Origin of the sequence: Streptomyces sp. NPDC046203 (assembly GCF_040646255.1) — a bacterium.
Taxonomy (GTDB): Bacteria; Actinomycetota; Actinomycetes; order Streptomycetales; family Streptomycetaceae; genus Streptomyces.
Genome location: NZ_JBEYZX010000020.1, coordinates 1 through 57,671 on the forward strand (window position 1 = coordinate 1; position 57,671 = coordinate 57,671).

General features: G+C 71.7%; 39 protein-coding genes, 3 tRNA genes and 2 pseudogenes (1 of these 44 running past the window's edge). 32 read left to right on the top strand and 12 right to left on the bottom strand.

The features are described from left to right. Positions 1-216 precede the first annotated feature (216 nt). The 6 genes and pseudogenes from dusB to ABZ990_RS16905 all read left to right on the top strand — a co-directional run bounded on the left by dusB (position 217) and on the right by ABZ990_RS16905 (position 8,579). A complete protein-coding gene (dusB, locus tag ABZ990_RS16880) occupies positions 217-1,353 on the top strand; it encodes a tRNA dihydrouridine synthase DusB (protein ID WP_361231527.1) in 1,137 nt (378 codons plus the stop codon). Positions 1,354-1,730: 377 nt separating this feature from the next. After that, positions 1,731-4,457: a pyruvate, phosphate dikinase gene (gene ppdK, locus ABZ990_RS16885; RefSeq protein WP_361231529.1), complete on the top strand. Its 2,727-nt coding sequence runs from the start codon at positions 1,731-1,733 to the stop codon at positions 4,455-4,457. Between the two features lie 701 nt (positions 4,458-5,158). Then, positions 5,159-6,124, top strand: a pseudogene (locus ABZ990_RS16890) (winged helix-turn-helix domain-containing protein); the annotation flags it as partial. Positions 6,125-6,625: 501 nt separating this feature from the next. Beyond that, entirely contained in the window at positions 6,626-7,093 is a 468-nt protein-coding gene (locus ABZ990_RS16895; protein WP_361231531.1) for a group III truncated hemoglobin, read from the top strand. A 126-nt stretch (positions 7,094-7,219) separates the two neighbouring features. Continuing rightward, the gene (locus tag ABZ990_RS16900; protein WP_361231533.1) at positions 7,220-7,657 is read left to right on the top strand and encodes a VOC family protein; all 438 of its coding nucleotides are present in this window, start codon (positions 7,220-7,222) and stop codon (positions 7,655-7,657) included. Between the two features lie 136 nt (positions 7,658-7,793). Further along, complete coding sequence (locus tag ABZ990_RS16905; protein WP_361231535.1) at positions 7,794-8,579, top strand: TSUP family transporter; 786 nt, start codon at positions 7,794-7,796, stop codon at positions 8,577-8,579. 54 nt (positions 8,580-8,633) lie between these two features. On the opposite strand, the gene ABZ990_RS16910 is transcribed toward ABZ990_RS16905, so the two are convergent. Together ABZ990_RS16910 and ABZ990_RS16915 are read right to left on the bottom strand one after the other, a co-directional pair. Further along, entirely contained in the window at positions 8,634-9,290 is a 657-nt protein-coding gene (locus tag ABZ990_RS16910) for a class F sortase (RefSeq protein ID WP_361231537.1), read from the bottom strand. A 189-nt stretch (positions 9,291-9,479) separates the two neighbouring features. Next, positions 9,480-10,070, bottom strand: coding sequence for a hypothetical protein (locus ABZ990_RS16915; protein WP_361231539.1), 591 nt, complete (start codon positions 10,068-10,070; stop codon positions 9,480-9,482). A 273-nt stretch (positions 10,071-10,343) separates the two neighbouring features. Here ABZ990_RS16915 and ABZ990_RS16920 point away from each other — a divergent pair, with 273 nt between their 5' ends. Next, complete coding sequence (locus ABZ990_RS16920; RefSeq protein WP_361231541.1) at positions 10,344-10,988, top strand: NAD(P)H-dependent oxidoreductase; 645 nt, start codon at positions 10,344-10,346, stop codon at positions 10,986-10,988. 112 nt (positions 10,989-11,100) lie between these two features. Here ABZ990_RS16920 and ABZ990_RS16925 read toward each other — a convergent pair whose 3' ends face one another. Next, positions 11,101-11,796 (bottom strand): ElyC/SanA/YdcF family protein, encoded by a 696-nt coding sequence (locus ABZ990_RS16925; protein ID WP_361231543.1) that lies wholly within the window; start codon positions 11,794-11,796, stop codon positions 11,101-11,103. Positions 11,797-12,153: 357 nt separating this feature from the next. Here ABZ990_RS16925 and ABZ990_RS16930 point away from each other — a divergent pair, with 357 nt between their 5' ends. The 7 genes from ABZ990_RS16930 (at position 12,154) to ABZ990_RS16960 (ending at position 25,660) form a co-directional block, all read left to right on the top strand. Next, positions 12,154-12,819: a hypothetical protein gene (locus ABZ990_RS16930; RefSeq protein WP_361231664.1), complete on the top strand. Its 666-nt coding sequence runs from the start codon at positions 12,154-12,156 to the stop codon at positions 12,817-12,819. 186 nt (positions 12,820-13,005) lie between these two features. Beyond that, entirely contained in the window at positions 13,006-14,352 is a 1,347-nt protein-coding gene (locus ABZ990_RS16935) for a deoxyguanosinetriphosphate triphosphohydrolase (RefSeq protein ID WP_361231545.1), read from the top strand. A gap of 247 nt (positions 14,353-14,599) precedes the next feature. Continuing rightward, on the top strand, positions 14,600-16,903 hold the full coding sequence (locus ABZ990_RS16940; RefSeq protein WP_361231547.1) for an Ig-like domain repeat protein: 2,304 nt from the start codon (positions 14,600-14,602) through the stop codon (positions 16,901-16,903). A 329-nt stretch (positions 16,904-17,232) separates the two neighbouring features. Then, positions 17,233-18,495 carry an FAD-dependent oxidoreductase gene (locus tag ABZ990_RS16945; RefSeq protein ID WP_361231549.1) on the top strand — a complete coding sequence of 421 codons (1,263 nt, stop codon included), beginning with the start codon at positions 17,233-17,235 and terminating at the stop codon, positions 18,493-18,495. A gap of 100 nt (positions 18,496-18,595) precedes the next feature. Then, entirely contained in the window at positions 18,596-20,500 is a 1,905-nt protein-coding gene (dnaG, locus tag ABZ990_RS16950) for a DNA primase (protein WP_361231551.1), read from the top strand. Between the two features lie 151 nt (positions 20,501-20,651). Continuing rightward, the gene (locus tag ABZ990_RS16955) at positions 20,652-21,836 is read left to right on the top strand and encodes an RNA polymerase sigma factor (RefSeq protein ID WP_361231553.1); all 1,185 of its coding nucleotides are present in this window, start codon (positions 20,652-20,654) and stop codon (positions 21,834-21,836) included. A 161-nt stretch (positions 21,837-21,997) separates the two neighbouring features. Continuing rightward, positions 21,998-25,660: a hypothetical protein gene (locus ABZ990_RS16960; RefSeq protein ID WP_361231555.1), complete on the top strand. Its 3,663-nt coding sequence runs from the start codon at positions 21,998-22,000 to the stop codon at positions 25,658-25,660. A 170-nt stretch (positions 25,661-25,830) separates the two neighbouring features. Here the strand turns inward: ABZ990_RS16960 and ABZ990_RS16965 are convergent, their stop codons facing one another. The 4 genes from ABZ990_RS16965 to ABZ990_RS16980 all read right to left on the bottom strand — a co-directional run bounded on the left by ABZ990_RS16965 (position 25,831) and on the right by ABZ990_RS16980 (position 31,944). Continuing rightward, a complete protein-coding gene (locus ABZ990_RS16965; protein ID WP_361231557.1) occupies positions 25,831-27,762 on the bottom strand; it encodes an ABC transporter ATP-binding protein in 1,932 nt (643 codons plus the stop codon). Continuing rightward, entirely contained in the window at positions 27,762-29,495 is a 1,734-nt protein-coding gene (locus tag ABZ990_RS16970) for an ABC transporter ATP-binding protein (RefSeq protein ID WP_361231559.1), read from the bottom strand. The genes ABZ990_RS16965 and ABZ990_RS16970 overlap by 1 nt, the downstream gene beginning before the upstream one ends. 474 nt (positions 29,496-29,969) lie before the next feature. Continuing rightward, positions 29,970-31,409, bottom strand: a complete 1,440-nt coding sequence (locus ABZ990_RS16975) for an FGGY family carbohydrate kinase (RefSeq protein ID WP_361231561.1) — start codon at positions 31,407-31,409, stop codon at positions 29,970-29,972. A gap of 244 nt (positions 31,410-31,653) precedes the next feature. Further along, the gene (locus ABZ990_RS16980; RefSeq protein WP_361231563.1) at positions 31,654-31,944 is read right to left on the bottom strand and encodes a YtxH domain-containing protein; all 291 of its coding nucleotides are present in this window, start codon (positions 31,942-31,944) and stop codon (positions 31,654-31,656) included. A gap of 135 nt (positions 31,945-32,079) precedes the next feature. On the opposite strand from ABZ990_RS16980, the gene ABZ990_RS16985 reads away from it, so the two are divergent. The 4 genes from ABZ990_RS16985 (at position 32,080) to ABZ990_RS17000 (ending at position 32,714) form a co-directional block, all read left to right on the top strand. Then, positions 32,080-32,152: transfer RNA gene (locus ABZ990_RS16985), tRNA-Asn, on the top strand. Positions 32,153-32,157: 5 nt separating this feature from the next. Then, positions 32,158-32,230, top strand: a tRNA-Asn gene (locus tag ABZ990_RS16990). 165 nt (positions 32,231-32,395) lie between these two features. After that, positions 32,396-32,469 (top strand) — tRNA-Ile (locus ABZ990_RS16995). Between the two features lie 101 nt (positions 32,470-32,570). Continuing rightward, positions 32,571-32,714 (top strand): hypothetical protein, encoded by a 144-nt coding sequence (locus ABZ990_RS17000; RefSeq protein WP_361231565.1) that lies wholly within the window; start codon positions 32,571-32,573, stop codon positions 32,712-32,714. A gap of 548 nt (positions 32,715-33,262) precedes the next feature. On the opposite strand, the gene ABZ990_RS17005 is transcribed toward ABZ990_RS17000, so the two are convergent. Further along, entirely contained in the window at positions 33,263-34,621 is a 1,359-nt protein-coding gene (locus tag ABZ990_RS17005) for a transcriptional regulator (RefSeq protein ID WP_361231566.1), read from the bottom strand. Between the two features lie 202 nt (positions 34,622-34,823). Between ABZ990_RS17005 and ABZ990_RS17010 the strand changes: the two genes are divergently transcribed. The 5 genes and pseudogenes from ABZ990_RS17010 to ABZ990_RS17030 form a co-directional block, all read left to right on the top strand. Further along, positions 34,824-35,495, top strand: coding sequence for a hypothetical protein (locus ABZ990_RS17010; RefSeq protein WP_361231568.1), 672 nt, complete (start codon positions 34,824-34,826; stop codon positions 35,493-35,495). An 8-nt stretch (positions 35,496-35,503) separates the two neighbouring features. Then, positions 35,504-36,985, top strand: a complete 1,482-nt coding sequence (locus ABZ990_RS17015) for a hypothetical protein (RefSeq protein WP_361231570.1) — start codon at positions 35,504-35,506, stop codon at positions 36,983-36,985. Continuing rightward, positions 36,982-38,655: a hypothetical protein gene (locus ABZ990_RS17020; protein ID WP_361231572.1), complete on the top strand. Its 1,674-nt coding sequence runs from the start codon at positions 36,982-36,984 to the stop codon at positions 38,653-38,655. Before ABZ990_RS17015 ends, ABZ990_RS17020 begins: the two co-directional genes overlap by 4 nt. 77 nt (positions 38,656-38,732) lie before the next feature. Further along, positions 38,733-39,278 carry an NUDIX hydrolase gene (locus ABZ990_RS17025; protein WP_361231574.1) on the top strand — a complete coding sequence of 182 codons (546 nt, stop codon included), beginning with the start codon at positions 38,733-38,735 and terminating at the stop codon, positions 39,276-39,278. A 312-nt stretch (positions 39,279-39,590) separates the two neighbouring features. Further along, positions 39,591-40,141: pseudogene (locus tag ABZ990_RS17030) on the top strand (helix-turn-helix domain-containing protein); the annotation flags it as partial. A 1,198-nt stretch (positions 40,142-41,339) separates the two neighbouring features. On the opposite strand, the gene ABZ990_RS17035 reads toward ABZ990_RS17030, so the two are convergent. Then, complete coding sequence (locus ABZ990_RS17035; RefSeq protein WP_361231576.1) at positions 41,340-41,954, bottom strand: hypothetical protein; 615 nt, start codon at positions 41,952-41,954, stop codon at positions 41,340-41,342. 94 nt (positions 41,955-42,048) lie between these two features. Here ABZ990_RS17035 and ABZ990_RS17040 point away from each other — a divergent pair, with 94 nt between their 5' ends. Further along, positions 42,049-42,342, top strand: a complete 294-nt coding sequence (locus ABZ990_RS17040; RefSeq protein ID WP_361231578.1) for a hypothetical protein — start codon at positions 42,049-42,051, stop codon at positions 42,340-42,342. A 485-nt stretch (positions 42,343-42,827) separates the two neighbouring features. Then, positions 42,828-44,831 (top strand): alkyl sulfatase dimerization domain-containing protein, encoded by a 2,004-nt coding sequence (locus tag ABZ990_RS17045; protein ID WP_361231580.1) that lies wholly within the window; start codon positions 42,828-42,830, stop codon positions 44,829-44,831. 142 nt (positions 44,832-44,973) lie between these two features. Here the strand turns inward: ABZ990_RS17045 and ABZ990_RS17050 are convergent, their stop codons facing one another. Beyond that, positions 44,974-45,579 carry a TetR/AcrR family transcriptional regulator gene (locus tag ABZ990_RS17050; RefSeq protein ID WP_361231582.1) on the bottom strand — a complete coding sequence of 202 codons (606 nt, stop codon included), beginning with the start codon at positions 45,577-45,579 and terminating at the stop codon, positions 44,974-44,976. Positions 45,580-45,835: 256 nt separating this feature from the next. Between ABZ990_RS17050 and ABZ990_RS17055 the strand changes: the two genes are divergently transcribed. Together ABZ990_RS17055 and ABZ990_RS17060 are read left to right on the top strand one after the other, a co-directional pair. Then, positions 45,836-46,723, top strand: coding sequence for an NAD(P)-dependent oxidoreductase (locus ABZ990_RS17055; RefSeq protein WP_361231666.1), 888 nt, complete (start codon positions 45,836-45,838; stop codon positions 46,721-46,723). A gap of 313 nt (positions 46,724-47,036) precedes the next feature. Next, the gene (locus ABZ990_RS17060) at positions 47,037-48,752 is read left to right on the top strand and encodes an RICIN domain-containing protein (protein ID WP_361231584.1); all 1,716 of its coding nucleotides are present in this window, start codon (positions 47,037-47,039) and stop codon (positions 48,750-48,752) included. Positions 48,753-48,853: 101 nt separating this feature from the next. Here the strand turns inward: ABZ990_RS17060 and ABZ990_RS17065 are convergent, their stop codons facing one another. Then, positions 48,854-51,094: an InlB B-repeat-containing protein gene (locus ABZ990_RS17065; RefSeq protein WP_361231586.1), complete on the bottom strand. Its 2,241-nt coding sequence runs from the start codon at positions 51,092-51,094 to the stop codon at positions 48,854-48,856. A gap of 706 nt (positions 51,095-51,800) precedes the next feature. Here ABZ990_RS17065 and ABZ990_RS17070 point away from each other — a divergent pair. Then, complete coding sequence (locus tag ABZ990_RS17070) at positions 51,801-52,220, top strand: PaaI family thioesterase (protein ID WP_361231668.1); 420 nt, start codon at positions 51,801-51,803, stop codon at positions 52,218-52,220. Positions 52,221-52,488: 268 nt separating this feature from the next. Next, the gene (locus ABZ990_RS17075) at positions 52,489-53,052 is read left to right on the top strand and encodes a DoxX family membrane protein (RefSeq protein ID WP_361231588.1); all 564 of its coding nucleotides are present in this window, start codon (positions 52,489-52,491) and stop codon (positions 53,050-53,052) included. A gap of 96 nt (positions 53,053-53,148) precedes the next feature. On the opposite strand, the gene ABZ990_RS17080 is transcribed toward ABZ990_RS17075, so the two are convergent. Continuing rightward, a complete protein-coding gene (locus tag ABZ990_RS17080) occupies positions 53,149-53,643 on the bottom strand; it encodes a hypothetical protein (RefSeq protein WP_361231590.1) in 495 nt (164 codons plus the stop codon). A gap of 105 nt (positions 53,644-53,748) precedes the next feature. On the opposite strand from ABZ990_RS17080, the gene ABZ990_RS17085 reads away from it, so the two are divergent. The 3 genes from ABZ990_RS17085 to ABZ990_RS17095 all read left to right on the top strand — a co-directional run. Further along, positions 53,749-54,207 carry a GNAT family N-acetyltransferase gene (locus ABZ990_RS17085; protein WP_361231592.1) on the top strand — a complete coding sequence of 153 codons (459 nt, stop codon included), beginning with the start codon at positions 53,749-53,751 and terminating at the stop codon, positions 54,205-54,207. A gap of 98 nt (positions 54,208-54,305) precedes the next feature. Further along, positions 54,306-55,586 (top strand): MFS transporter, encoded by a 1,281-nt coding sequence (locus ABZ990_RS17090; protein ID WP_361231670.1) that lies wholly within the window; start codon positions 54,306-54,308, stop codon positions 55,584-55,586. Positions 55,587-55,923: 337 nt separating this feature from the next. After that, positions 55,924-57,671 carry the 5' end (the start) of a S8 family serine peptidase gene (locus ABZ990_RS17095; protein WP_361231594.1) on the top strand. 2,029 nt of this gene lie beyond the right edge of the window, so 1,748 of the gene's 3,777 nt are visible here — the first part of the coding sequence; its start codon is at positions 55,924-55,926; its stop codon lies beyond the right edge, outside the window.

A 57,671-nucleotide genomic window follows, 5' to 3' on the forward strand; every position in this document is an offset into this window, starting at 1 on the left:
TCCGATCTCTCGCGCTATGGGAGCTGGCCGCGGCGGATCTGCCCCAACCGAAGGAGCGCTACAGCCGGTACATCGGCCTGGAGTCGGAGGCGCCCCGCCCCGCCCCACCCCCAGCCCCCGCCCCCAGCCCCGCCCCAGCCCAGGCCACCCCGCCCCCACCCCCCTCTCCCACCTCACGACTCCCGGTGCGCGGGCCCGGTGCGCGACAATGGGCGGATGACCGTGTTCTCCCCCCTCGCCATCGGCCCGCACATCGTGCAGCCGCCGGTGGTGCTCGCGCCGATGGCCGGCATCACCAACGCCCCCTTCCGCACCCTCTGCCGCGACTTCAGCGGCGGCAAGGGGTTGTACGTCAGCGAGATGATCACGACGCGGGCGCTGGTCGAGCGCAACGAGAAGACGATGCAGCTGATCCACTTCGACGCGAGCGAGAAGCCTCGGTCGATCCAGCTGTACGGCGTGGACCCGGTGACCGTCGGCAAGGCGGTCCGGATGATCGTCGACGAGGACCTGGCCGATCACATCGACCTGAACTTCGGCTGCCCGGTGCCGAAGGTGACCCGCAAGGGCGGCGGCTCCGCGCTGCCGTACAAGCGGCCGCTGCTGCGGGCGATCCTGCGCGAGGCCGTGGGCAACGCGGGCGCGCTGCCCGTCACCATCAAGATGCGCAAGGGCATCGACGACGACCACCTCACGTATCTGGACGCGGGCCGGATCGCCGTCGAGGAGGGCGTCACCGCGGTCGCCCTGCACGGCCGCACCACCGCCCAGCACTACGGCGGCACAGCCGACTGGGACGCCATCGCGCGTCTGAAGGAGCACGTGCCGGAGATCCCGGTGCTCGGCAACGGCGACATCTGGTCGGCGGACGACGCACTGCGGATGATGCGCGAGACCGGCTGTGACGGCGTGGTCGTGGGCCGGGGCTGCCTGGGCCGGCCGTGGCTCTTCGGGGACCTGGTGGCGGCCTTCGAGGGTACGGAGAACTACACGCGGCCGGGGCTGCGCGTGGTCGCGGACACGATGGTGCGGCACGCGCGGCTGCTCGGTGAGTGGATCGGCGACGAGTCCCGGGGTGTCATCGACTTCCGCAAGCACGTGGCCTGGTACCTCAAGGGCTTCTCGGTCGGTTCGGAGATGCGCAAGAAGCTGGCCGTCACCTCGTCCCTGGACGAGCTGGCCGCTCAGTTGAGCGAGCTGGATCTGGACCAGCCGTGGCCGGAGGGCGCGGACGGCCCCCGGGGTCGTACGTCCGGAAACAACCGAGTTGTCCTGCCGGATGGCTGGCTGAAGGACCCCTACGACTGCGCCGGCGTGAGTGAAGAGGCCGAGCTGGACACGTCCGGAGGGTGAGACCAAGGGTCCTTAGGGGCCTCTCTCGGGCGTTTTTGGCGAGTGATTCTCGCCACCCTTGATAGGGGTAGCGCTCAGATGAGCGGTCTGATCGACCCTCTCCGGCTTGAAGGGTGGCACTGCGTGCCACCCTTCTTGCGTTCAAGGCTTGAACTCAAGTGCCGGAATGTGCGCTCATGTGAGCGCTTGAGTGCTGGTTTGGGTCAAGGCGGCTTCGGGGGCCGAACGCGCAAGCTACTGGCCAGTTACTTTCGATGTGCTGGCGGACGGGTGGTTAAGACCGGGTGACCGGTAGGCGTACCTCCCCAGAAGCCTTCGATCTGGGTATGTTCCTCGCCGTCAGGGCAGCCAACCGAGTCGTCGAGGAGTCGTGGCCCGTGTCGGAATTCAATGATCAGAAGTTCGTGTACGACTTCACCGAGGGGAACAAGGACCTCAAGGACCTTCTCGGTGGCAAGGGGGCCAACCTCGCCGAGATGACCAATCTCGGCCTCCCGGTTCCCCCCGGCTTCACGATCACGACCGAGGCCTGCAAGGTCTACCTGGACAGCGGCTCCGAGCCGGCCGCGCTCCGCGACGAGGTCAGTGCGCACCTCGACGCCCTGGAGCGCACCATGGGCAAGAAGCTCGGCCAGGCCGACGACCCGCTGCTGGTGTCGGTCCGCTCCGGCGCCAAGTTCTCGATGCCCGGCATGATGGACACCGTCCTCAACATCGGCCTCTCCGACGCCTCCGTCGAGGGCCTCGCCGCCCAGGCCGACAACGCGCGCTTCGCCTGGGACTCGTACCGCCGCCTCATCCAGATGTTCGGCAAGACCGTCCTCGATGTCGACGGCGAGCTCTTCGAGGACGCCCTCGACGAGGCCAAGGCCGCCAAGAACGCCGCCAGCGACACCGACCTGGACGCCGCCGACCTGAAGGCGCTCGTCGAGCACTTCAAGGGCATCGTCAAGACCGCGACCGGCCGCGACTTCCCGCAGGACCCGCGCGAGCAGATGGACCTGGCCATCGAGGCGGTCTTCAACTCCTGGAACACCGACCGGGCCAAGCTGTACCGCCGCCAGGAGCGCATTCCGCACGACCTCGGCACCGCCGTCAACGTCTGCTCGATGGTCTTCGGCAACCTCGGCCCCGACTCCGGCACCGGCGTCGCCTTCACCCGCGACCCCGCCTCCGGCCACCAGGGCGTCTACGGCGACTACCTCACCAACGCCCAGGGCGAGGACGTCGTCGCCGGCATCCGCAACACCGTGCCGCTCGCCGAGCTGGAGTCGATCGACAAGAAGTCGTACGACCAGCTCATGCAGATCATGGACACGCTCGAAACGCACTACAAGGACCTGTGCGACATCGAGTTCACCATCGAGCGCGGCCAGCTGTGGATGCTCCAGACCCGGGTCGGCAAGCGCACCGCCGGTGCCGCCTTCCGGATCGCCACCCAGCTCGTGGACCAGGGCCTCATCGACGAGGCCGAGGCGCTCCAGCGCGTCAACGGCGCCCAGCTGGCGCAGCTGATGTTCCCGAAGTTCGATGACGATTACGCTCGCGGCGGGGAAGGGGTCGACCAGATCGGGCGCGGCATCGCCGCCTCCCCGGGCGCCGCCGTCGGCAAGGCCGTCTTCGACTCGTACACCGCGGTCAAGTGGTCCCGCTCCGGCGAGAAGGTCATCCTGATCCGCCGCGAGACCAACCCCGACGACCTGGACGGCATGATCGCCGCCGAGGGCATCCTCACCTCCCGCGGCGGCAAGACCTCGCACGCCGCCGTCGTCGCCCGAGGCATGGGCAAGACCTGTGTCTGCGGCGCCGAGGAGCTGGAGGTCGACACCAAGCGCCGCCGGATGACCACCGCCGCCGGCATGGTGATCGAGGAGGGCGACGTCGTCTCCATCGACGGCTCCACCGGCAAGGTCTACCTCGGCGAGGTACCCGTCGTACCGTCGCCGGTCGTCGAGTACTTCGAGGGCCGGATGCACGCCGGTGCCGACGACGCCGACGAGCTCGTCCAGGCCGTGCACCGGATCATGGCCTACGCCGACCGCGTCCGCCGGCTGCGCGTGCGCGCCAACGCCGACAACGCCGAGGACGCCGCCCGCGCCCGCCGCTTCGGCGCCCAGGGCATCGGCCTGTGCCGCACCGAGCACATGTTCCTCGGCGAGCGCCGCCAGTACGTCGAGCGGCTGATCCTCGCCGACACGGACGAGGAGCGCGAGGAGTCCCTGAAGGCGCTGCTGCCGCTGCAGAAGGGCGACTTCGTCGAGCTGTTCGAGGCGATGGACGGCCTGCCCGTCACCGTCCGGCTGCTCGACCCGCCGCTGCACGAGTTCCTGCCCGACATCACCGAGCTGTCGGTGCGCGTCGCCCTCGCCGAGGCCCGCAAGGAGCCGCACGAGAACGAGCTGCGCCTGCTCCAGGCCGTCCACCGGCTGCACGAGCAGAACCCGATGCTCGGTCTGCGCGGCGTCCGGCTCGGCCTGGTCATCCCCGGCCTGTTCACCATGCAGGTCCGCGCCATCGCCGAGGCCGCGGCCGAGCGCATCGACGCCAAGGGCGACCCGCGCGCCGAGATCATGATCCCGCTCGTCGGCACCGTGCAGGAGCTGGAGCTGGTCCGCGAGGAGGCCGAGACGGTCATCGCCGAGGTCGTGGCGCGCACCGGCGTCGACCTGAAGCTGGCCCTCGGCACCATGATCGAGCTGCCGCGCGCCGCCGTGACCGCCGGCCAGATCGCCGAGGCCGCCGAGTTCTTCTCCTTCGGCACGAACGACCTCACCCAGACGGTCTGGGGCTTCTCCCGCGACGACGTGGAGGCCAGCTTCTTCACCGCGTACCTGGAGAAGGGCATCTTCGGCGTCAGCCCCTTCGAGACCATCGACAAGGACGGCGTCGGCGCCCTGGTCCGCCAGGCGGTCGAGTCCGGCCGGGCCACCCGCCCCGACATCAAGCTCGGCGTCTGCGGCGAGCACGGCGGCGACCCGGAGTCGGTGCACTTCTTCCACGAGGTCGGTCTCGACTACGTCTCCTGCTCGCCGTTCCGGATCCCGGTGGCGCGTCTGGAGGCCGGCCGCGCGGCGGCCGAGGCGAAGGGCAGCGACAGCCGCTGATCTCACGGGCCCCCGCCGGATGCGCGCGGAGGGGGCCGTGAACCACCGGAGCCGCCGCTCGTCCCCGACCCTCGAAAACCGATGGGCGGCGGTTGCCGGTTTCCGCAAGGAGACGGGGCGGACACCTTTGTGCGGAGGTGTCCGCCCCGTCGCGTTTCACCGGCCTTTCCCGTACTTCTGCCGTTTTCGCATTTCACCCCCGAGAGTGTTTCCGTAAAACCATTCGGTTTTGCTGGAGGGGGTGGCGGTGGCGATGTGCCGGAAGTGCCCGATGGGGTCCTGGGCGGCGCCTGGGTGGCGCCTGGGAAGTGTAGGGATTTCTGGGATTCCGAGGGGTCCGGAGTGGGGAAAGGTGGCTTCCTGTGCGCGGGCCGGGCCCGCCGGAAATTCGGATTTGAACTTTCGCAAACAAAAGGATGGGCGCGGCCCCCGGATCCCCACCCGGAGGCCACGCCCATTCCCGTAGCCGGGCGGATGAGCCGCAACCTCGCCGACCGCCGCCGGACGCGCCGAAGCCCCCCACGGTCTTCGTCGCGTCACCTCGGTCCTCGAAGGTTCGCCGCCCGGCCGATCACAGCTTTTCGGTTTCCGGCCGTTCATCGCGAGGCTTTTCAAGTCTGGCTGAAACACCCTGGTAACGTGCAGTGATGCTGTGCATACTCGTCGTCGGGGGTGGTTGCGAGTGCACAGGTGGGGGTTCCATGCTGCGGATTCATTTCACCGGGGCCGATCTGGCCGGGGTGCGGATGGCCGCCCAGCCGGACGTGTTGTGGGAAACGATTCTGAGCTTTCACCGGATACGGGACCGGCGCGGTCCGGTCGTGTTCCGGGAATGGCGGTCGGAAGCACGCGTACGGCTGGGCGCCGAGACGCGGCAGCTCGCCGCACTGGTCCCGGCACACGGCTATTTCCCCGACTTCCTCAACCCGCCGGAGGGCATCCTCGGACTCGACGAGGGACTTGAGGCGATCCGCGCCACCCCGGCCTTCCGGCTGCGCGCCGAACTCGCCCGGATCGGCGCCGCGCATTCCGGCCGCCCCGCCGTCCCGGCCGCGCTGCGCGCGCTCGCCGAGGGCGGCGCCGAGCCGCTCGGCCGGCTGGCCGGGGCGCTGCGCGACTACCACCGGGCCGCCGTGGAGCCGTACTGGACCCACATCCAGGCCCGCGTCGAGGCGGACCGGGCCCGGCGCGGCCGGGCCCTGCTCGACGGGGGAGCGGACGAGCTGCTCGCCTCGCTGCCGCCGATGATCCGCTGGCACCGCCCCGTCCTGGAGGCGGACTACCCCGTCGACCGGGACCTGCGGCTCGACGGGCGCGGGCTGCTGCTCCAGCCCTCGTACTTCTGCCGGGGCACCCCGGTCGTCCTGTGCGATCCCGCGCTGCCGCCGGTCCTCGTCTACCCGATCACCCACGGCGAGTCCCCGACCGTCCGCCCGCCCGGTCTGCCCTCGCTCGCCAAACTGGTGGGCCACACCCGCTCGGCGGTCCTGCACGCCATCGGCGACGGCGGTACGACGAGCGAGCTGGCCCGCCGGGCCGGGGTGTCCCTCGCCTCCGCGAGCCAGCACGCCGGGGTGCTGCGCGAGGCCGGACTGATCGCCACGCTCCGCAACGGCAACGCGGTCCTGCACACCCTGACCCCGCTGGGCGCGGCCCTCCTCGGCGGCGGCCGGGGCACCCACGACGGGACGCCCGCCCGCCGGACGGGCGGGGCACGGCGGGAGGAGGGACCGGCGGGCGGTACGGGCGGCGGAGGCGGTGGCGGTGGTACGGGGATGGGGGCGGCCGGCGGTACGGGGAACGGCGGCGGTGGTACGGGGACGGTCGGCGGTACGGGGAACGGAGGCGCGCGGGGCGGTCCGGGCGTGGGCCCCGGCGGCGCGGCGGGCGTCGGTCCCGGCGGCGGTCCGGGGGCCGTCACGGGGGCCGGTCCGGGAGCCGGTCCGGGAGCCGGTACGGGCGTGCGGCCGGGCGGCGGGCCCGGCGGGCGGGTGCCGGCACAGGCCGGGGGCCGGGTGTTCGTACGGGGCGGGAGCGCCGCGCCGTGAGCGGGGCGGGGCGCCCGGCCCTGTGACGTAGCCGGGGTGGGCCGCTTGGTCCTGCCCTCGCGCCCGGGCCGGGACCTTCGGCTCTGGCCGGGCCGGCGCCGGGCGCGGGACCCTGGAGCCATGCGTGTCACCCGAGACGTCCACGACATCCGCGGCCGCGCCGACCTCGACGTCCTGCTGCGCCGCTTCTACACCGCGGCCTTCGCCGACCCGCTCATCGGCCGCTTCTTCACCGAGATCGCGGGCACGGACCTGGAGGCCCATCTGCCGAGGATCGGCGACTTCTGGGAGCGCGCGCTGTTCCGCACCGCCGCGTACCGGCACGACGCCTTCGCCCCGCACGCCGCCGTCCACTCCGTCGAGCCGCTGACCGCGGCCCACTTCGGCCGGTGGGTGCAGCTGTGGCACGCCACCGTGGACGGACTGCACGAGGGCCCGCTGGCCGACCGGGCCAAGGCGCAGGGCGAACGGATCGCGCTCGCCCTGCTCCGGCGGCTCGGCGGCCGTGACGTGTCCACCGACGCGCCCCGGGGTGAGACGGGCGGATTCATCCCGCTCGCGGCACTCACCCTGCGGTCGGCCGGCTGAGGTCCGCCTGCCCGTCGACCGTCGACCGGACATCTCTTCGAAGAAAAGTGCGAGAGAGCGATGAGTTCCGGTGAGCCCGGAGGTCTTCCCCCTCGACAGCACCGCGACGGAAGAGAGAGTGACCTCATGGCCCCGCAGATGATCTTCGTGAACCTGCCGGTGAAGGACCTGGACGCGAGCAAGGCGTTCTTCGAGAAGCTCGGCTTCTTCGCCAACCCGCGGTTCACGGACGAGACCGCCGCATGCGTCGTCATCAGCGACACGATCTTCGCGATGCTGCTGACCGAGGAGAAGTTCCGGGCCTTCACCGCGCCCGGCAAGGAGATCGCCGACGCCACGAAGACGACCGAGGTGCTGGTGACGCTGAGCGCCGAGAGCCGGGAGAAGGCCGACGAGCTGGCCGACGCGGCGCTGGCGGCGGGTGGCGGACCGGCGAAGGAACCGATGGACATGGGCTTCATGTACAGCCGCTCGTTCACCGACCTCGACGGCCACCACTGGGAGGTCTTCTGGATGAACCCGGCCATGGCGCAGGGCGGCGGCGAGGGCGCCGGCCAGGGCTGATCCGCAGCCTCCTGCCCGTACCGCCCGTCTCCCGTCCGGCCCGCCGGACCGGCGTCCCGGGCGCCAAGCTCTGACGTTGCTCAAGACTGGCCGAGATCGATGGACGCCACAGCTATCCCGTTCCTAGGCTCGCGCCATGCCTGACATATCCATGACCACCCTTGCCCTGCTTTGCGTCGCCGCCTTCGCGGCGGGCTGGATCGACGCCGTGGTCGGGGGTGGCGGGCTGCTGATGCTGCCCACGCTGCTGCTCGGGCTGCCGCACCTGCCGGCCGCCCAGATCCTCGGTACGAACAAGGCCATGTCCATCGTCGGTACGTCCGGCGCGGCCGTCACCTATCTGCGCAAGGCCCCGATGAAACTGGGCACCGCGCTGCGCATCGGCCTTGCCGCGCTCGCCGGGTCGATGGGCGGCGCCTTCTTCGCGGCCGGGATCAGCAGCGAGGTGCTGCGCCCGGTGATCATGGTGGTGCTGCTGGGTGTAGCTGTGTTCGTCCTGCTCCGGCCGAAGTTCGGCGTGCAGGCCGACGGCGCCGAGCGGCCGGAGCTCACCCGCGCCCGGATCGTCACCGCGATCGTCGTGGTCGGCGGCGGCATCGGCTTCTACGACGGTCTGTTCGGGCCCGGCACCGGCACCTTCCTCGTCCTCGCCCTGACGGCCGTGCTCCACCTCGACCTGGTGACGGCCTCCGCCACCGCGAAGATCGTCAACGTCTGCACCAACGCGGGCGCGCTCGTCATGTTCGCCTCCCAGGGCAACGTCATCTGGCAGCTGGCGGGCCTGCTCGCCGTCTTCAACCTCGTGGGCGGTACGACCGGCGCGCGGATGGCGCTCAGCAAGGGCTCGGAGTTCGTCCGCGGGGTGCTGCTCGTGGTCGTGCTCTCGCTGGTCGCGAAGCTCGCCTTCGACCAGTGGGCGTGACCGTAGAGCGGCGGTGGCGGCGGCCGGGACCCGGGGAGGTCGGGCCGGGCGAGGTCAGGCCGTGGGTGTGGCCGTGGGCGGGGCGGCGGCCGGCCGTACGCCGATGAGGTGGCCGAACGCGACGACGTTCCCCTGGTAGCCGCCGGACTTCCGGGAGAAGCCGCCCCCGCAGGTGATCACCCGGATCTCGGCCCGGTCCGCCTGCCCGTACACCTTGGCGTCGGGGAAGGCGTCGTTGTCGTAGACCTCGACCGCGTCGATGGTGAACACCGCCGTCCGGCCGTCCCGCCGGTCCACCTCGATCCGGTGTCCCTTCTTCAGCGCGCCGAGCGCGTAGAAGACCGCCGGCCCGTCCGCGTTGTCGACATGGCCGGCCACGATCGCGGTGCCCTTGGCGCCGGGCCGGGTGCCGTCCTCGTACCAGCCCGCGAGATTGCGGTCGGTGGCCGGCGGTACGTCGAGCGAGCCGTCCTTGCCGACCCCGAGGCCCGTCAGGGGCGTGTCCACGTCGATCTCGGGGATGCGCAGTCGTACCGGATCGGACGGCGGGAGGGGGTCGGCGGCGGCGTCCGTGTGGACGCTCGGCCCGGCGGCGAACGCCTGCGCCGCCGACGGGACGGGCGGGGTGACCACCGTCGAGCCGTTGTGGATCATCCACAGGCCCAGGCAGGCGCCCGCGGCGATGAGCCAGCCCTTGCTCCGCGTACTCACCGGTCGCTCACTTGCCGCTCACCCGTCGCTCACCCCGTTGTCCACCTGCCGCTCGCTCGATGTCGTCGTCCGTGCCTGTCCGTCGTACGCCGTTCTCTCATGGGGACGGGGGCGGGGGACGGAGATGGCCCTGCCCCCGCCGGGCCGTCAGCGGGCACGCGGCGGAGGCAGGACGTGAGGCGGAACGGGTCAGCCGTCCTGCGCGGCGCCGCTCGCCCGGCGGCGCAGGAGCCACGTCCCGCCCACGGCGGCCGCGGCCAGCACCGCCACGCCCGCCGCGATCTGGGTGGTGTCGGGGCCCACACTGCCGCCGACACCGCTGTGCACATGGCCGCTGGGGCCTCCTCTGCGCTCGACGATCAGTTCGCCCCGGGCGGACTTGCCGTTGTCGCACTCGACGCGGATCTCGTACGAGCCGCCCCGGGTGTGGTGGGGGATCGTGAACTGCCCGACCACGACGTTCTTGTGGGTGCTCGGGTTGAGGTGGAACTCGCCCGCGCCGACCGAGTTCGCGTCGCCCCTGCCGTGACCGTGCTCGCCGCAGGCGGCGGTGTTCACGGTGACGGTGGTGCCCGGCTCTGCGGGGGAGGGGAAGATCTCAAGCCGTCGGTCCCGGTCCCGGTCGCGGTCCCAGTCGCGGCCGTAGCCCCCGTCGCCGCCCCGGTCGTGGTCCCGCTCCCCGCCGTCGTTCGCGAAGGCCAGGGGTGCGGCGGCGAAGGTGGTGAGGGCGACGATCGTCAGCGCGCTCCCGGTGAGAAAACGGACAGGGGTGCGGCGCATGAGGGTCCTCCGGGGCACACGAACGGCTTGCGGAAAAGGTCTTCCGTAGGACCGAGACAAGACGCTGCCCGGACTCCCCGCCTGATGAGCGAGCGTCAGAACTGCTCCGTTCGAGGGACCGCGCGGGTACGTGGATCCGGGTGTTCGCGCAGGTCGGGCGCGGGTCGGAGGGGACTCCCGAGGGCCGGCGACGACTCGCGCCGAACGGGTGAGCGGGATCGCGGGCGATCCGCGCTTGACCTCGACCAAACTTGAGGTACCACTCTTCTCGGCATGGACACCAAGGCCAACGCCACCCACGTCACCATTGCCACCGACAACGCCGCCGGCGCCGTCGCCCCGCGCCCGCTCCGGCTCGCCGTCATCGTCGCCAGTAACCGCGAGGGCCGCTTCGGCCCCGTCGTCGCGAACTGGTTCGCCGGGCACACCGCGACCCGCCAGGACTTCGAGACCCGCGTCGTCGACCTCGCCGACGTCGACCTGCCCACCGCCCTCTCCCACGACCCCGCCCCCGCCGTGCTGGCCGAACTCGCCAAGGTCAGGCCGGTGCTGGCCGAGGCCGACGCCTTCGTGGTGATCACCCCCGAGTACAACCACTCCTTCCCCGCCTCCCTGAAGGCCCTGATCGACTGGCACTTCACCGAGTGGCAGGCCAAGCCCGTCGCCTTCGTGTCGTACGGCGGCATCTCCGGCGGTCTGCGCGCCGTCGAGCAACTGCGCCAGGTCTACGCCGAGATGCACTCCGTCACCCTGCGGGACACCGTCTCCTTCGCGGGGGTGCACGGCAGCTTCACCGAGGACGGCACGCTCAAGGACCCGGAGATCCCCGACGCCGCCGCCACCGGGCTGCTCGACCGGCTCGCCTGGTGGGGCGAGGCCCTGCGGGAGGCCAAGGCGGTCCGCCCGTACACGGTGTGAGGGCGCGGGGGTACGGGTCGGGGAGAGGCCGGGGCGGGTACGGGCGCGCGTACGGTCCGGGTCGCGGTACGACGCCGACGCGTCCGGCGGCTCGGCGGGACCGGGCGGCGGACTACCCGGCCGGGTGCGCCGGGGCGGCGGTCAGCGCCTTCGCGACCCCGTCCTCCCGGTCGCCGAGGAAGTGCGGGTCGGGCCGCAGGGCCGCCTCGGCGGCGGCCTTCCCGGCGGCGGCGATCTCCCGGGTGGTGCCGTAGTACCAGGTGGCGTCGTGGGGTTCGCCGACCCCGACGCCGTACGACTCCACGCCCGCCGCCGCGCACAGCGCGAGGGCCCGCTTGATGTGGAAGTCCTGGGTGACGAGGACGGCCCGGTCCACACCGAAGATCTTCTTGGCGCGGACGCAGGAGTCCCAGGTGTCGAAGCCGGCGTAGTCGCTGACCACCTTGTCGTCCGGCACCCCGCGCGCCGCCAGATACGCGCGCATGGCGCTCGGCTCGTCGTACTCGGTACGGCTGTTGTCGCCGGTGACGAGCAGGACCTTGACCTTGCCGGAGCGGTACAGCTCGGCGGCGGCGTCGAGACGGTGCGCGAGATACGGGGTGGGGCGGCCCTTCCAGAGCCCGGCGCCGAAGACCACGCCCACGTCCTCGGCGGGCACGTCGGCGGTCGTCCGCAGCCGGTCGCCGGCGGTGGTGTGCATCCAGGTGACCGGCGCGAGCGCGAGGCAGGCCCCGATCATGACGGCCTGGACGGCGCGGCGGCGGCCCCGGGTGGTGCGGGGGAGTCGGGGCAGTCGGACGCCGCGCATGCGGGGGACCTCCGGAGTGGTCGTCGGCTGTCGGGAACGGGAGCGGAAGGAGCCGGGGGGGAACAGGGATACGGGGGGTGATGTCGAATGGATGTCACCCAGTCCGACGCGATTCGGCCGGTTCCGGTTCACTCCTGGCGCGATCCCGGCGCTCCTGATCTCTCCGGTCTTCCCTCGGCTCCTTCCCCCGGTCCAGCTTCGCATCCCGGAACTCCGTTCTCCTGCAAGGCCGTTATGCCGGAACCGACGGGTGAAAAATCGGAGGAGGGAGATGACGGGGAGTCGTACCATCCGCGAGTGATCAACGAAGCCGTCCTCGCCGACGCCATCCACAACAACATCCAGTGGTGCGGGACGATGTGCCGCGCGCACGGTCTGTCCGAAGGCGTCCTCGGCCCGCGCGCCTGGACCAGCCCGCGCCGGACCCCGCTCTACTACCCCGACGCGGTCACCCTCGCCGTGGACGCCGGGCCCGGGGACGTCCTGGACGGCATCGACCGGACCGCCCCCGGCGCCTCCGTGAAGGACAGTCACGCCCGGCTCGACCTCGCGCCCGAGGGCTTCCGGCTGCTCTTCGAGGCCCAGTGGATCCACCGCCCGGCCGGTCTGCCGGCAGGCTCGCCGTCCGGGGCCGCCTCCGACAGGTCCGCCGCCTACCGCGCCGTCCGCACCCCCGACGAACTCGCCGCCTGGGCGCTCGCCTGGAGCGGCGGCGATGTCGACGAGGCCGCCCTCTTCCGCGCGGAACTCCTCGCCGACCCCGCCACCACGATCGTCGCGGGCCACGCCCCCGACGGCCGGATCCTCGGCGGCGCCGTCCTCACCGCGAGCGACCGGGTCACCGGGGTCTCCAATCTCTTCACCGCCGACGGTGTCCCCGCCTCCGCCGCCTGGTCCGGGGTCCTCGCCGTCGCCGATCCGGCCCTGCCGCTCGTCGGCTACGAGTCGGGCGACGACCTCGACGCGGCGCTGGCGGCGGGCTGCGAGGCGATCGGCCCGCTGCGGATCTGGCTCGACGCCTGAGGCCGGGCGCCTGAGGCCCGGCGCCTGCCCCGGCGCCGGACCTCGCCCCCAGGCGCGAGCCAGGCAGCCGGGTCGCCGCCGTACCACCACCACCGCCCCGGCTCGGCCCCGTACGGACACTGAGCCGATGTCAGACCGATACCTGAATCTGCCCATCTGTCCGTCCCGCCGGTTACCGTCGAGGACATGGAAGGCTTCCCCGAGACCCCGCAGATCCCGCAGACCCCCGACCGGACCGACGCCGCCCCCGGCACCCCCGGTTACGACGCCGCCGACACCGAACGCTGGGCCGCCGAGCCCGACAAGCGCCCCGGGCGCACCGCCTTCCAGCGCGACCGCGCCCGGGTGCTGCACTCCGGCGCGCTGCGCCGGCTCGCCGGCAAGACCCAGGTCGTCACCCCCGGCTCGTACACCCACGCCTGGGACACCAGCCCCCGCACCCGGCTGACCCACTCCCTGGAGTGCGCCCAGGTCGGCCGGGAACTCGGGGCGGCCCTCGGCTGCGACCCCGACCTGGTCGAGGCCGCGTGCCTCGCCCATGACCTCGGCCACCCGCCCTTCGGGCACAACGGCGAGCAGGCTCTCAACGAGGCAGCCGAGGACTGCGGCGGTTTCGAGGGCAACGCCCAGTCGCTGCGGCTGCTCGCCCGGATCGAGCCGAAACGGTTCATCGCCGACCCCGTCACCGGCGCCCCGCTCAGCGTCGGCCTCAACCTCACCCGCGCCGCCCTCGACGCCGCCACCAAGTACCCCTGGCCGCGCGGCGGTCACCCCACCGACCCGGCCTCGCCCAAGTTCGGCGTGTACGAGGACGACCTCCCCGTCTTCGCGTGGGCCCGGCAGGGCGCGCCCGCCGGCCGTACCTGCTTCGAGGCGCAGGTCATGGACTGGTCCGACGACGTCGCCTACTCCGTCCACGACTTCGAGGACGGTCTGCACGCCGGGCACATCGACCCGAACCTGCTGCTCGCCGAGCCCGAGCGGGCCGACATCTGGGAGGTCGCCCGCGGCCGGTACGTCCCCGAGGACACCGACCCCGCCGAGCTGGCCGCCGCCCTCGACCGGCTGATGGACCAGGAGTGGTGGCCGCACGGCTACGACGGATCGGCCGTCGCCCAGGCCCGCCTCAAGGACGCCACCAGCCAGCTCATCGGCCGGTTCTGCCTCGCCGCCGAGACCGCCACCCGCCGCACCTACGGCCCCGGCCGGCTCACCCGCTACGGCGCCGCGCTCGTCGTGCCCCGCGAGGCGCGCCTCGAATGCGCCGTGCTCAAGGCCATCGCCGTCCGGTACGTGATGCAGCGGGCCGACCAGGAGGCGCTCCGCGCCGACCAGCGGATCGTCGTCACCGAACTCGCCGAGGCGCTCACCGCCCGCGCCCCCGAGGGGCTCGACCCGCAGTTCCGCGCCCTGTTCGCCGCCGCACCCGACGACCGGGCCCGCAAGCGGGTGATCGTCGACCAGATCGCCTCCCTCACCGACGCCTCCGCCCGCGCCCTGCACGCCCGCCTGCGCGCCCCGCACCGCCAGTAAGCGTCCACAAGCAGCCATAGGCAGCCACAAGCGCCCACAAGCGCCCATGACCGTCCACGAGAATCCAGCTGGTACCCATTTGGGGTGTTTCGGGTGATTTCGAGTGGCGGTTCGGGGTGTCCTCGGGTAGGGCGGGCGGGGACCCCGTAGGAGAGGAGGCGTGAGACTTCCTACGTATGCGATGAGACCGAGGCCGAGACCGAGACCGGGGCCGGGGCCGGGCGGGATCGGCCGGGTCCGGGCCGCCGTGCGGACGCTGGCGGCGGCCCTGACCGCGGCGACCGCGCTCGGTCTGGCCGGACTCGCCGCGCCGCCCGGGAGCGCGGCGCAGGCGCCGCCCACCGACGACGTCCTGGCCTGGGGGCAGAACACCTACGGGCAGCTGGGCGACGGCACCACCACCCGGCGCCTCACCCCGGTCCCGGTGGATCTGCCGGCCGGCGTGCGGCTCACCGAGGTCTCCGGCGCCGCGGGCGGCGGCTGGTACAGCCTGGGGCTGACCTCCGACCACCGCGTCCTGGCCTGGGGCCAGGGCGAGCGGGGGCAGCTGGGCGACGGCGCGAACACCAACAGCAGCACCCCCGTCGAGGTCGACATCCCCGACGGGGTCGAGATCACCGACATCGACGCGGGCTTCGACTTCGGCTTCGCGCTGACCTCCGAGGGCCGGGTGCTGGCCTGGGGGGCCAACTACTACGGGCAGCTGGGCGACGGCACCACCACCAGCCGCCCGACCCCCGTCTACACCGACCTGCCGGCCGGCACGCGGATCACGGACATCTCCGGCGGAGGCAACCAGACCCTCGCGGTCACCTCCGACCACCGCCTCCTCGTCTGGGGCTACAACAACCGGGGGCAGCTCGGCGACGGCACCACGACCACCCGGACCCGGCCGGTCGAGCTGACCCTCCCCGACGGCGCCGAGGCCGAGTCCGTCACCGCGGGCCCGTACCACAGCCTGGTCCTGACGACCGACGGCCGCGTCTACGGCTGGGGCTACAACGCCTACGGGCAGCTGGGCGACGGCACCAACACCAACAGCCTCGTCCCGGTCCAGGCACTCGTCCCCGACGGCGTCCGCTTCACCGCCCTGTCCAACCGGGGCCACTACTTCAGCCTGGGGCTGACCGACGACGGCCGCGTCTACGCCTGGGGCTTCAACACCTCCTCCGGCTTCCTGGGCGACGGCACCACCACCAACCGCAGCACCCCGGTCCAGACGCTCATCCCCGCCGACGTCACGATCACCGAGATCGACGCCGGCAGCGGCCACAGCCTGGCGCTGACCTCCGAGGGGCGGATCTACGCCTGGGGCTACAACGGCGACGGGCCGATCGGCGACGGCACCACCACCAGCCGCCTCACCCCGGTCCTGACCCACCTGCCCGCCCACACCCGGGCCACCGCCGTCTCCGCGGGCGGCTTCCACAGCCTGGCCCTCGCCGAGACGGCGACGAGCCAGACCACGCTCACGGCGGTCCCGACCACCGCCGCGCCCGGCGCGCCGGTCACCCTCACCGCGCACGTGCTGTGCAGCGAGGGCACCCCGACCGGAAACGTCACGTTCTACGCCGGCGGGAACGCGCTCGGCACCGTCGCCCTGGACGCGAGCGGTGACGCGACCCTCACCACCTCGGACCTTCCCCTGGGCGCGCACACGATCACCGCACGGTACGAGGGCGACGAGAACTGCCCGGCCTCGACCTCCACCGGTGTCGTGGTGGTCGTCGAGGAGCCGCCGGTGGCGTCCCTCGGCCTGACCAAGCAGGTGGAGTCCGCCGGTCCGTTCCGGGTCGGTGACACCGTGGACTACACCTACACGGTGACCAATACCGGCACCACGCCCCTGTACGGCGTGAGCGTGACCGACAACCGGACGGTCGGCGTGGTCTGCGACGCGACGACCCTCGCCGCCGGGCAGACCACCACCTGCCGGGGCGGCCACACCATCACCGCCGCCGACATCACGCCGTGCGAGCCGGCGGACGGGGGCGGCTGCGCGCTGTCGAACCTGGCCCAGGCCACCGCGTACGAGCTGAGCGGCGCGGAGGTCGCCAGCGAGCAGGCCACGGCCACGATCACCGTCCAGCAGCAGGGCGTCTCCGGGCTGACGCTCGCCAAGCGGGCCGACTCGGCCGGTCCGTTCGCCGTCGGCGACACCGTCGACTACACGTACACGGTCACCAACTCCGGTGACTCCGCCGTGCACGGGCTGACCGTGACGGACGACCGGGTCGCGGACGTCGACTGCGGTACGACCACCCTCGCGGCCGGGGCGAGCACCACCTGCCACGGGACGTACACCGTCACCGAGGCCGACGCCACCTGCACGCGCGGTGGCGGCGACGGTGGTTACGGCGACCACGGCACGACCTGCCGGGTCACCAATACCGCCCACGCCACGGCGACCGACACCGCCGGCGACACGGTCACCAGCAACACCGCCACCGCGACCATCCGGGTGAGCGGCGGCGGCCACGACGGCTACGGCAACGGGAACGGCTCCGACTACGGCAGCCGCCACGGCGCCCGGAAGGAGAAGACGGCGTGAGGCCCTGACCTCCGCCGCGCCGGACACCCCACCGGACACCCCACCGATCCGCGCGTCCCGCCCCGCCCCCCGGGCCGGGGCGCGCGGCCCGTCCGGCGGGACCCGGCCGTACGAAAGGAACGGGACCCGGCCGTACGAAAGGAAAAAGGAAGGGGTCGGGCGCCGTCGTGACCAAGGTCCCCTCGCGGGGCCCGGCTCCGGGGCCGTTCGCCCCCTTCCGCCCGTACGGCCGGTGCGGGACCCTGCTCCGGCACGTCCCGAGGCGGTACGGTCCGGGCCGGGTCCAGGGGCGTAGCGTAGGGAACCGGTCGCAACGAGGAGGAATCAACGTGGTCGACGCAGATCAGACCTTTGTCATCGTCGGCGGGGGCCTGGCCGGCGCCAAGGCGGCGGAGACGCTGCGCTCGGAGGGATTCAACGGGCGGGTCATCCTCGTCTGCGACGAACACGAACGCCCTTACGAACGGCCTCCCCTCTCCAAGGACTTCCTGCTGGGCAAGGCCGAGCGCGACTCCGTCTTCGTGCACGAGCCCTCCTGGTACGCGAGCAACGACGTCGAACTCCACCTCGGCCAGACCGTCACCGCCATCGACCGCGAGGGCCGCACCGTCCGGCTCGGCGACGGCACCGTGATCCGCTACGACAAACTGCTCCTCGCCACCGGCGCCGAGCCGCGCCGCCTCGACATCCCCGGCACCGGCCTGGCGGGCGTGCACCACCTGCGCCGCCTCGCCCACTGCGAGCGGCTGCGCGACGAGCTGAAGACGCTCGGCCGCGACAACGGCCACCTGGTCATCGCGGGCGCGGGCTGGATCGGCCTGGAGGTCGCCGCCGCGGCCCGTACGTACGGCGCCGAGGTCACCATCGTCGAGGCCGACCCCACCCCGCTGTACCGGGTGCTCGGCCCCGAGCTGGGCCAGGTCTTCGCCGATCTGCACGCCGCGCACGGCGTCCGCTTCCACTTCGGCGCCAGGCTCACCGAGATCACCGGCCAGGACGGCATGGTCCTCGCCGCCCGCAGCGACGACGGCGAGGAGCACCCCGCGCACGCCGTCCTCGTCGCCATCGGCGCCGCCCCGCGCACCGCCCTCGCCGAGAACTCCGGGCTCGCCCTCGTCGACCGCGCCGACGGCGGCGGTGTCGCCGTCGACGAGTCGCTGCGCACCTCCGACCCGGAGATCTTCGCCGCGGGCGACGTCGCCGCCGCGCACCACCCGACGCTGCACACCCGGCTGCGCGTCGAGCACTGGGCCAACGCGCTGAACGGCGGCCCGGCCGCCGCCCGCGCGATGCTCGGCAAGACCGTGTCGTACGACCGGGTCCCGTACTTCTTCTCCGACCAGTACGACCTCGGCATGGAGTACTCGGGCTGGGCCCCGCCCGGCTCGTACGACCAGATCGTGACGCGCGGTGACGTCGGAAAGCGCGAGTTCATCGCCTTCTGGCTGAAGGACGGCCGGATCCTCGCGGGCATGAACGTGAATGTGTGGGACGTCACAGAGACCGTCCAGGAGCTCATCCGCTCCCGTGTCCAGGTGGACACCGAACGCCTGGCCGACCCCGCGATCCCGCTGGAGAGCCTCACCGCGTAGCCGCGCCGCCGGGCCGGTCCGGGCCGGTCCGGACCGCGCGGTCGCCCGGTGCGGCACCTCGCGGGCCGGGCCGCCTTCCCGCTCCCCGTAGAATTCATGCGTGGCAGGCAGGATCAACGATGAGGACGTGAAGGCGGTACGGGACGCCGTCCCGATCGACGCCGTCGTATCCGAGTACCTCCAGCTCCGCAGCGCCGGCGGCGGGAACCTCAAGGGGCTGTGCCCCTTCCACGACGAGAAGTCGCCCTCCTTCCAGGTGAGCCCGAGCAAGGGTCTGTTCCACTGCTTCGGCTGCCAGGAAGGCGGCGACACGATCGCCTTCGTGATGAAGATCGACCATCTCACCTTCTCCGAGACGGTCGAGCGGCTCGCCGCCCGCGCGGGCATCACCCTGCGCTACGAGGAGGGCGGCTACAACCCCGGCCAGCAGCGCGGCGAACGCGTCCGCCTGGTCGAGGCCCACAAGGTGGCCGCCCAGTACTACGCCGACCAACTCGGCTCCGCCGAGGCCGAGATCGGCCGCAAGTTCCTCGCCGAGCGCGGCTTCGACCAGGCCGCCGCCGAGCACTTCGGCGTCGGCTACTCCCCGGCCGGCTGGGACCACCTCACCCGCTTCCTGCGCGGCAAGGGCTTCAGCGACCGCGAGCTGATCGTCTCCGGCCTCTCCCAGGACGGCCGCCGCGGCCCCATCGACCGCTTCCGCGGCCGGCTGATGTGGCCGATCAAGGACGTCGGCGGCGACGTCGTCGGCTTCGGCGCCCGCAAGCTGCGCGACGACGACAACGGGCCCAAGTACCTCAACACGCCCGAGACCCCGATCTACAAGAAGTCCCAGGTCCTCTACGGCATCGACCTGGCCAAGAAGGACATCGCCAAGGTCAGCCGCGCCGTCGTCGTCGAGGGCTACACCGACGTCATGGCCTGCCACATGGCCGGCGTCCCCACCGCCATCGCCACCTGCGGCACCGCCTTCGGCGGCGATCACATCAAGATCCTGCGCCGCCTCCTCATGGACAACGGCACCGCCCGCGTCATCTTCACCTTCGACGGCGACGCCGCCGGCCAGAAGGCCGCCCTGCGCGCCTTCGAGGACGACCAGAAGTTCGCCGCCGAGACGTACATCGCCATCGCCCCCGACGGCATGGACCCCTGCGAGCTGCGCCTCGCCAAGGGCGACGAGGCCGTCGCCGACCTGGTCGAGCCGCGCATCCCGCTGTTCGAGTTCGCGCTGCGCCAGATCACCGCGCGTTACGACCTGGAGATCCCCTCCGGCCGTGCCGCCGCCCTCGACGAGGCCGCGCCCATCGTCGCCCGCATCAAGAACATCGCCTCCCAGCACGAGGTCGCCGTCCAGCTCGCGGGCATGCTCGGCATCCTCGACACCCAGTTCGTGGTGCGCCGGGTCGCCCAGATCGCCCGCTGGCAGCGCCAGGGCGGCCAGGGCGGCGGGCCGGACCAGCGGGACTCCGACCGGGGCCGGCAGCGCCGGACGTACGACATCCAGGCGCCCGTCGCCCCCGCCGGGCCCGCGCTCAACCTGCGCAGCCCCGCCCACCGCACCGAGCGCGAGCTGCTCAAGCTCGCCCTCCAGTACCCGGACCTGGTCTCCCCGGCCTTCGACGCGTACGGCATCGACGAGTTCACCGCCGCGCCCTACGCCGCCGTCCGGCAGTGCGTCCAGGACGCGGGCGGCGCCACCGGCGCGCCCGCCGACTACCTCGACGCGGTCCGCGAGGCCGCCCCCGACGACACGGTCCGCGCGCTCGTCACCGAACTCGCCGTCGAGACGATCTTCGCGAAGGCCGTCGACGAGGCGTACGCGGGCGACCAGCTGGTGACCGTACGGCTGAGGGCCGTCGACCGCCGTATCCGCGATGTCCAGGGCACCCTGGCCCGGCTCGGGCCGCACGGCGACCCCGGGCAGGTCGCCGCCGTGCAGAACGAACTGTGGGTGCTCACCCAGTACGGGCAGTCGCTGCGCAACCACGGCGCCGCCGCGCTCTGACCGGCCGCCACCGGCTCGTTTTTCCCGCCCCGGCGTGCGGTCGGTCACCTTCCGGACCCAAAAAGTCATCGCACGCCCCTCGTGGCCGGGACACGGCGTACCCCACACTGGGTGACGGTGCCGCCCCGCTGCCCGTACGCCCCCCTCCCGTGTGCCCCCGCACGCGATCCCCCCTCCGCACCGGCAGCGATCACCCGCCCTGGAGGTCGCTCCCGTGCAGACCCAGACCGTCGCCGCGTCCCAGGAACCGTCCTCCCGGGAGCCGTCTTCCTGGGAGCCCGCCTCCCGGGAATCCGCGTCCCGGGACTCCGCCTCCCGGGAATCCGCGCCCCGGGGACCCGCCTCCCATGAGTCGTCCTCCTGGGAGTCCGCGTCCCGGGAATCCGGTGTCCGCCCCGTTCCGCGTGTGTCGGCGGCCGGCGGGGCCTCGTCGGCCGATCTGTTCCGCCTCTACCTGCGCGAGATCGGCCGGATCCCGCTGCTGAGCGCGGAGGACGAGGTCGAGCTGGCGCGCCGGATCGAGGCCGGGCTGTTCGCCGAGGAGAAGCTGGTCCGCGTCCCCGGGCTCGACCGGGACCTCGCGCTCGACCTCGACCGGCTCGTGGTCCGCGGCCGGATCGCCAAACGCCGGCTCATCGAGGCCAATCTGCGGCTCGTCGTCTCCGTCGCGAAGCGGTACGTCGGCCGGGGTCTGACCATGCTCGATCTGGTCCAGGAAGGGAACCTGGGGCTCATCCGGGCGGTCGAGAAGTTCGACTACGCGCGCGGCTACAAGTTCTCGACGTACGCCACCTGGTGGATCCGGCAGGCGATGTCCCGGGCCCTGGCCGACCAGGCCCGCACCATCCGGGTCCCGGTGCACGTGGTCGAGCTGATCAACCGGGTCATCCGGGTCCAGCGCAGCATCCTCCAGGAGTACGGCCACGAGCCCACCGCCCAGGAGGTCGCCGACCGGCTCGACCTGCCGCCCGAGCGGATCGGCGAGGTGCTGCGGCTCGCCCAGGAGCCGGTGTCGCTGCACGCGCCGGTCGGCGAGGAGGACGATGTCGCGCTCGGCGACCTCATCGAGGACGGGGACGCGGCGTCGCCCGTCGAGTCGGCCGCCTTCCTGCTGCTGCGCGAGCACCTGGAGGCGGTGCTGTCCACGCTCGGTGAGCGCGAACGCCAGGTCGTCCAGTTGCGGTACGGCCTCGGCGACGGCCGGCCCCGGACCCTGGAGGAGATCGGGCAGCTCTTCGGTGTGACACGGGAGCGGATCCGTCAGATCGAGTCCAAGACGCTGGGCAAGCTGCGGTCCCACGCCTATGCCGACCAGTTGCGCGGGTACCTCGACTGACGATCCGGCAGGGCCCGGCGCGGGACGCGCCTGACACTCCGTCGCTCATTGGAGGTAACTTCACGCTCGTTAATACTATTTTGAGATAATTGGTCACGGTCTGTGCACATAGACGTCACATGACGAGAAGAGACTGCGGGCCCCCTCGGCTTCGTGCCCGAGTGGCCCGCTTCGTATCGACGGCGGCCACGCTCGGCCTGCTGACCACCGGTCTGGCGGCCACGTTCGCCCAGGCCGACACCCCCGACCCGACGGCGGCGGCGACGGCCGCCGGGAAGCCGGCGGCGGGGAAGCCGGGCAAGCCGACGGCCGGGACCCCGGCCGCCACGCAGCCGGCCGCCGGGAAGCCCGCGCCCCCTGCCGCCGGGAAGCCCGCAGCCCCCGCGTCCGCCGTCCCCAAGCAGCCGGCCGCCCCCGCCGCGAAACCCGCCGCGAAGCCCGCCGAGGCCCCGAGACCCCGCCTGGGCAGCGAACTCCTCAACGAGACCTTCACCGGTGCCAGCGCCGACGACCGGTTCACCGCCGTCGGTTCCGCCTGTCTGAGCGGCGCGCCCTCGGCCTCGGCGGCCTCCGGCAATCACCCGCTCACCGGCTGCCCGCCCATCGAGATCGGGCCGATGCCCCCGCTCGACGCCGCGCCGCACGGCTATCTCCGGCTCACCGACGCCGGGAACGACGAGAGCGGCGCCGTCCTGTTCGACCAGGCCCTGCCGGCCGGTGCCGGTCTGGACGTCACCTTCGACCAGTGGCAGTACGGCAGCACCACGCCGAACACCCCGGCCGACGGCGTCTCCTTCTTCCTCGTCAACGGCGACACCTCGCTCGCCCACCCCGGGGCCTTCGGCGGCAGCCTCGGCTACGCGCAGAAGCTCGACGACGACAACCCGGCCCTGGAGATGCTGCCCGGCGTCGACCGCGGCTACCTCGGTGTCGGACTCGACGTCCTCGGCAACTACTTCGGGGACTGGGAGCACCGCGGCAACGGCTGCGCCACCCGTTCCCCGGCCGGCACCGGGATCCGGGTGCCCACTCCCGGACCCAACACGATCACCGTCCGGGGCCCCGGCGACGGGACCATCGGCTACTGCTTCATGACGTCGACGGTCAGCAACTTCGGCCCCAACCCGCCGTGGCCCTCCACCCTGCCGGGCCAGCTCCAGGGCCCGCTCACCGTGATGCCGCCCGGAGTGACCCCGCAGCAGGCGGAGACCCTCCTGGAGCCGTCCCGCCGCCGGGTGCACGTCCACCTGACCCCGGCCCCCGCGCCGGTCCTGACCATCGACGTGGACTTCAACGACGGCACCGGCTTCCACCAGGTGCTCCAGACGCCCGCGCCGATGCCGGTCCCGTCCACCTACAAGTTCGGCTTCGCGGGCTCCACCGGCCTGTGGACCGACGTCCACCTCATCCGCAACGTCGTCGTCACCACCGACCAGCCGCTGCCCGAACTCAACCTGGTCAAGCAGGTGCACGAGCCCCGGCCCGGCGAGCTGACGGTCGGCACCCCGGTCGACTACGACTTCGTCGTCACCAACTCCGGCAACACCCCGATCAACGACCTCGGCGTCGTCGACCCGAAGGTGGGTCCGGTCACCTGCCCCGTCAGCGTGCTCCAACCGGGCGAGACCGTCACCTGTACGGGCACCTATGTGATCACCGCCGCCGATGTCGCGGCGGGCCATGTCACCAATACCGCGCGGGCCACCGGCACCTCGGACGGTGATCCGGTCGAATCGCCGGAGTCCACCGTCACGGTCCCGATCGACGCGCCGCCGGGCCTCGTCATCGAGAAGGAGGCCCAGGGCCTCGGCCCGTTCAACGTCGGTGACACCGTGACGTACGACTACGTCGTCACCAACACCGGCGGCACCGAGATCACCAACCTGTCCGTCGTGGACGACAAGGTCACCGGCATCACCTGCGCCGCGACGACCCTCGCCCCGGCGGGACAGCCCGGCGACACCACCACCTGTACGGGGACGTACGTGGTGACCGCCGCCGACGGTACGGCGGGCTCGGTCACCAACCACGCCCACGCCGCCGGCAGCTCGAACGGCACCCCGATCGAGTCGCCGCCGACCGACGCGACGATCCAGGTCGTCGGCACGTCCTCGCTCGGCCTGGAGAAGACGGCGAGCACGGCCGGCCCGGTGCACATCGGGGACACGATCACCTACACCTACGCGCTGACCAACACCGGCGAGACGAACCTGACCGAACTCGCCGTCTTCGACGACCACGTCGCCTCCATCACCTGCCAGGCGACCTCGCTGGCCCCCGGCGCGAGCACCACCTGTACGGGCACGTACACGGTGACCACCGCCGACGGGGACCTCGGACACGTCCACAACCGGGCCCAGGCCCGGGGGACCAACCCGCAGGGCGGGGCCGTCCTGAGCCCGGAGGACGAGGTCACCGTGCCCGTCATCGGCGCCTCGGGGCTGACGATCGAGAAGTCGGCGAACACCCCCGGCCCGGTGCAGATCGGCGAGACCGTCCAGTACAGCTACACCGTGACCAACTCGGGCCAGACGGCGCTGACGAACATCGCCGTCCAGGACGACCATGTCGCGACCGTCACCTGTCAGGCGACCTCGCTGGCCGTGGGCGCGAGCACCACGTGCACGGGGACGTACGTGGTGACCCAGGCCGACGCCCCGGGCCCGCTGCGCAACGTCGCCCAGGCCACCGGCACCGACCCGGAGGGCCACCCGGTCACGAGCCCGCCGGCCGAGGTCACCCTGGAGGTGGTCGCCGTCTCCTCGATGACCATCGACAAGACGACCGCCTCCACCGGCCCGGTCCATGTCGGTGACACCGTCACCTACGCCTACACCGTCACCAACACGGGCACGGTGACCCTGCACAGCGTCGCCGTGACCGACGACCACGTCGCGGGCGTCAACTGCGACCGGACCACCCTCGCCCCCGGCGAGAGCGCCACCTGTACGGGGACGTACGTGGTGACGGCCGCCGACGGCACCGCCGGCAGTGTCACCAACACGGCGCACGCCACCGGCGTCAACCCCGGCGGCGACACCGTGACGAGCCCCGAGGACTCGGTCACCGTGCCGGTCATCGGCACCTCGTCGCTGACCGTCCACAAGACGGCCAGCCCGCCCGGACCGGTCCATGTGGGTGACACGATCACGTACACCTACACCGTCACCAACACGGGCCAGACGGCGCTGACGGGCGTCGCCGTGACCGACGACAAGGTCACCGGCATCACCTGCCAGGCCACCTCGCTGGCCCCCGGTGCGAGCACCACCTGCATGGGGACGTACGTGGTGACCGCCGCCGACGGCACGGCGGGCCAGGTCACCAACACGGCGCGCGCCACGGGCACCGACCCGGAGGGCGGCACGGTGACGAGCCCGCCCGACGAGGTCACCGTGCCCGTCGCCGGAGCCTCGCAACTGACCGTCACCAAGACGGCCGACACGCACGGCCCGGTCAAGCCCGGTGACACGATCACGTACACCTACACCGTGACCAACGGCGGCCAGACGGCGCTGCACGACATCGCCGTCACCGACGACAAGGTCACCGACATCACCTGCGAGGACACGACCCTGGCCCCCGGCGCGCACACCACGTGCACCGGGACGTACACGGTGACCGTCGCCGACGCCAAGGCCGGCCATGTCACCAACACGGCTCATGCCACCGGGACCGACCCGGAGGGCCACCCCGTGACCAGCCCGGATGTCCGGCTCAGGATCCCCGCCGTCTGCCCGCCGAAGGAGTACGGCGAGTACGGCGACAACGTCTGCGAGGACCACGGACACGAGTACGGCGACGGCTACGACCCGTCCGCCTGAGACCTAGTGCCCCTCCCGAGCACAAGGAGGAACCGCCCCTGACCCGCGGCCGACCATACGGCCCGCACTGACAGCACCGACCGCACGAAACAGGGCGCCCCGAGGAGTGGCATATGCCTCCCCTCGGGGCGCCCCGCGCGCGTGTGCCGCGTACGCGCCGCGCGCGTCCGTCAGTCGACCTCGGCGACCGCCTGCGCGAACTGCGCCGCGTACAGCCGGGCATATGCCCCACCGGACGTCAGCAGCTCCTCGTGCGTGCCCTGCTCGACGATCGAGCCGTTCTCCATCACCAGGATCACGTCCGCGTCCCGGATCGTGGAGAGCCGGTGCGCGATCACGAACGACGTCCGCCCGTGCGCGAGCCGCGCCATCGCCTTCTGGATCAGCACCTCGGTACGGGTGTCCACCGAGCTCGTCGCCTCGTCGAGGACCAGGATCACCGGGTCGGACAGGAACGCCCGCGCGATGGTGATCAGCTGCTTCTCACCGGCGCTGACCCCGGTGCCCTCGTCGTCGATGACGGTGTCGTAGCCCTCCGGCAGGGTCCGGACGAATCGGTCGGCGTGCGCCGCCCTCGCGGCCTCCTCGATCTCCGCCCGGCTCACCTCGCGCGCAGCGCCGTACGCGATGTTCTCGGCGATCGTGCCGCCGAACAGCCAGGTGTCCTGGAGCACCATGCCGATGCCCGCGCGCAGGTCCTCGCGCCGCATCCGCGACACGTCCACCCCGTCGAGGGTGATCCGGCCGCCCGTCACCTCGTAGAACCGCATCAGCAGGTTCACCAGCGTCGTCTTGCCGGCGCCCGTCGGACCGACGATCGCGACCGTCTGCCCCGGCTCCACCGTCAGCGACAGATCCTCGATGAGCGGCTTGTCCGCCTCGTAGCGGAAGGCGACCTTCTCCAGCGCCACCTTGCCCTTGAGCTCCACCGGCCGCTCGCTCGCCGGCGCGTCCGGCGCCTGCTCCTCCGCGTCGAGCAGCTCGAAGATCCGCTCGGCGGAGGCCACGCCCGACTGCACCAGGTTCGCCATCGAGGCGACCTGCGTCAGCGGCATCGAGAACTGCCGCGAGTACTGGATGAACGCCTGCACGTCACCGATCGACAGATTGCCGCTCGCGACCCGCAGACCACCGACCACCGCCACCAGGACGTAGTTCAGGTTCGACACGAACATCATGACCGGCTGCATCACGCCGCTGTTGAACTGGGCCTTGAACCCGGCCTCGTACAGCGCCTCGTTCTGCTCGCGGAAGTCCTTCGCGGACTCCTCCTGCCGGCCGAAGACCTTCACCAGCGTGTGGCCGGAGTACATCTCCTCGATGTGCGCGTTGAGCGCGCCGGTCGTCTTCCACTGCTGCACGAAGTGCGGCTGCGAACGTTTGCCTATCTTCGTCGCCACGACCACCGACACCGGCACCGTGATCAGCGCCACCACCGCGAGCAGCGGCGAGATCCAGAACATCAGGACCAGCACGCCGACGATGGTCAGCAGCGAGTTGATCAGCTGGCCCATCGACTGCTGGAGGGTCTGCGAGATGTTGTCGATGTCGTTCGTCGCCCGCGAAAGCACCTCGCCGCGCTGGGCCTTGTCGAAGTACGACAGCGGCAGCCGCGCCAGCTTCGCCTGGACGTCCTCGCGCATCCGGAAGACCGTACGGTTGATGATCTTGATCGACATCCGGCTGGAGACCAGCATCAGCAGGCCCGCCAGGACGTACACGACCAGCGCCAGACCCAGCACCTCGCCGACGGCCGAGAAGTCGATGCCCTTCCCGGGTGTGAACGACACCCCGGACAGCATGTCCGCCATCCCCGAGTCGCCCTTGGCGCGCAGCCCCTCGATCGCCTGGTCCTTGCTGACCCCGCCCGGCAGCTGCCGCCCGACGATGCCCGCGAAGATCAGGTCGGTGGCCCGGCCGAGGATCTTCGGCCCGAACACCGAGGCCGTCACCGACAGCACACCGGTGATCAGCATCACCCACAGCGCGCGGCGCTCCGGCGCGAGCCGCTTCAGCAGCCGCTTGCCCGACCCCTTGAAGTCCATCGACTTCGAGTCCGGGCTGCCGGCGCCGGCCATCATTCGTCCGCCAGGACCGGCCATCAGGCTGCCTCCGCCTCGGTCAGCTGGGAGAGCACGATCTCCCGGTACGTCTCGTTGTCCGCCATCAGTTCGTGGTGCCGGCCGCTGCCGACGACCCGGCCCTCGTCGAGCACCAGGATCCGGTCGGCGTCCCGGATCGTCGCCACCCGCTGGGCGACGATGACCACGGTCGCGTCGGAGGTCTCCTCGGAGAGTGCGGCCCGCAGCAGCGCGTCCGTCTCGTAGTCGAGGGCCGAGAAGGAGTCGTCGAAGAGATAGATCTCCGGCCGCTGCACCAGCGTGCGGGCGATCGCGAGCCGCTGCCGCTGACCGCCGGAGACATTGGTGCCGCCCTGCGCGATCGCCGCGTCCAGCCCGCCCTCCAGCTTCGACACGAAGTCCTTGGCCTGCGCCACCTCCAGCGCGTGCCACAGCTCCTCGTCGGTCGCGTCCGGATTGCCGTACCGCAGATTGGTCGCCACCGTCCCGGAGAACAGATACGGCTTCTGCGGCACCATCCCGACCGTCCGCGCCATCAGCGCGGGATCCAGCGACCGTACGTCCACGCCGTCGACGAGCACCTCGCCGCCGGTCACGTCGAACAGCCGGGGCACCAGGCCGAGCAGCGTCGACTTGCCGCTGCCCGTCGACCCGATGATCGCGGTCGTCTCGCCCGGCCGGGCCACCAGCTCGATGTCCCGCAGGACCGATTCCTCGGCGCCCGGGTACCGGAAGTCCGCGTTCCTGACCTCCAGATGCCCGCGCCGCTTCAGCTCCCGCACCGGCTCGGCCGGCGGGACGACGCTGGACTCGGTCCCCAGGACCTCCTCGATGCGCTCCGCGCACACCTCGGCGCGCGGCACCATCATGAACATGAAGGTGGCCATCATGACCGCCATCACGATCTGCATCAGATACGCGAGGAACGCCGTCAGCGCGCCGATCTGCATGTCGCCGCTGTCGATCCGGTGCGCGCCGAACCACACGACGGCGATCGACGAGATGTTCACGACCGTCATCACGGTCGGGAACATCAGCGCCATCAGCCGGCCGGTGGCCATCGACACATCGGTCAGCTCGGTGTTCGACCCCTTGAACCGGCCGCGCTCGTAGTCGTCGCGGACGAAGGCGCGGATGACCCGGTTGCCGGTGATCTGCTCGCGCAGCACCCGGTTCACCGTGTCGAGGCGCGTCTGCATGGTCCGGAACAGCGGCCGCATCTTCCGGACGATCAGCGACACCGCGATGCCGAGCACCGGCACCACCGCGACGAGCACACCCGACAGCGGCACGTCCTGGCCGAGGGCCAGGATGATGCCGCCGACGCACATGATCGGCGCGGAGACCATCAGCGTGAACGCCATCAGGACCAGCATCTGGACCTGCTGGACGTCGTTGGTGGTCCGGGTGATCAGCGACGGCGCGCCGAACTGGCCGACCTCGCGGGACGAGAAGGACTGCACCCGCTCGAACACCCCGGCCCGGACGTCCCGTCCGAGCGCGGAGGCGGTGCGCGCACCGAAGTACACGGCCCCGATGTTGCAGAACACCTGGACCACGGACACGCCGATCATCAGCGCGCCGAACCGCAGGATGTAGCCGGTGTCCCCGCGGACGACACCCTGGTCGATGATGTCGGCGTTCAGGGTCGGCAGATAGAGGCTGGCACTGGTCTGCAGCAACTGGAGCAGCACCAGCAAGCCGATGGATTTCCGGTACGGCCGAAGGTGGGTTCGGAGAAGTCTTATGAGCACGGGTTCTACTATCGCCCGCGCCGAGGGGTCGTTACGAGGGGTTATCGCGCGTCACGTAAAGCCTTGGCCAAGACTTGGGGGAGGGGCGCGCTGCCGGGGAGCGGGGGCGGCTGGAGGCCGTTCGGGGTGCGGGGCGGGGACGGGGTCGGCGGTGCCTCGGGCACGACCGCGGGGCTGACCTGGGAGAAGGCCCCGGAGCCCGGGGAGATCGGCAGGGGACGGCAGGGGCGCGCGGGGGATCGGCGGGAGGCCTGGCGGGGGCGGGCCGGGGCCGGGGCGGTGTCGGCCGGGCCGCTCGGGGCACGCCGCAGCACGGCGGGGCATGACGAGGCACGGCGAGGTGGGTGGAGCACGGCGGGGCGCGCGCGGAGGCACGCCGGACGGGGCGGGTGGTGCGTACGGGCCGGGTGGGCCCCGTGGTGCGTACGGGACCGGGCGGCATGGCCCAGCCCGGCCCGGACCGGACCCGGAGGCTCAGCCGGTGAACGCCCCGGGGTGGATCTGCTCCCGGGTCGCCGCGTACTGCTGCCGTACGGCCTGACCGACCGCCAGCTCGTCGCCGGCCTCGAAGACCTGCGCGGCGGCACCCTGCCAGGCCGGGGGAGCGGCCGGGGAGAGCGTCCCCTGGGACACCCCGAGCGCCCAGGCCGCCTGCCGCGCGGCGCCGAGCGCCGCGTACTCGGCGGGCTGGGGGACGACGACCTGCGCGCCGAACAGCGCGGGCGCCAGCGCCTGCACCGCGGGCAGCCCGGCGCTCGCGCCGAGCAGGAACACCCGCCGTACCTCCACACCCCGCCCGCGCAGGACGTCCATCGCGTCGGCGAGCGAGCAGAGCATGCCCTCGAAGGCCGCGCGGGCCAGGTGCTCGGGCTTCATCGACTCGCGGCGCAGCCCGCTCAGGGTGCCCGCGGTGTGCGGCAGGTTCGGGGTCCGCTCGCCCTCCAGGTAGGGCAGCAGGACGAGGCCGGAGGCGCCGGGCGTCGAGGTGAGCGCGAGCGCGGACAGCTCTTCCAGGGACTGCGCGCCCAGCATCTCGGCGGTGCCGCGCAGCGCCCGTACCGCGTTGGACGTGTGCACGACTGGCAGATGCATCCCGGCGGCGTCGGCGTAGCCGGTGATCATGCCGTTCGGGTCGGAGAGGGCCTCGTGGTGCACGGCCATGACGGAGCCGGAGGCGCCGAGGGAGACCACCGCGTCGCCGGTGCCGAGACCGAGGCCGAGCGCGGCGGCCATGGTCTCGCCGGTGCCGGCGGAGATCAGCAGGCCCTCGGGGGTGGTGCCGGCGGCCTCGGCGGGGCCGAGCACCTCGGGCAGCATGGCCTGGTGGCCGAGGGCGAGTTCGACGAGGTCGGGGCGGTAGCCGCCGCCGCGGGCCGACCAGTAGCCGGTCGCGGAGGCCGCGCCGCGGTCGGTGGTGCGGCGCGCGGGCCGGCCGAGCAGCTGCCAGACCAGCCAGTCGTGCGGCTGGAGGACCATCCCGATCCGCTGGGCGTGCTCGGGCTCGGTGCGGGCGAGCCAGCGCAGCTTGGCGATCGGCATCTGTGCCTGCGGCACGGTGCCGACGGCGTCGGCCCACGCCTGGCGCCCGCCGAACGACTCGACGAGATCGGCGGCGGCGACCTGCGCCCGCTTGTCGTTGCCGGCCAGCGCGGGCCGGACGGGGTTGCCCTGCGGGTCGAGCGGGACGAGCGCGTTCTGCTGCGCGGCCACCCCGATCGCCTGCACCCCTTCGAGCAGCCCGCCGCCGGCGGCCTCCCCGAGGGACAGCAGCCAGGCCTGCGGGTCGACGTCGGTGGCCTTGGGCTCGATCGCGTGCGGGGCATGGCCCTGCCGCAGCACGGCACCCGTGTCGGCGTCACAGACGACGATGCGCGTGGAGTCGGAAGAGCTGTCCAGACCGGCGACTATCCCCATGGCGAAGATTCTGCCGTACGCGGGACCGTGGATACGCCGGGATACCCCGCTATGCGCGGCGATACGGGGCGATGTGAGGGAGGCCGCGACAAGCCGGTCCGGCCGGGGCGGGCGCCGGGCGGCCGGGTGCTGAGGGCGGTCGCGTGCGTACGTGTGCGTGTGCGCGTACGGGCGCACGGGCCTGCGGGTCGCGGGGGCGTCGTGGGACGGGGCGCCGCGCGGGTCCGGTCCGGTCCGGAGTCCGTCAGGTGTTGCTGGTGCCCCAGTCGTCGTCGTACGACCCCTCGGTCCCGTACTCCCCGTCCTTCCCGCACCGCTCCTTGATCCGCTTCGCCTGCTCGCCGGCGGCCCGCACGGCCTTCTTGGCGGTGTGGCGTCCGGTCTGGGCGGCGGTCTCGGCCGCGTTGCGTACGACGGGGTTCCGCGCGACCTGCCGCGCGCACTTCCTCATCCGCTCGTACTGCTCCCGCCCTGCCCGTGTCCCGGCGACGAAACCGAGGGCCAGACCGGCGACGAAGATCAGCTTGTACCGCACCTGTGAGCCTTCCCTGGAGCGTCCTGGGGACACCGATTGGCGGAGCACCCCCCTACTTGCGCTAATGTATGTGTCGCAGCGAGGGAACGCCGCCCGGGGAAGCCCGAGGTGGGTCCGTTCGATGCAACGCAGCAATCCCCTGTAGCTCAATTGGCAGAGCAGCCGGCTGTTAACCGGCAGGTTACTGGTTCGAGTCCAGTCGGGGGAGCGCGATCCCCTGTAGCTCAATTGGCAGAGCATTCGGCTGTTAACCGGAGGGTTACTGGTTCGAGTCCAGTCGGGGGAGCGAGCGAGAGAGGACCCTTCGGGGTCCTTTTTCCGTTCCCGGGGAACCATGCGGCGCCGCCGTGAGTCCTCAGGATCGGGTATGGCCGACCATCCGGAGCAGGAGATCGTATGAGCGGCTATGCTGCGGCAGACGGCGCGCACACTTGTACGCGCCGTGGTGTTCGGGGCGGTAGCTCAGCCGGTTAGAGCAGCGGACTCATAATCCGTCGGCCGTGGGTTCGAGTCCCACCCGCCCCACCGCGACACGCCGCAGATTCACCCGTTTGACCTGCGCATGCGAGAAGGCCCCCTCCGCGGAGGGGGCCTTCTCTGTTCCTTCAAGATCATTAGCTCGCCCGATGCTCGCCCGAAGCGTCGAAGCCGCTTTCGAGGGCGCCGTCGCCCTGGCCGCGCGGATCCGCCCAGGTCGAACAGGTGAGGCGCACAGCGTGCCCCGGACGGGCGGCGAGCTGCGCCGCAGCGGGGACCCCGCCGGGGCGTGAGGGGACAGTGACCGCATTCGCGCCTCTCCGCCTCCGGGTCGGCCTCGCGTCCCTTGGGCGCGGGGACGCGGGAGACAGAGAGGGGCTGATCATCACCGCGGCGCATGGTCGCCGTATCCCGTGCTGATGCTGCTCGGCGCGGAGGGCCCTGGAGTGGGCGCCCCGTCGGAAGGCGATTCGGCGGGCGCTCGTGCGTCACACCGCCTTGACCAGGTCGGCCTGTGTCGCCTGCTCCCACTCGACCAGGAGCCGCTGGTACTCCTTTGCCCGGTCCTGGGGTGTTCGGCTCCTGCATGAGCCGGCGGATCGCCGCGTTGATCCGCGCAGCAGGGCGCGGCCGGTCATGAGGCCTGGAGGGGAGGGCACGGGTAAACGTGCAGTTTCGCGCCGACAACCCGCCGCGTATGGACCGCCGTTACAGTCGGCTCGGCGGTCTTCTAGCCGGACAAGCCCCCCAGCGGGAGGCGGTAGGCGGGAGGCGGTAGGCGTGGAGGCGATCTCTGGGTGCAGGCCTGGAGATCGTCGGCGCAGTTGTCGTGGTTGCCGCATCAGGCCGCGTAGTCGAGGAAGTCGGCCACGGCGGGGATGCGCTGGTGGCTGGCGAGCTGGGTGCGGAGTTCGGCAAAGGTGCTGGTAGTGCGGGCGGAGTCGATGCCGCCCATGGCGTCGATGACCTGGTGGCCGACGTCGAGGGCGGCGTCGATGTCGCCGAGGGCGAGGTGGGCTTCAGCCTGGCGGGCCTGGTAGATGACGGTGCCACGAGCCTCGCGTTCAGCGTCGTACGGGTCGGTGTGGGTGCGGGCGGCCTCGAAATTCTCCAGTGCCCTGCGCGGCTCGCCCAGGGCGAGGGCGGAGCTGGCGGCGACCTGGTGCAGCTCGCCGCCATTGATCCAGTACATCGACGGGAGATCCGTCTCCGGGACGTCGGCTTTGCCGTACGCGGCGAAGGCGGCGTCGACCTGGCGCCAGGCCAGGGTGGGGTCGCCTGCCTTGGAGTGGGCGCGGGCGGCGCGGGCGTGGAGCATGGCCATGACCCGGGGCGAGGAGATCTTGCGCCGGTCGGCGAGCGCGCCGTCGATGAGGTGCAGAGCGCCGGCGGGGTCGTCGGCGTTGTAGCGGAGGTTGGCCCAGAAGGCGAGGGTGACCGCGCCGAGTGTGGGGTCCTCGGCGGAAGCGGAGGCACGTAGCGAGGTGATGAAATGCCGTTCGGCGGCGGCGTGTCGGCCTTCGTCGTACGCGCACCATCCGGCGAGCCGGGAGGCTTCGGCGCCGGCGGCGAAGAGGCGACGGCCGGTCGCCTCGGTGTAGGAGGCGTTCTTCAGGAGGTCGGTGATGAGGCGGAGTTCGAGGACAGCCGCGTCGTAGACCTGACCGGCGCCGACGGTGTCGTCGAGGTGGCGTAAGGCGTCGAGACGGGTGTCGAACAGGTCGGGGGCTTCGGTGCCGACGCGGCGGACTCGGCCGGTGATGGCGAGGGCCGGTTCGGCGGTGGTCCACTGCGCGACGGCAGCGGCCAGCGTGCTGGTGGAAGCGATCAGGAAATTTCGGCGGTCCACGGGACCTCCCACATCCGTCAGTGATGTGACCGTACCCGCCGCTGTCCACGGCGACTCCAGAACGGCCTTGTCGTCGTCGAGGGCCAGCAGCAGAAAGCCGGGCCATCCGTACCGGTCGACATCGGCGAAGCCGAGCCCGTGGAAGCTGGCCATGGCCAGCAGTGCGGTCCTCTCGGGTGTGACGCCTTCGCGGATCCAGCGGGTGACCTTCTCCTTGCGGTAGGCCATCGCGCCGAATCCGAGTTCCTCGTGGCGGACGGCCAGCCGCTTGAGATAGGCGGCGGCGGTCAGTCCGAGCCGGGCCATCAGCGCGGTGAGCGGGTGGGTCTGTGTGGCGGTAGCGGTGATCACAAACAGCCTCCCCGATACAGGTCCGCCGAGTCTCCACCGCAGCCAGACCAGTACGGAAGTACGCGCGCATGAGAAGGCAACGGGAAGCAACCGAGAGCAACCCGCAGCAACGCCAGGGGACTTCACCGGAGATCGGCCGGGGCTGATCGTGGCGTATGCCTGCCGTGGAGCGGGCGACCCACCGGATTCTCGGAGGTACGTGATGCGCGTCCTCATCGACGGCCTGGACCTGTCCGGCAAGACCACCCTCACCGCCGCCCTCGCGGCCGAACTCGAAGCCCGCGGCCGCACCGTGGTCGAGCACCGCGGCTTCCTCTCCGACCGCCACCCCGCGCGCCGGCTGTTGAAGCAGTTGCCGCTCGTACGGCAGCCCGACAGCACGCTCGTCACCACCGCCTACCTGACCGCCGGCTACCTGCTGGATTCCCTGCTCGTGCGGACCCGCGCGGCCGAGCCCGCGAACACCGTCCTGATCCAGGACGGGTACGTCGACCGCACCGTCGCCTTCGGCATGGCCGGCGGCCCCCACCTGGCGGCAGTCCTCGCGCTGCGCTGGCCGCGCGTGTTCGCCCCGTTCGACGTCGCCGTCTACCTCCACGCCCCCGCCGACACACGCCGCGCTCGGCTCGGCACACGCCAGACGCCGGACGCCGTCGATATCCGCGGGGTCCAGGACCCGGAGTTCGCCGCCACCTTCACCGCGATGCTCACCCAGGGCATGGGCCGCCGGCACCGGAAGCTGCTGATCCTCGACACCTCCGCTCACGACCCGAAGGAGATGGCCACCGCCATCGCCGACGCCCTCCTCGGCACCTGGGCGACGGCCGTGCCCGCGCCGCTGCCCGCGCTCGGAGAGCTGGAGCGTGCCGCGTGACCACCTGGATGAGTCCGGTTGACACCGGTCTCGCCGAGGCGGCCGGGACCGCTCTGGCCCGAGCGCTCGACGGTAGGCCACTGGTGTCCGCCGAGCGGTTCTGCTCCTCGATGCGCACCCTGTACGCCGGACCCGGACCGCTGCTCGCGGCGCGGCCGGCGCTCGCCATCGGCTGCTACCCCGGCTGGGAGCCGGCCGCACCCGGCAGGGTCCTTGCCGCCGAGGACCGTACGGGGCTTCGCGGGCCCGCCGAGCGGCACGGCTGGATGCAGAACGTGGACGCGGACGCGGTCCGGTTGCTCGCCGGGCTGCCGAAGCCGCCGGTGATCGCCGCCTGGTACGCCACCGGCCGCCTGCGCCGCTGGGCCGGGCCGGGTGGCACGGTCGCCGCGATCGACGGCCAGCTGCGGTCCGTCATCGAGGACAAGGCAGCCTTCGACGCGCTCCTGGAGGCGGCCGGGGTGCCGGGACGGATGCGGATCCCGTGCGTACGGGTCGACGGGACGCTGCCCGCGCTCGCCGAGCTGCGGCGGCTGGTGGGGTCGGAGCGGCTGGTGGTGCAGGCCGGTGCGGACTCCGGCGGCCGGGGCACCGTCTTCGTCGACGGCGACAAGGATCTTCGGCGGGCGGCGGCCATGTCCGGTCCGTACAAGGTCGCCGCGTTCGTCACCGGCTGGTCGTCGAACACCACGGTCCTGTCCGTCCCCGACACCTCGGGCGGGGTCGCGGTGTATGTCGACCGCCCGTCGCACAAGGCGATCGGGATCGTGGAAGCCGGGATCGGGCCGGGCAAGAGTGCCGGGAACGACTGGTCGCGCCCCTGGCCCGAAGCGGCTGTCGCCGAGCTGGTGGACGCGGCCGTCCCGATTGGTCGGTATCTGTGGGCCGAGCATCGGGTGGCGGGGCTGTTCGGGCTCGACGCGCTGCTGACGGCCGAGGGCCGGGTGATGTTCAACGAGATCAACTGCCGCAACCAGGGCACCACCGAGGTCTCTGCGGTGAACCAGCAGTTGCGCGGCCTGCCTCCGTTCCTCGTCGCTCACCTCACCGTGCTGCTCGGCGGCAGGCCCGACTGGCTCCCGGATCCCGGCGGCTTCAACCAGGCCACCATCCGCGAGGCCGCGCGGGGCGGGCCCGGGCCGTACTACCTCAAGCTCCGCCACCGAGGAGCCGAGCCGGTCCGGGTGAGCGGGCTGCGCGGGCCCGGTGTCTACCGCGCGGAGGGCGGCCGCCTCGTCCGGGTGCGGCCCGGCGCCCACCCGGCGTGCGCGAACGCCGACCTTGGCGAGGTGCTGCTGGCGAACCTGCCCGCCGAGGATGTCGTGTGTCTGCCCGGCGCCGAACTCGGCACCGCCGAAGCCCTCACCACCGGCCCCGGCACCCCCTTCGCCGCCCCGCGCGGGCTGTCCCCCTTCGGCGGCGCCGTCCTCGACGCGCTCGCCGTCCACCTCACCCCCGTCCCGACCATCAGCGAGGTGACACCGTCATGATCACCACCAACACGACCGTGATACCCGGCCTGCTGGAACAGCTTCGGGCGCTGCCCGACGACGCCTTCACCCGCGTCCAGTACATCGCGCCGCAGGTCGGCTGCTTCAACAGGTGCGCCATGTGCTCGCAAGGAGCCGGCCGCGACACCTGGGGCCTCACCCGCGAGGGACTGACCGGCCTGTTCACCGCGCTCGGGCAGGTCGCCGCCGAGCGGAACCTGCCCGTCGCCTCCGGCCGGATCCACCGCCCCCGTGTCGTCTTCCCGTACCTGGACAACGACATCGGCTCCTATCCGCACCTCGACCACTACGCCGAGCTCGCCCGCGACGTGCTGAACGTCAAGCTGCGGATCTCCACGGTCGGCTACTCCTCCCGCTCCACCCACCTGGCCGCGATGCACGAGCGTCTGGTGGCCGAGCACGCCGGCTCCTTCGACGGGGTGCGCTTCTCCATCACCCCGTACGCCCTCGGCTTCACCGGCCGCTCGGGTACCGACCGCGAGGCGTACGTCGAGGACCTCGCCGCCGGCCTGCGCACGTACCGGCCGCTGCTCGACGCCCTTGGACACAGCGCCGCCACGGCCGCGTGCGAACTCCGCTTCGCCCCGCTCGTCGGCATCGGCGAGCTGACCGACACCCACATCGACGGCCACCACGTCCTCGCCACCGGACCCCACCTCCTCGTCTCTCGCGACCGAGACGCCGGCGAGCTGCCGGAGACCGTCATCGAGCGCCTGGACGAGCACACCCAGCCGGTCTACTCCCGCCCCGGCGCCCCGTACTTGCACATCCGCTCCGACCACGCCGAGCCGACGGCCGCGACCGTACGGGCCGCGCTCGACGGCACCCTCGGCGTGCCGCACCGGGCCCGCGAGGTGCGGCTCCACCGCTTCTCCAACGCCGACGGCCCGTACTGGGCGGCCGACCCCGACTTCCACCCCGACGGCACCTTCACCGCCCTGCACCTCTACCCGGCCACGTCCGTCCGCCCGAACTCCGGCTATACCGACGCCACCCGCCCCTTCCTCAACACGCTCCTCGCCCACAAGCGGGCCCTCGGGATCAGCCGTCGCGACGAGTTCGAGCACGCCACCGGGACGGATGTCGACGCCGTCGTCGACGCGCTCGCCGCCCAGGCCGACGGGCTGGAGCCGGTCGACGCAGCGGCCGCCGCTCACCTGCGCGAGCAGGTCCACCCGCAGATCGCCGCGTACGCGGCCGTGTTGGAGCGGGCCGGCTACCCGCCGCGCCTGTTCTTCTCCCGCGCCTTCACCATCGACACCGGCCAGATCGTCAACCAAGGCCGCGCCGAGAAGCTGTTCCGCGGGCTGACCGGCACCAACGGCGAGCCGATGACCCCTCGCGAGGAACGCGGCTTCGGCCGGGCGAGCCTGTCCACCGTCCGCGGTCCGATCTGGCGGATCACCCCGCTTCCCCTCACCCAGGCCGGGCGCCTGCCCATCGCGGTCGCCGGGAAGAAGAACCAGGCCACCAGTACCCCGAGCCTGCTTGTCGAGGAACTCGACCCCTGCCACCTCTCCCCGGTCATGCGGACCACGGGCTGCCGCCTGCGCAGGCACGTGCTGACCCTGCCGGACGGCTTCATCGAGCACACCAGCATGGCCCAGGGCCGCGCCGCGTTCGCGCTGCCCGGCCTGCCCGCCTCCTGAACCACGGCGCCGGGCGGGCGGGTGAAAGAGGGGCAAAGCCCGTCCGAGCCGCCGGGGCGGCCACGATACTGACCGCCATGACCAGCACACCCGAAACCCCTGCTGCGGTCCCGTTCTCCCGGATCAAGATCCGGACCGGGGCCCTGGTCTTCTGCGGCGACGACGTCGCCCTCATCCGCCGCACCCGCCGGGACTCCACCCACTACACCCCGCCTGGCGGCAACGTCGAACACGGCGAAGACCTGGACGCCGCCCTCGCCCGCGAACTCGCCGAGGAACTCGACCTCGACATCAATCAGGCCGAGGGCGGCGACCTGATGTGGGTCGTCGACCAGCGCGTCACCCGCCCCGGCCCCACCCCGCCCCCGCGCAAGCTCCACCTGATCTACCGTCTCCACATCACCCCCGAGGTCCGCGCCACCCTCGCCGAGACCGAGCAGGACGAACTGCCCGACGGCAGCCACGAGACCGGCGTCATCGAGTGGATCGACTACCGCAAGACCGCCGAGCTGGCCATCTTCCCGCCGATCGGGCCGGCCCTCGCCGCCCTGCCCGATCCCCGCGCCGCCGTCACCGACGCCGCCCTGCCCGCCGTCACCGATGAGAACTACACCTGGGTGTGACAGCTGGCCCACCCGGCGCGGAGATACTGAGGTGAGCGTCCTGGGCGCGACGATGCCCAGGCACCAGGGGGGCCGGTTCTTCTGATCCCCGCAACACCCTGGAGTTCAAGGAGTTGCGGGGGCCTTGGATTTTGAGGTGCTGAAGGCGAGGTTCTTCGAGGCGCTGAACAAGGAGGACGGCGGTATTACCGCTGCGGCTCGTGCGGTCGGAGTGAACCGCAACACGGCGTTCGGATGGGCGCGGCAGGCCGGCTCCGCGGTCGCGGCAAGCCTCGCAGGCCCGGGCATCCTGGCCGGGAGGAGCACGAGCGACTGCGTGCGGCGGGAGTCCGGCGCCGTGAGGCCGCCGCGCGGGCCGGCGTCCACGAGCGCACCGCTGAGGACTGGGACCACGGATCCGGCAGATCGGCCACTCGCGCCTGTACCCCGACGGGCGCCGCATCGACTACCAGACCGGTGTGACCACCACTGCTGCGGAGTCGTCGCTCGCGACGGTCGAGGCCGAGCTACACCCCAGGTTTCTCACGGTGACCGAGCGAGAGCCGATCGCCGATCTGCACGGTGAAGGCCGGTCGCTGCGCGCGATCGGGCGGGCGCTGGGCCGACCGGCCTCCACGATCAAGCGGGAGGTCGACGCCCGGTCGGTCGACGGCGACTACAGGCCGCACCGGGCCCAACGAGCATGGGCGAAAAGCCGGTCACGCCCCAAGCACTCCAAGCTCGCCTAGGACGACCCGCTCGGCCGGTTCGTCGCGGACAAGCTGCGGGAACGGTGGTCACCCGAGTAGGTATGTCATGCTCTGGTCATCAAGTTTCCCGACGGCGAGAGCATGAGCATGAGTCCGGAAACGATTTGCCAGGCAGGAAGCGGAGCGGATCCGGACGCAGATCGCAGGGGCGGTCGCTGATGCCCACCAGGCGAAAGTCGACGCCGGCGGGGCGGAGTCACTGAGGCCCCCTGGGGGCGCTTCACGCGGTGATGATGCAAGCAGGGAGGGGTAAATGATTACGATAGATGTCGATTTGTCCTCATCCTTATCCTTTAATGAGGATGCTAATCATTAAAGGATTCGCGACTTGATCGGTCCAAAGTGCACACCGATCCCCGTGGATCAATTAAGCTCTTGATTACGGGATAACTATATGCGTCACTCTTCTGGGTGACGTTAACTCAGGCGGGGTGAGGCGGTCGCCGGCTTCGATTCTGTATGCCGCGCCTCTCCGCCCGGCGCATGTGGCGGAGCCCTGCTCCGCTGTGCGCGGGGCAGGGCTCCGGGGCAGTGGCCCTTCAGCGGCCAGCGACCACGGCGATTGCAGCGCCGTGGTCGCTGGCTAGAACAACGTGTTGAACGCCTTGAGCATCCCTGCTTCCGCGATGTCGACGGTCTTCGCGACTATGGCCGACATGAACGCTGCAACGATGATCAGGGCCAGTTCGCGTCGCCCTAGTCTGCGGACCAACTCCCATAAGCGCCTCAACGCTTACCGCCTCCTTCGTTGCCCGGACCTGATTGCCCGGGGGTCAGGATGGTGCAGTGGAGGTGGGGCGTTGTGGCAGGTATCAGAATACGGGCCGGATGGCCGCGTAGTGCTTCTTTCGTAAAAGTGGTGGCGGCGCTACGGAACTTCGGAAGCTGGCGGGCTGTCTCATCAGTCTGGAAGCAGCCCATGCGCGGGATGACGTTGCTCGCGGGCAGGTCCGTGGCTCCTCTCAAGGCTATGCCGGAACGCGAGGGGGTCTTTTGTGCAGGGTGGTTGACGAGGGGGTAGGCGCGGATCACGCCTACCCCCGCTCTCGTATTCAGTGCCCGTCTGTCGGATCCTGCATGATGCGTTCGAGGCCGGCTCGTACCCGCCGGTGAAGGCGGTGCTTGACGGCTCGCAGGGCTGTTGCGGCGAGGGTGGCCGCAAACCGGAATCTCTGCTGCCACCAGGCGATGGCCGGCAGGAGGAGAAACGCTGCTGTCGACAGCAAGAGCCAGAGCGGAGCGGTGATGGTTGTGGTGGGCAAGCCCATGATGCGACCTCGCGGAGGGTGTCGGCTCCGGCAGCCGACCGAGGTCAGGCTGCCTGAACGCCGTGTGTGAACTGGACGTGCAGAGCCAGTTGCCTTCCCGGGGCACGCGGTACGAGGGGAGTGGCGAGGCGGATCACTCCGCATGGTGACGCCGGGCCGGGGTGCCCTTCCGCGGGGAAGTCGGCAGCGCCTTGGGTGCCCTTGCCGAATTCATCGCGCGCAGCGGCCACCAGCTCGGCCCATGCGCTAACGGTGGCGTCGTGCTGCTCGAGTGTGGGTGTAGCCCCGGTGTCATCGTCCGGCAGATCGACTTCATCCATCGCCGTCGTGATGGCCGGCAGCCGGCAGATCTTCTCGGTCGATGACCGAAGTTGGCGATCGAAGGCGGCGCGGGTGGCGCGCAGTTGGTCGTCTTGTGCGCTGGCGAGCCCGCGCAGTGACCGCATCAGGATCGATGCCACCGAGTGGGACTTTCCGCTTCCAGGGCCGTAGAGGATGACGCGCTGGAAGGCGGTGGTCAGCTTTTCGAAGTTGTGGTAGCCCACCAGCACGGAGAGTCGATACTGCCCGTCGATAAGTGCAGCAGGCGCGTGATCAAGGACGAGGGTCTTCCTGAGGGCCCACTGCTCTGCACGCAGCCGGTCCGCAATGGCGGCCACCCAAAGAGGGTCTAGGCGGCGGCTTGCGGCATCAGTCACAGTGGCACGTTAGCCGAAGTGCGGTAGTTCAGGGTCTAGTTGATCAATTTCATTGATGAAGACCGTGCGGATGGGTGAACAGGTCACGTTCACCCAGGGCCGGCTGGGCAAGATGCTCACCCAGGAGAAGGCGCAGGACGAACGGATGCCGATCAAAGGGCTGTTGCTCATGCTCGGGTTCGACACCCCGAAGGTGCTGACCAAGTACGGGTCCACCCAACGGGAAGCCGAGCGGGCCGCACTGTCGGAGGTGGAGCGGTTCACCCGTAGCGGTGCCAAGGTGTTCGCCCCACCTTCGCCGCACCGACACGCCGCACGATCGCTCATTGGCCGCGATCGGGACCTGTGAACGGCCGTCCGGGGACCAGGCCCGCATCGTCGCGCTACGGGCCGGCGGCTCTCGAACGGGCGACTGATGTCATGGGAGCGCCCGGCGGCCGAAGAGGCCGAAGAGGGCTCCTCACCGTCCACCGCCCCGCTTTCGGCCGTCACCGCGAACCGCGACATCCGCCCAACGGCCGTTTCTCGTACGGGAGTCGGCGGTCACCTCGTGTTTTCGGTGCCCCGGTCGACGCGTTCGGGCCACCTGCTGCGGCAGCGGATCGACTGGCCTGTTTCGACTCTGGTGTCCGGTTGATCCGGCTGGAAGTATCACCGGCTGTCGGGGGTCGATGGCACTGGGTGACCACCTGTCCTGGGTGCGTCCTGTCCGTATGCCATGCCGCCGTGGAACGCCCGTCCTCGTTTCCCGGGCGTCTCCACGCCGCCTCGATCTCCCGCGCCATCATCCGAGCCGGAAGCTCGCGTTCCGGCCGACCGGAGGGAATGCCGCACGTGACCGCTCCCGAACTGCCCGCTTCCCAGCCCGCCACCCCGCTCACCCGGGACCTGAACGCCGCCGTCGTCGTCCCGGCCCCGGCGGACGACACCGAGGCCGCGTTCGCCGCCCAGGGGCTGATCGCCCCCCTGCCGGCCGACTTCACCGTCGACAAGGACGACGCCTCCCGGGTCCCGGCCTGGGCCCTGGGCCCGTACGCGTTCCTCACCGGGGACGCCCCCGACACGGTCAACCCGAGCCTGTGGCGCAACGCGCTCCTGAACATGAACGTGGGCCTGTTCGAGGTCGTGAAGGACGCGGTCTATCAGGTCCGGGGCATGGACCTGTCGAACATCACCTTCCTGGAGGACTCCACCGGCGGCTCCCGGGACATCGTCGTCGTCGACCCCCTCATCAGCGAGGAGTGCGCCGCCGCCGCGCTCGACCTCTACCGGCAGGAGCGCGGCACGGACCGCGAGATCAGCGCGGTGATCTTCACCCACTCGCACGTCGACCACTACGGCGGCGTCCTCGGCCTCTTCCCGGACCGTGCCCTGCCCGAGGGCGTCGACATCATCGCCCCGGACGGCTTCCTCGAACACGCCGTCAGCGAGAACGTCTACGCGGGCAACGCCATGCAGCGCCGCGCCCAGTTCATGTACGGAAGCCTGCTGGACAAGTCCACGCAGGGGCAGGTGGACGCCGGTCTCGGCAAGACCACCTCGCTCGGCGCCACCGGCCTGCTCGCCCCGACCGTCAACATCACGTCGGACATCGCCACCCTGGGCAACGCGATCCCCGTCGGGCCGCTCCGGATCGAGTTCCAGCTCACCCCCGGCACCGAGGCCCCGTCCGAGCTGAACTTCTACCTGCCCGCGATCCGCGCCGTGTGCATGGCCGAGAACGCCACCCCGACCCTTCACAACCTCTACAGCCTGCGCGGGGCCCAGGTCCGGGACGCCAAGGCGTGGTCGGAGTACCTCACGCAGTCCATCGAGTGGTACGGGGGCCGCTCCGACACCCTGTTCGCCTCGCACTTCTGGCCGCGCTGGAACACCACCGACGCGCCCGACACGATCGTGTCGTTCCTGACCTCGCAGGCCGACCTGTACCGCTACCTGCACGACCAGTCCCTGCGGCTGGCCAACCACGGTTACACCATGGTCGAGATCGGCGAACAGCTCGACGACGCCATGCCGGAGTCCTTGTCCGGCCAGTGGTTCAACCGCGGCTACTACGGCACCGTCAACCACGACTCCAAGGCCGTCTACCAGCGTTACCTCGGCTGGTACGACGGCAACGCCGCCCATCTGCACTCGCTGCCGCCGGAGGACGCCGGAGCCCGGTACGTCGAGGCGTTCGGCGGGGCCGACAAGATCGTCGCCGTCGCCCAGCAGGCGTTCGACGACGCCAAGACCGCTCAGGACTACCGGTGGGCGGCGCAGCTGCTGTCCCACGTGGTGTTCGCCGAGCCCTCGTACACCGCCGCCCGCACCCTCCAGGCCGACGTCCTCGAACAGCTCGGCTACCAGGCCGAGAGCGCGCCCTGGCGCAACTTCTACCTCGCCGCCGCCGTCGAGTTGCGGGTCCGGCCGGTCGACGGCAGCGGCTCGCTGCCGTCGCAGCAGATCATCAGCCAGCCCGTGCTCGCGGCGATGCCGGTCGACATGCTCTTCGACTACCTCGGGATCCGTCTCAACGGCCCGGCGGCCGCCGGCACCCCGCTGACCATCGGCCTCGCCATCACCGGCGGACTGCCCGACGACCCCGACACGTACACGCTCCAGCTCCGCAACGGTGTCCTCGTGCAGCGCCCCGACACCCTCGACGCGGACTCCTCCGACGCCGTGTACTCGATCACCCGTCAGGGCCTGAACGACCTGGCCATCGCCGCCGCCACCCCGGACCAGCTCGTCGAGGCCGGCGCGCTCACCGTCGTCAGCGGCACCATCGACCCGCTGAACACCCTCAACGGGCTGCTGGACGTCTTCGACTACTGGTTCGGCCTCACCACCCCCTGATCTCCAGGATGAGCGGGAGGGCCCCGGCCGTGGACTTTCCGTCCACGGCCGGGGCCGCCGTGCGGGTGGGGCCGCCGCGTCGGCCGGGGTCGCGCCGCCTCGGCCGGCGGGCCGCCAGGGTCACGGTGCCCGGAACGGGCGGTCAGCCTGCGTCGGTTCGGGCCACGGCCCCGTCCAGCAGCGGGGCGAGTTCACGGGCGACCGTCGTCAGGGCGCGGGGGTCGCGTTCGGCCCTGGCGATCAGGATGGCGCCCTCCAGGGCGCTGACCATCAGGGTCGCCAGCGCCTCGGCGCGCGCTTCCGGCACGTCCATTCCGGTCAGCGCCTGCGCCACCGGCCGCCGCCAGCACGCGAACGCGTCGGCGGCGGCGACCCGGGTGGACTCGACGCCGTCCGCGCAGTCCACCGTGGCGGCGGCGACCGGGCAGCCCGCGAGGGAGCCGGTGGCCTCCAGCTCGTCGGTCCACTGGCGCACCATCGCGGCGAAGAGTCCGCTCGGTGACGGTGCGTCCATCGCGGCGACGAAGCGGGCGACGCGTTTCGCGGCGTAACGGCCGGCCCAGGCGACGGCCTCGTTCACCAACTGGTCCTTGCCGCCGGGGAAGTAGTGCTGAAGCGAGCCGCGAGGGGCCTGGGCGTGAGCGGCCACGTCGCGCATGCCGGTCGCCGCGACCCCGTCGCGCCGCAGCAGCTGGGCAGCGCTGAAGATCATCCGCTCGCGCGGCCCCCGGTCGCCGCTGCCGGTCATGGCCGTTCTCCCCTCGGTCGGTACGTCCCTCGTACGCCTCTGCCGGTACGTCTGTCGATATGTCTGTCGATACGTCTGCCGTTGCGCGGGTGGAGGGAGATCCCCGCCCCCGCCGGCCCGCCGCACGAAGCCGAATCCCCCGGCTCCGCGCTCCCATTATGACAACGGTCATAATTCCGGGGCTACTATGACCGCTGTCATAGTCGGCGACGGAGCGGCAGCCGTACGGCGGGACTGCCGGACAGGACGGTGCGGGATGGACGAGGACCTCGTCGGATTCATCGGTCTCGGCATAATGGGCCGGCCCATGGCGCTCAACCTGGTACGAGGCGGCACCCCGCTCCTCGTCTGGAACCGCACCGCCGCCCGGGCGGAGCCGGTGCGCGCCGAGGGAGCCGAAGTGGCGGCAGAGCCCGCCGAGGTCTTCCGCCGGGCCCGGATCGTCATCCTCATGCTGGCCGACGACGCGGCGATCGACGCCGTCCTGGCCCGGGGCACCCCGGACTTCGCCGCGCGCACCGCCGGCCGGACGATCGTGCACATGGGCACCACCTCGCCCGGCTACTCGCGAGGACTCGAAGCCGACATCCGCGCGGCGGGCGGCAGTTACGTCGAAGCGCCGGTCTCCGGCTCCCGTGACCCCGCGCGGGAAGGGCGACTTGTCGCCATGCTGGCCGGAGAGGACACGGCCGTCGCCGAGGTACGGCCGCTTCTCGCCCCGCTCTGCCACCAGTCCTTCGTCTGCGGCGAGGTCCCCCACGCGCTGCTGATGAAGCTCTCGGTGAACCTCTTCCTGATCACCCAAGTCACCGGCCTCACCGAGGCGTTCCACTTCGCCGACCGGCACGGGCTCGACCACCAGCGATTCCTCGACGTACTGGACGGAGGACCGCTCGCCAGCGGAGTCTCCCGGACGAAGACCGCCAAACTGCTGGCCGGCGACTTCACCGCCCAGGCCGCGATCCTGGACGTACTCAAGAACAACCGCCTGATCGCCGAGGAGGCCAGGGCATCCGGCCTGGCCTCACCTCTGCTCGACATCTGCCACACGCTGTACAGCGAGACGGTGGGACTCGGGCACGGCGAGGCGGACATGGCCGCCGTCCTGCGCGCGATCGAGGCCCGCACCGACCAGGTCCTTTAGGTACGCGGTCAACGCGCCGTGGCGGAAAGCCCGTTGCCCCTCCGGGTCCGGCGGTTCGCCGGCCCTTCCCGGGATGCCGGAGAGGGCGCCCGGCCCGGCTCGACGGCGCCATGTCCCTCGTACGAAGAGGCGCCATGCCCATCGTATGAAGACTCGGGCCCACAGTGTGGCGTGCGGCCGGCCGGGAGACGTTCTGCCGTGACGGGCCGCGGCAGAGCGGTCCCGCTGAACGGAGAGCACGATGCCGTCATCCACTGACAGGGGCCGACCAGTCGGAACGGGCCCCGGGCGGGCCCGGCCGAGGGCCGGTCTGGTGCGACTGGTCGCGGGCCTGGTGGCGACGGCCCTCGCCGTCGCCGGGCTGCTGTTCGCGGCGGTCGGGGCCGCCGCGGCGCCGCCCCCGCCGCCGAACAACCTGGAGGACGTCCAGGCCGCCAGCTACAACCTTCAGGGCGCGGGCAGCGGCGACGACGCCGACAAGTGGGCCAAGGACCTGCCGCAGCTCATCGACCTGAACTACAACATGATCGCGATCCAGGAGGCCGGCCCCGCGCAGGCGCTGCCCGGGTCGTACCTCGGGACCATCCCGACCGCCCCGGGCCAGCAGCCGGTGCAGGTCTACCAGTGGAACGTGGCCACCCACAGCCGCCAGGAAGTCTTCTACATCTACTACCTGCGGACCGACTTCGGCGGCAACCGGGTCAACCTGGCCCTCGTCACCCCGTGGTACACCAACCAGATCCTCTACGCCCCCAACAACGGGGCGCGGCCCGCCTTCGGGGTCCGGCTCGGCAACGCGTCGTACTGGACCGCGCACGCGGACTCCAACGGCGGCCAGGCGAACAACGCGGAGTCCACCCTCAACGCCATCCGAGCCGCCTCGCCCAACGCCAACTGGCTCGCCATGGGCGACTGGAACCGCGACCCCGACGAACTGCCGGTCACCGCGCCCGCCGGAGCCGTGCAGTACCGCAGCGGCCGGCCCACCGTGGGCTTCTTCACCGGCAACCTGGCCGAGGCGGACTACTTCTTCACCGGCCGCGCGCTGGCCGCGGGCGCGCTGTACGAGGGGGTGCGGCTCAACGCGATGAGCAGCGACCACACCCCCGTCGGCCTGCTGCCCCTGGCACTGCGCGGCGGCGCCGAAGCGGTCGAGCTGCGCGCCGTCGGAGACGACCACCACCCGCTGACGGTCCCGGACGGCTCCACCGCCGACCAGACGGAACTGATCACCTATCCCCCCTCCAGCCGCACCGGCGGACAGGCCGCGGTCCCCGCCGCGGGCCCCGAACAGACCTGGCGCCTGCAGCCCTTCCTGGGACTGCCGGCCTTCGTGCTGGTCAACGAGAAGACCGGCAAGTGCGCGGACGTCCACAACGGCACCGCCAACCAGCGGGACCTGGTCGACCAGACCACCTGTTCGGGCGCGACGACCCAGGCCTGGTACTTCCATCCGAATCCCAATGACTCGGCCACCGGTGTGCTGGTGAACGGCTACCACACCAACAGCTGCCTCGACGTCCTCGGCGCCCACGGCAACGCCGGGGCGGCCGCCATCTCGCCCTGCGGCCCCCAGGACAGCCAGCAGTGGGAGGTCGCCACCCGGGAGTCGTCCGCCATCGCCAGCGTCGGCAACGGCAACCGGCTGCTCGATGTCGAAGGCGGCTCACTGGACAACAGCGCCCATGTGGTCACCCAGACCGGCAACGGCGGCTCCGACCAGTACTGGCACCTCGACTCCAGCGGCCCGGGCACCTTCACCGTCGTCAACGAGAAGTCGGGCAAGTGCCTGGACGTCCACGACGGGCTCAGCGCGCGGGCGGGCGACTGGGTCGACCAGTACGACTGCGCGGGCCAGCCCACCCAGAACTGGACTTTCACGACCGGGACCAACGGGAGCGTGCACCTGGTCAACACCTACTACAAGTGGGACCTGGACGTGCTGCGCAACCTCACCGGTGACGACCGCTGGGTCGGTGTCTTCCCGGACACCGGCGGGGCGAACCAGCTCTGGACGTTCCTGAACTGAGCGTCCCGCCGCCGCATGGGACGGCCCGTGGCCGCAGACAAGAACTCGTCTGCGGCCACGGGCCTTTCCCTGCCGGGTGGACTCCGGGGGAGGTCAGGGGGTCACGCCGTCCGCTCCTCTCGGGTGCCGTACTCGTGGCCGGTGCCGTGGCCGTATCCGTTGTCGCCGCCGTAGCCGTGGTCGTGGTCGCAGGGCTCGCCCGTGTTCACCTCGATGGTGGCGGTGGCCGGGTCGCTGGTGACCTGGTCGCCCTGCGGGTCGGTCCCGTGCGCGCGGGCGGTGTTGGTGACCGCGCAGGTGCTGCCCCCGCCACGGGTCGCCGGGGAGTGGACCGGCTCGCACGGGGTGACGTCGGCGTTCGTGATCGTGTGGCTGCCGGAACAGGTCGTGCTCTGGCCGGCGGCGAGGGTGGTCGCCTCACAGGTGACCGTCGCGACCTTGTCGTCGGTGACCGTCACCTCGCCGAGGGTGGTGTTGCCGGTGTTGGTGACCGTGTACGCGTACTCGACGGTGTCGCCCACCTCGAACGGCCCGGCGGAGACCACCCGCTTGTCGAGCGTCAGGTGCGAGAAGGCCGAGGGCTCCCACACCGCGTAGAGGGTGGTGTTCTCGGTGATGGTGAAGGTGTCGCCCGGCTGGTACTGGGCGGTGGCGGCCGCGGGGCTCGTGGCCCAGCCGAGGAAGGTGTAGCCGGTCTTGGTCAGGTCGCCCGGTCCGAGGACGGTGACGGTGTCACCGGGCTGGTAGGCGTTGGGGTCGACCGGAGGGGTGCCGGAGGTGTTGCCGTTGCCGTCGTAGGTGACGGTGAGGGTGGCCGGCTCCTGCTGCCACACCGCGTACAGCGTGGTGTTGTCGAAGATGGTGAAGGTGTCACCCGGCTGGTACTGGGCGGTGGCGGCCGCGGGGCTCGTGGCCCAGCCCAGGAAGACGTAGCCGGTCTTGGCCAGATCCCCTTGGCCGAGGACGGTGACGGTGTCACCGGAGTGGTAGACGTTGGGGTCGACGGGAGGGGTGCCGGAGGTGTTGCCGTTGCCGTCGTACGTCACCGTGAGGGTGGCCGGCTCCTGCTCCCACACCGCGTAGAGCGTGGTGTCGCCGGTGATGATGAAGGTGTCACCCGGCTGGTAGTCGGGGGAGGCGGCCGAAGAGGTCGTGGCCCAGCCCGCGAACCGGTATCCGGCCCGGGTCAGGTCCCCCGGCCCGAGGACGGTCACCGTGTCGCCGGAGTGGTAGGTGTTGGGGTCCACCGGGGCGGTGCCGGACCCTCCGTTGGGGTCGTAGGTGACGGTGAGGGTGGCGGGTTCCTGCTGCCACACCGCGTACAGCGCGGTGTCCTCGAAGATGGTGAAGGTGTCGCCGGGGTGGTACTGGGCAGAGCCGCCGGAGCCCACGGACCAGCCGATGAACACGTACCCGGCCCTGGTCAGGTCGCCCGGTCCGAGGACGGTGACGGTGTCACCGAAGTGGTAGACGTTGGGGTCGACCGGAGGGGTGCCGGACGTCTCGCCGTTGCCGTCGTACGTCACGGTGAGGAGAGCCGGTTCCTGCTCCCACACCGCGTACAGGGTGGTGTCCTGGGTGATGAGGAAGACGTCGCCCGGCTGGTAGTCGGGCGTGGCGGCCGAAGGGCTTGTGGCCCAGCCCAGGAAGCGGTAGCCCGGCTTGTACAGGCCCCCCTGCCCGAGGACGGTGACCGGGTCGCCGTAGTAGTGGACGGTGGGGTCCACCGGAGGGGTGCCGGACCCGCTGTTGCCGTCGTACGTCACCGTGAAGGGATCGGCCGCCCACACCGCGTAGAGGGTGGTGTCGCCGGTGATGAAGAAGACTTCGCCCTGCTGGTACTGGGCGCCGCCGAAGGGGTCGGTGGACCAGCCCAGGAACGTGTAGCCGGCCCTGGTCAGGTCCCCCGGCCCGAGGACGGTGACCGCCTGGCCCGGGTGGTAGAGGTTCGGGTCCACCGGAGGGGTGCCGAACCCGCCGTTGGCGTCGTAGGTGACCGTGAGGGTGGCGGGTTCCTGCTCCCACACCGCGTACAGGGTGATGTCGCCGGTGATGACGAAGGTGCTGCCAGGGACGTACTCGGGGAAGCCGGCGGGGGACGTCGACCAGCCCGCGAACAGATACCCGGCCCTGGTCAGGTCGCCCGGTCCGAGGACCGTGACCGTGTCGTCCGGCTGGTAGGCGTTGGGGTCGACCGGAGGGGTGCCGGAGGTGTTGCCGTTGCCGTCGTACGTCACCGTGAAAGGCGCGAGTCTGCCGAGGCGGCGCTGATCGGAGCCGTTTTTGCCCGAGGTGACGCCGGACTTATTCGGTGACAGCTTGCCGAGCGGCAGGGTGGTCACCGAACCGCCGAAGTCGAGGAATCCGCGACCGTTATCGCCTGCGGCGTTTTCCCCGGAAATCCTGCCGCTCCGCGGGGCATGCGGCGCATACGGGGCATGGGCACGCGGGGCGGCGGCCGGTGCGAAGTCGTGAACGCCGGAACCATGGCCGGCGCGCGACGCCGAATTCCCCGGGAGTGCGACACCGGAGCCTGTGACCCGTTCGCCGCCCGAGGAGACCACGGACGCCGGCGCGACCGTGTGCGAGGCAGCCGCCTGGACCCGGGGGCCCGTGCTCGCGTTCCCGGCGGATGCCGGGAACGCGAAGACCGTCGCGATCACCGCGATGAGGACCACTGGCAAGGACGCCAGTCTTTTACGAATCACAGGCACTCCCATTCGGGAAATCGGATGATCCGGCCATTTTCTCCGTCATATACGGATTGCTCGCCCACCTTACGGAGGGACGCGCTCCCTCGTGGGCGGCTCGCGTGGCATCGCGCCTGGAATTCACCGGGGTCGGCCTTTCGGGTTCCGGGGGAGAGGGATGCGGCGGAGAATAGGGAATGCCGGGAAACGCATTCGGGTGAGGGACTCGCCCGCACCCGCACCCGAACCCGCACTTGTACGCGCACCCACACTCACGCCCACACCCGCACGCGTACGCGCCGACCTCGTCCGTACGCGCGAAGGAGAGGAACCCGTGGCCACCCCCGACCCCACCGCCATGACCGGTCTGGAACTGATGCGCCGGGTGCAGACCGAGCACCCCGACGGCATCCCCTCCATCGGCCGGCTGATCGGCATGCGCTTCGACGAGGTCGAGCCCGGCCGTGTCGTCGTCTCCCTCGACACCCGCCCGGACTTCGCCAACCCCCTCGGCACCGTCCACGGCGGCATCGCGGCCACCCTGCTCGACTCGGCCATGGGCTGCGCGGTCCACACCACGCTCCCGGCCGGCACCTCGTACACGACCCTCGAACTCAAGGTGAACTACATCCGGGCCGCCCGTACCGACGGGCAGAAGCTCACCGCCGAGGGCACCGTCATCCACGCCGGGCACCGCACTGCCACGGCCGAGGGCAAGGTCCGGGACGACGAGGGCAGGCTGATCGCCCACGCGACCACCACCTGCATGATCCTCTGAACCGTCGCCGGTGAACCGTCGCCGGCGGGGCACGGTCCGGTCGGACGGGCACGGTCCGGTTGGACGGGCTGATGCCGGGTGAGGGGGCACCGCCTGGTGCGGTGCGGCGGCTCTCGTTCGTCCGTTCGGGGCAAGCCGTGGTGACGCTGCGGTGACCTGCGGCGGGTCCGGGACTACTCCCGGTGCGACACGGGAAGCCCGGCCCTTGTGGCCGACGCCCGTCGAGCGGGGGCGGCCCGCCGGCGTCCCCCAGCATCGGAGCATTTGTATGCGGTCCCCGAGCCCCTTCAACCCACTGGCCTCGTCGAGGGGCCCGGAGGAACGGCCCCTGTCCGCGACCCCGGCCAGGACGGGGGCCGCCGATGCCGGACTGCTGCTGCTCCGGCTCACCTTCGGTCTGCTGATGGCCGGGCACGGGGCGCAGAAGCTCTTCGGGCTCTTCGGCGGCCCGGGGTTCGCGAAGACCGGCAAGGGGTTCGACGCCATGGGCTACCACCCGGGCGAGGCCTACGGTCTGGCGGCGGGCCTGTCCGAGCTGCTGGGCGGACTCGGGTTCGCCCTCGGGCTGCTGACACCGCTGGCGGCCGCCGCCCTGATCGGCGTGATGATCAACGCGATGGTCATGGTCACCGGCGCGCATGGCCTGTGGATGTCGGACAACGGAGTGGAGTACAACGTGGCCATCGCCGTCGTCGCTCTGGCCGTCGCCGCCATCGGCCCCGGCCGGCTGGCCGCCGACCGGCCCTTCCGCTGGGGCAAGGGCGGCTGGACGGAGGCGGCGGTCGCCCTGGGGCTCGCGGGCGTGGGTACGGCGATCGTGCTCAGTCTGTAGACGGCGGACCGGTCTCGCCCGTGCCCTCGTTCCCGGCGGGGGAAGGGGCAGGGTTACGGGGCCGAGCCGCCGCGCCGCCGTCCGCCGCGCCGCGGGCTACGCAGGCACCGCGGTCAGGTGGTACGTCGTGTCGACGTGGAAGCCGCCCGTCGACGCCGCGTCGATCTCCAGGACGTACTGCCCCGGGAGAAGCGGTGTGACGGCGGCCCAGATGCCCCACGACAGATACATGCGGTCGCCCATGCGGAACGGGCGGGTGGTCAGCCGGCGGAAGGGGATCGGGGCGCCGTTGAGATACGCCCGCGCGTGGGCGAGGTCCAGACCCAGCGGCGTGCGCGAATGCGCCTTCGTGTGCACGCGATTGAGGACCGGCAGGAACAGCGGACGGCCCGCCGGGATCTCACAGCGGCGCACCACCCGGCCGCCGTAGGTGCCGGCGAGGAACCACACGTCGTCCGGCTGCCCCCAGCCCGCGTGCTCCCCGGTCGTGTCCGCGACCGGGCTGCGGTCCTCCGGCGCCGACTGCGCCCACTGCCACCAACGGGCGGCGAGCCGGCCGCCCTCCTCGTCGGATATCTGCCATTCGCTCATGAGGCCCCACCCTAGGCCGCCCCGCCCCCGCTCCCGTCTTGCGGTACCTGCGGAAGCGGTCGAAATGTAAGGATCTTCCCCGGTGGTCGCTCCTATACTCGAACCATGTCCGACATCACTCTCCGGCGCGCCACCGCCGACGACTCCCGACGGCTTTCCAAGCTCGTCCGCACCTCCGGCGCCTACGCCGGCGAGTACGCCTCGATGGTCGACGGCTACCAGGTCGGCGGCTCGTACATCGAGCACCACCCCGTCTACGTCGCCGTCGACCCCCAGGGCCGGATCCTCGGCTTCTACGCGCTGCTCCTCGACGAGGCCGAGCTGGACCTCGCCTTCGTCGCCGACGACGCCCAGGGGCGCGGCATCGGGCGGCTGCTCATGGAGCACATGATCGAGCAGGGGCGGGCCGCCGGGCTCACCTCCATACGCGTCGTGGCCCACCCGCCCGCCGAGGAGTTCTACCTGCGCACCGGCGCCCGCCGCACCGGCACGGTCCGGCACGCCGGACACATCCACTGGGACCGCCCCGAGCTGCGCTACGACCTCACGGCCGACGCCGCGTGAGCGCCACCCAGAAGGGCGCGGGGGCGGGGACAGGGGCGGGGGAGAAGCCCGCCGGGACGCCCGACAGCGGCGGCCCGATATCCGACAGCGGCGGCCCGATATCCGAGGGCGGGGCGACGGGGACGGAGAGCACCGGGGGCCGGGAGCGCCGGCTGTTCGCGGACCTCACCCCGCTGCGCACCTCGCCCGACTTCCGCCGGCTCTGGTTCGGCACCAGCGTCACCTGGGTCGGCCAGGGCATGACGGCCCTGGCCATCTCGCTCCAGGTGTACGACCTCACCCGGTCCTCGTTCTCCGTCGGCCTCGTCGGACTCTGCGCGCTCATCCCGCTCGTCGTGTTCGGGCTGTACGGCGGTGCCATCGCCGACACCGTCGACCGCCGCAAGCTGGGCCTCGTCAGCTCCAGCGGTCTCGCCGTGCTCTCCGCGGGGCTCGCCGTCGCCGCGTTCGCCGGTTTCCACCGGGTCTGGTTCCTGTACGGGATCGTCGCTCTCCAGGCCGTGTGCGTGGCGCTCAGCTCACCGGCCCGCAGCTCGATGATCCCCCGGCTGCTGCCGGCCGGGCAGTTGCGCGCCGCCAACGCGCTCAACTCGATGACCATGACGTTCGGCACGCTCGTCGGGCCCAGCCTCGGCGGCCTCGTCGTCGGCGTGTCCGGCTATCAGACCGCGTACCTCATCGACGCCCTCGCCTTCTCCGCCTCCCTCTACGCGATGTGGCGGCTGCCCTCGATGCCGCCCGAGCGGGCCGCCGGCGCGGATGCCGGACGCGCCTCCGTCCTCGACGGGCTGCGCTTCCTCGGCACCCGGCCCAATCTGCGCATGACGTTCTTCTCGGACTTCTGCGCGATGATCCTCGCCCACCCCCGCGCGCTGTTCCCCGCGATCGCGGTCCTCTGGTACGGCGGGGACGCCCGCACCACCGGACTCCTCGTCGCCGCACCGGCGTTCGGCGCGCTGCTCGGCGGAGTGCTGTCCGGCTGGCAGGGCCGGATCCACCACCACGGGCAGGCGGTCCTGCTCGCGGTCGCCTCGTGGGGCACGGCCATCGCGGTCTTCGGACTCACCCGCAATCTGTGGCTCGGACTGCTGCTGCTCGCCGTCGCGGGCTACTCGGACACCGTCTCGATGATCTTCCGGAACACGATGCTCCAGGTTGCCGCCCCGGACGAGATGCGCGGCCGGCTCCAGGGCGTGTTCATCGTGGTCGTCGCGGGCGGCCCGAGGCTCGGCGACTTCCTCGCGGGATCCGTCGCCGACCTCGCGGGGCCGGGTGTGGCGATCACCGGCGGCGGTCTCGCCTGTGTCCTCGCCATCGGACTGCTCGCCCTGTACGGGAAGGGGTTCCGGCGGTACGACGGGCGCGACCCGGTCGCCTGAGCCCCGGCCTCCCCGCCGCCCCCGGCACCCCCGGACCCGCCCGGATGTCGGGCGGGCCGGGGTGGTTACGGCATACGGCCACGGGCGTGCGGTCGCGGGAGGTCGTACGGGGGTGGCCGGGCGCCCCGGTTCGCCCGGGTTCGCCGTACGGGACCGCGCGTCCCGCCGTACCGGACTGCCCTCCGTACCCCTCTCCGCGCAACCCCCCGACGTGATCTGGCGGTTGACCGCCACGGCACATTGCCGCCAGTCGTGACACGGGTCAACTCCCGTTCCACGGCCCAGACTCATCGCGACGCCCGGAACCCCCCTTCCCCCGGGTGTCCGAGGAGTCGTCGTGATCAGACCTTCCGCAGCCGGAAGGGCCGGTCTGCTCGCCGCCGGGCTTTCCCTGGCGCTGCTCACGGCGGGCCAGACGCCCGCCGGAGCGGTGTCGCCCGCCGTGCCGGACACGTTCCGGAGCGCCGCCGCGTCGGCCTCCACCACCGTCACCCTGGTGACCGGCGACCGGGTCACCGTCACCGACCTGGGCGGCGGCCGGCAGACGGTCACCGTCGACCGCGCCCCGGGCGCCGCCGGGATCGTCCGCACCGAGACGGTGGACGGCCGGACCAGCGTCATCCCCGACGAGGCCCTGCCCTACCTGACGTCCGGCGCTCTCGACCGCCGGCTCTTCGACGTCACCGGCCTGATCGAGCAGGGTCTGACCGGCGACCTGCCGCTGATCGTCACCCAGAACCCCGGCTCCGGTTCCGGTTCCGGTTCCGGCTCCGGCGGTGGCAAGGGCAACGGCGGCGCGCGGAAGGCGGCCCCCGCCCCGCGCGGCACCAAGACGGTCCGCGCGCTGCCCAGCGTCGGCGGCAGCGCCGTCACGGTCACCGAACCCGCCGCGTTCTGGCGCGCGTTCACCGCCCAGGCCGACCAGGCCGCCACCCAGCGGGCCACGGGCTCGACCACGGCCACGACCGCGACCGCGCCTACGCCCACGCCCGGCACCAAGGTCTGGCTCGACGCCCGCGTGAAGGCCGCCATGGCCGACTCCAACGCCCAGATCGGCACCCCCAAGGCATGGGAGGCCGGACTCACCGGCAAGGGCGTCAAGGTCGCCGTCCTCGACACCGGCGTCGACACCACCCACCCCGACCTGGCCGGCCGCGTTGCCGAGTCCAAGTCCTTCATCGCCGGCCAGCAGGTCGCCGACCGCAACGGCCACGGCACCCACGTCAGTTCCACCGTCGGCGGCAGCGGCGCCGGCTCCGACGGCAAGGAGAAGGGCGTCGCCCCCGGCGCCACCCTCGCCGTCGGCAAGGTCCTCAGCGACGAGGGCTACGGCAGCGAGTCCGAGATCATCGCCGGCATGGAGTGGGCCGCCCGCGACATCGACGCGAAGATCGTGTCGATGAGCCTCGGCTCCCAGGAGCCCAGCGACGGCACCGACCCGATGGCCCAGGCCGTTAACAGCCTCTCCGCCGAGACCGGCGCGCTGTTCGTCATCGCCGCCGGAAACTCCGGCAGCCCCGGCTCCATCGGCTCGCCCGGCGCCGCCAACTCCGCGCTCACCATCGGCGCCGTCGACTCCGCCGACCAGGCCGCCTACTTCACCTCCAAGGGCCCCCGCTACGTCGACCAGGCCCTCAAGCCCGACCTGTCCGCGCCGGGCGTCGGCATCCTCGCCGCCCGCTCCCAACTCCTGCCCGGCAGCGGCCTGTACACCGCCATGAGCGGGACGTCGATGGCGACCCCGCATGTCGCCGGTGTCGCCGCGCTGCTCGCCGAACGGCACCCCGACTGGACCGGCGCCCAGCTCAAGGACGCCCTCATGTCCAGCTCCAAGACGCTGGACGCGTCCGCCTACGACCTCGGCGCGGGCCGCGTCGACGTGGCCGCCGCCATCAACACCACGGTGTCCGCGACCGGTTCGGCCGACCTCGGCTTCTACGCCTGGCCGTACGAGGACAACAAGCCGGTCACCAAGACCGTCACGTACAGCAACTCCACCGACGCGCCCGTCCAGTTGAACCTGGCCGTCGAGGGCATACCGGCCGGCACCGCGACCCTCGCCGACAGCACCCTCACCGTCCCGGC

Excerpts from the sequence above, each read along its gene's own strand:
- ABZ990_RS16920 (WP_361231541.1), top strand. The coding sequence starts at position 10,344 with ATGGACACCAAGGCCAACGCCACCCACGTCACCATTGCCACCGACAAC.
- ABZ990_RS16905 (WP_361231535.1), top strand. The coding sequence starts at position 7,794 with ATGCCTGACATATCCATGACCACCCTTGCCCTGCTTTGCGTCGCCGCC.
- ABZ990_RS17085 (WP_361231592.1), top strand. The coding sequence starts at position 53,749 with ATGTCCGACATCACTCTCCGGCGCGCCACCGCCGACGACTCCCGACGG.
- ABZ990_RS17025 (WP_361231574.1), top strand. The coding sequence starts at position 38,733 with ATGACCAGCACACCCGAAACCCCTGCTGCGGTCCCGTTCTCCCGGATC.
- ABZ990_RS17010 (WP_361231568.1), top strand. The coding sequence starts at position 34,824 with ATGCGCGTCCTCATCGACGGCCTGGACCTGTCCGGCAAGACCACCCTC.
- ABZ990_RS16930 (WP_361231664.1), top strand. The coding sequence starts at position 12,154 with ATGTGCCGCGCGCACGGTCTGTCCGAAGGCGTCCTCGGCCCGCGCGCC.
- ABZ990_RS17015 (WP_361231570.1), top strand. The coding sequence starts at position 35,504 with ATGAGTCCGGTTGACACCGGTCTCGCCGAGGCGGCCGGGACCGCTCTG.
- ABZ990_RS16975 (WP_361231561.1), bottom strand. The coding sequence starts at position 31,409 with ATGGGGATAGTCGCCGGTCTGGACAGCTCTTCCGACTCCACGCGCATC.
- ABZ990_RS16915 (WP_361231539.1), bottom strand. The coding sequence starts at position 10,070 with ATGCGCCGCACCCCTGTCCGTTTTCTCACCGGGAGCGCGCTGACGATC.
- ABZ990_RS17055 (WP_361231666.1), top strand. The coding sequence starts at position 45,836 with ATGGACGAGGACCTCGTCGGATTCATCGGTCTCGGCATAATGGGCCGG.
- ABZ990_RS16900 (WP_361231533.1), top strand. The coding sequence starts at position 7,220 with ATGGCCCCGCAGATGATCTTCGTGAACCTGCCGGTGAAGGACCTGGAC.
- ABZ990_RS17075 (WP_361231588.1), top strand. The coding sequence starts at position 52,489 with ATGCGGTCCCCGAGCCCCTTCAACCCACTGGCCTCGTCGAGGGGCCCG.
- ABZ990_RS17070 (WP_361231668.1), top strand. The coding sequence starts at position 51,801 with ATGACCGGTCTGGAACTGATGCGCCGGGTGCAGACCGAGCACCCCGAC.
- ABZ990_RS16965 (WP_361231557.1), bottom strand. The coding sequence starts at position 27,762 with ATGGCCGGTCCTGGCGGACGAATGATGGCCGGCGCCGGCAGCCCGGAC.
- ABZ990_RS16895 (WP_361231531.1), top strand. The coding sequence starts at position 6,626 with ATGCGTGTCACCCGAGACGTCCACGACATCCGCGGCCGCGCCGACCTC.
- ABZ990_RS16925 (WP_361231543.1), bottom strand. The coding sequence starts at position 11,796 with ATGCGCGGCGTCCGACTGCCCCGACTCCCCCGCACCACCCGGGGCCGC.
- ABZ990_RS17000 (WP_361231565.1), top strand. The coding sequence starts at position 32,571 with ATGCTCGCCCGAAGCGTCGAAGCCGCTTTCGAGGGCGCCGTCGCCCTG.
- dusB (WP_361231527.1), top strand. The coding sequence starts at position 217 with ATGACCGTGTTCTCCCCCCTCGCCATCGGCCCGCACATCGTGCAGCCG.
- ABZ990_RS17040 (WP_361231578.1), top strand. The coding sequence starts at position 42,049 with ATGAAGACCGTGCGGATGGGTGAACAGGTCACGTTCACCCAGGGCCGG.
- ABZ990_RS17020 (WP_361231572.1), top strand. The coding sequence starts at position 36,982 with ATGATCACCACCAACACGACCGTGATACCCGGCCTGCTGGAACAGCTT.
- ABZ990_RS16935 (WP_361231545.1), top strand. The coding sequence starts at position 13,006 with ATGGAAGGCTTCCCCGAGACCCCGCAGATCCCGCAGACCCCCGACCGG.
- ABZ990_RS17050 (WP_361231582.1), bottom strand. The coding sequence starts at position 45,579 with ATGACCGGCAGCGGCGACCGGGGGCCGCGCGAGCGGATGATCTTCAGC.
- ABZ990_RS17080 (WP_361231590.1), bottom strand. The coding sequence starts at position 53,643 with ATGAGCGAATGGCAGATATCCGACGAGGAGGGCGGCCGGCTCGCCGCC.